This window comes from Blastococcus sp. SYSU DS0973 (assembly GCF_054051055.1).
Genome location: NZ_JBJHAN010000001.1, coordinates 512,180 through 566,425 on the forward strand (window position 1 = coordinate 512,180; position 54,246 = coordinate 566,425).

Here is a 54,246-nt window from a genome sequence, read left to right on the forward strand (position 1 = left end):
GCGGTCCGCACGGCGGCCGCGTCGTGACCCAGCGCCGCCGACCCTGGCGTGGGCCCTCGCAGCCCCAGCGCCCGGGCGGCGGCCGCGGCCGGACCGGCGAAGCCGTCGACGGCGCTGGTGACCGCCGCGACCTCTCCGCCCAGGGACCGCACCGCCGCCGCCATCGCCGCGGGGTCCGCCGTCTCGCAGTGCACCCACCGGTCCACCGGCCAGTCCGTGCCGTCTGCGGCCCGGCGCCGGTCACGCGTCAGCACCGCCGTCCGCATCCCGCGCCGGCCGGCGCGGTCCAGCAGCGCCACCCCGGGGTCGTCCAGCCGTTCCCCGGCTCCGAACTCCGGCCGGGCCGCTCCCCGGGGCTCGTCGAGCTCGACCGCCACGAACCACGGCACAGCCGGTCGGGAGAGTTGCCCGGCTGTCCCCTGGGAGCTGGGCTTCGGCATGGTGCGCTGTCCCCCGTCGTCGGCACGTGACGTGCACCATACCGGCCGGTCGGTATAGGGCCCGGAACGGGCGGGAAGCCCGTGCGCGGGTGGGGAGTTGGTGCGCGTGTGACCGGCACACCAGCTCCCCGCGACGTCGACGTGGTCGTGGTGGGCGCAGGCCAGGCCGGGCTGTCGACGGCCTGGGCGCTCGCCCGGCAGGGGTTCGAGCCGGGCAACGGCTTCGTCGTCCTCGACGGGGAGCCCGCTCCCGGCGGGGCGTGGCGGCACCGCTGGCCCTCGCTGACCCTGGGCACCGCCCACCGGGTGCACGACCTGCCCGGCCTGCCGTTCGCCCGCTCCGACGACTCGGCGCCGGCCGTCGAGACGGTCCCGGCCTACTTCGCCGAGTACGAGCGCCGGTTCGAGCTGCCCGTCGCCCGTCCGGTGCGGGTCACCGCTGTGCGGCGCACCGCCGACGGACGTTTCTCGGTCGACACCGACCACGGGTCCTGGACCGCCCGCGCGGTCGTCAACGCCACCGGCACCTGGACGCGCCCCTTCGTTCCGCGCTATCCGGGCCAGGAGCTGTTCCGGGGCCGGCAGCTGCACACCGTCGACTACCGGTCCGCCGAGGAGTTCCGCGCCCAGCACGTCGTCGTCGTGGGCGGCGGCGCCTCCGCCACCCAGCTGCTCGCCGAGATCTCCCGCGTCACCTCCACGACGTGGGTCACCCGCCGCCCGCCGGTCTGGCGCGACGGGCCGTTCGACGCCGACGCCGGCCGCCGCGCGGTCGCGATGGTGGAGGAGGCGGTGCGCGAGGGACGACGCCCCGGCAGCGTCGTCGGTGTGACCGGCCTGCTCGTGACCACGCCCTACGTGCGCGACGGGCTGGAGCGCGGCGTGCTGGAGCGGCTGCCGGTGTTCGACCGGATCACCGCCGACGGCGTGGTGTGGGACGCCACTGTCGGGGACGCAAGCCGGTTCATCGCGGCCGACGTGATCCTGTGGGCCACCGGGTTCCGCGCGGCGGTCGGCCACCTCGCCCCGCTGCGGCTGCGCCGACCCGGCGGGGGCTTCCGCATGGAGGGGACACAGGTCGCGGGCGAGCCCCGGCTGCACCTGGTGGGCTACGGCCCCTCGGCCAGCACGATCGGTGCGAACCGGGCGGGCCAGGCCGCCGCCCGGGCGCTACGCCGCGAGCTGCGGCCGGGGTCTCCCCTGCCCCGCAGCGCCTGACGCCCTCGGGGCGGTCCAGGGTCGGGTCAGGGCGCTCCCCGCCGTTGCCGGGACCCATGGCGCCGACAGCCTCGCCGCATGATCCTCCGACGGCTCCCGGGAGCCACCGGCTTCCTCGGCCCCACCGGCGCGGGCAGGTCGACGACGATGCGCACGCGCTCGGGCCTGGACCGGCCGCGGGCAGCGTCACCGTCGACGGCCGCCGCGCTCGCCGCCGGGTACCTGGTGCTGCAGCGCCGGACGCCCGAGCCGCCCCGCTGTGCCCCGGCCGACCCGGGCGGGCACAGTAGTGGGGTGACCACGCCCGACCCGGCCGCCGAGGGCCGCCGCCGCGCCGAGGAACTGCTCACCGCGCTGACCGCGTCCGACGACGCCGCCGCGGACCGGCTGCTCGGCGAGCTGTCGGAGATCCGCGACCTCGTCTTCGTGGGCGCAGGGCTGACCGCCATCGCCCGGGCCGAGGGGCGCGCCCTGCCCGCCGCTCAGCGGGCGCAGGCCAGCACCCGGCAGCTGAAGCTCGGCCAGCTCCGCGATGCGAACCGGGACGACCCGGAGGGGTTGCGCACCTGGCTGCGACGGTCGGGCGAGGAGGTCCTCTTCATCCGGTCGCTGCACGCCGCCCGCCTCCGCTGATCCCGGGCGACCGACTCAGGCCCGGACCGCCGCCGGGCGGGATGCGACCAGGGCGAGGGGCATCGCGGCGCTCAGTACGACGGCCGACAGCACCAGCGTCCACGGCAGGCCGACGGCGCCGAACGCGAACCCGAGCAGCAGCGCCCCGGCCGCCGTGCCGCCGTCGAACGAGGCGTTCCACAGGGCGCTGGCCGTCGTCGTCCCCCGGTCGCCGGCGCGGGCGAAGGCCCGCAGCAGCGTGAGGTTCTGCACCGCGCCGAACGCCGCACCGAACAGCGCCGCGCCCAGCAGCACCCAGGCCGGGCCCCACCACAGCCCGGCCCCCGCGAGCGCCAGACCCGCCGCGCCGGTCAGCAGGGACAGGGGCAGCAGCAGGCCGGAACCCACGCGGTCGGCCAGCAGACCCGCGCGCCAGCGCCCCAGCGCACCGGCCAGCCCCCACAGCAGGAGGGCGGCCGTGGCCAGCCGGCCGTCGGGCCGCTCGATCGGCAGGAACGTCACGAAGCCGCCGCCCGTCGTCGTCACGACCAGGAGCACCACCGACGGCGCCAGGGCGGCGCGCAACGCCGCGCGCGCGTCGCCTGCCGGACCGCGCTCCTCGGAGGTCTGCACGGAGCGCAGCAGCAGCGGGAGGGCCAGCAGGCCGAGCACCGGCGCCGCCGACAGCCACCCCAGCCAGCCGATCTGCCCGCCGAGCACCAGCGCCACGCCGGCGGGGATCGCGACCATGTTGGGCAGCGCGATGGCCAGGCCGTAGAGGCCGATCGACTCCCCGCGTCGCTCCGGCGGCGCGACCCGCGCCGCGAGGGTGGCGCCCAGCACGGTGATCACCGCGAACCCCGCGCCGCGCACGGCGGACAGCGCCGAGATCCAGACCAGGCCGTCGTCGAGCACGTAGAACGGCGAGGGGAGCCCGAGAGCCAGCAGACCCGCCGCGAACACCGGGCCGGTGCCGAACCGCGCGGCCAGCGCCGGCACGACCGACTGCACGGCGATCGTCACGACGAGGAAGACGGCGGTCACCACCCCGGCGGAGCTCTGCGAGGCGCCGCCGGCCACCGCGTACGTGGGCAGCGAGGCCAGCGTGAGGTAGAAGCCGACGAACCCGAGCGCCGTGACGCCGACCAGCGCCTGCACCCCGCGCGACCGCCACAAGGGTGCCCGCACCTCCACCGTTCCCCCGCTCACGCCGCTCCTCCGTCGTCCGTCGTGCCCGTCGAGCATGCCGGGCGGGGCATGGCCCGCAGCGCCCGGGTAGGGAGGAGGACGTGCCGCTGCTGACCGTGGGCCACGGGCCCGAGGACCGCACCGCGCTGGGCGCCCGCCTGGCCGGGGCCGGCGTGGAGGTGGTCGTCGACGTGCGCCGCTTCCCCGGCAGCCGGACCAACCCCGACGTGCGGCGGGAGGCGCTCGAGCAGTGGCTCCCCGCCGCGGGCGTCGGCTACCGGTGGGAGGAACGGCTGGGCGGTCGCCGGCGGCTGCCGTCCGGCGCGCCGGTGCCGGACGACTGGTGGACGGTCGCCCAGTTCGCCGCCTACGCCGCCCACACGCGCACGCCCGGCTTCGCCGCCGCGCTGGACGAGGTCCTCACCGAGGCGGCCGGTGCGACGGTGGCGGTGATGTGCAGCGAGAGCGTGTGGTGGCGGTGCCACCGGCGGCTGGTCGCCGACGTCGCCGTCCTGGCCCGGGCAACCCCCGTGCTGCACCTGATGCCCGACGGCCGGCTCACCCCGCACCGCACGTCTGACGGGGCGGTGCTCGGCGACGACGGCCTCCTCTACTGGCCCGCCCACCCCCGGGATCAGCCCATGTGCGGGTAGCGGTGGTCGGTCGCGGGCGCGAACGTCTCCTTGATCGACCGGCTGCTGGTCCACCGCATGAGGTTCTGCGCGGCGCCGGCCTTGTCGTTGGTGCCCGAGGCCCGCCCGCCGCCGAAGGGTTGCTGGCCGACGACGGCGCCGGTCGGCTTGTCGTTGACGTAGAAGTTGCCCGCCGCGTGCCGGAGGAACTCCTGCGCGTGCGCGATCGCCACGCGGTCCTGCGCGATGACGGCGCCGGTGAGCGCGTAGGGCGCCGCGGACTCCAGCTGCGTGAGCACCGTGTCGTAGTCCGCGTCGTCGTAGACGTGCACCGCCAGCACCGGCCCGAAGTACTCGGTGGTGAAGACCTCGTGGCCCGGGTCGGTGCCCTCGATGATCGTCGGACGGACGAAGAAGCCCTCGCTGTCGTCGGCGGTGCCGCCGGCGACGATCGACAGGACAGGGTCGTCGTCCACCCGGTCGAGGACGCCGGCCAGCTTGGAGAAGGACCTCCGGTCGATGACCGCGCCCATGAAGTTCGAGAAGTCGGTGACGTCGCCCATCTCCAGCGACTCGGTGGTGGCGACGAGGTCGTCCCGGAGCCGCGACCACACGCTGCGCGGGACGTAGGCCCGGGAGGCCGCCGAGCACTTCTGGCCCTGGTACTCGAAGGCGCCGCGGACCAGCGCCGTGCGCAGCACGTCGACGTCGGCCGAGGGGTGGGCGACGACGAAGTCCTTGCCGCCGGTCTCGCCCACGATCCGCGGGTAGCCGCGGTAGGAGGAGATGTTGTCGCCCACGGTGCGCCACAGGTGCTGGAACACCGGGGTCGAGCCGGTGAAGTGGATGCCCGCGAGGTCCCGGTCGGCCAGCGCGACCTCGGAGACGGCGATCCCGTCGCCGGTGACCATGTTGATGACGCCCGGCGGGAGGCCGGCCTCCTCCAGCAGCCGCATGAGGAAGTGCGCGGCGAACTGCTGGGTGGGGGCCGGCTTCCAGACGACGGTGTTGCCCATCAGCGCCGGCGCGGTGGGCAGGTTGCCGGCGATCGCGGTGAAGTTGAACGGCGTGATCGCGTAGACGAAGCCCTCGAGCGGCCGGTGGTCGGTGCGGTTCCAGACACCGGGCGAGGACTCGGGCTGCTCGGCGAGGATCTGCCGCGCGAAGTGCACGTTGAACCGCCAGAAGTCGGCCAGCTCGCAGGCGCTGTCGATCTCCGCCTGCTGCGCGGTCTTGCTCTGGCCGAGCATGGTGGCCGCGTTGAGGATCTGCCGCCAGGGCCCGGCGAGCAGGTCGGCCGCGCGCAGGAACACCGCGGCGCGGTCGTCGGAGGAGAGGTCCTGCCACGCCGGCGCCGCCTCCTTGGCGCACCGGACGGCGTCCTGGGCGTCGCCGTGCGTGGCGTGCGCCGCGGTGCCGAGGACGGCGGCATGCCGGTGCGGCTGGACGACGTCGAACCGGTCGCCGCCGGCCATGCGCTGCCGGCCGCCGATCGTGCTGGTCAGCTCCAGCTGGGTGGCGGCGAGCTCGCCCAGCCGGGCGTGGAGCTCGGCGCGCTCCGGCGTGCCGGGGGCGTAGGTGAGCACCGGCTCGTTGCGCGGTGCCGGGACACGGGTGACGGCGTCCATGGGGTACCTCGTTCTCAGGATCGGGTGAGCAGCGAGCGGAGGAAGAAGGCGACGTTGGCCGGGCGCTCGGCCAGGCGGCGCACGAAGTAGCCGTACCAGTCGGCGCCGTAGGGCACGTAGGCCCGGACACGGGTTCCTGCGGCGGCGAGTCGGCGCTGCTCGTCGGGGCGGATGCCGTAGAGCATCTGCACCTCCCAGCTGTCCGCGGCGCGCGAGTGCTGCGCCGCGAGCTCGTGCGCCCGATGCACCATCGCCGGGTCGTGCGAGCCGACCATGGGGTACCCGGGCCCGCTCATGAGGATCTCCAGGCACCGGGCGTAGGCCGCGTCGACGTCCTTGCGGCTCCGGTGGGCGACGGTCCCGGGCTCGTCGTAGGCGCCCTTCACCAGCCGCACCCGGGAGCCGCTCACCGCGAGGGCCTTGGCGTCGTCCTCGGTGCGGAAGAGCATCGACTGGAGGACCGCGCCGGTTCCCGGATGCTCCTTCCGCAGCTCGGCGACCGTGGCCAGGGTGGAGTCGACGGTCCGGGACTCCTCCATGTCGACGGTGACCGTCGTGCCGCCGGCCGAAGCCGCTTCGACCACCGGGCGGACCAGCTCGAGGGCGAGGTCGTGCCCGTCGGGCAGCGCCTGGCCGAACGCCGACAGCTTCACCGAGACGTCGGCGGCCGGTCCCAGCCCGAGCGGGGCCAGCGCCTCGAGCGCGGCGAGGTAGGCGTCGCGGGTCCGCCGCGCCTGGGCGCGGTCGGTGACGTCCTCGCCGAGGTGGTCGAGGGTCACCGCGATCCCGTCGGGCGTCAGCGAGCGGACGGCGACCAGCGCGTCGTCCAGCGTCTCCCCGGCGACGAACCGGTCGACCACCTCTCGGGTGGCCGGCGTGCTGGTGACCGCCCGCCGCAGGACCGGCCGGCGGGAGGCGGCGAGCAGGGCCTTGGAGAGCAGCACGGGACCTCCCGGGTGCGGACGACGCCGACACCGCAGAACGCTAGGCACGTCCACCTGTCCGGGCCAGGGCCAGATGTACGGCATTCCGGACGGCGCTGCGCATCCACCGCCGGACGCTGCACTACCGGCTGGTTCGCGTCACCGCGCCGACCGGCCGGGACCGCGCCGACGGCGACGCCCGCCTGCTCCTGCACGCCGGTCCCCGCGCGGCACGGCCTCGGGCGCACCGCCCCTGGTCCTCACCGGTCACCTACGCTCCTCGGGATGGCTGCGGGAGAGACGGGTGCGCACCAGGAGGACCACCGCAGCGGCGCCGACGACGTGCTGCGCCGGCTGCGCACCGGCACGGCGGAGGAGCACCAGACCCTCGAGGACACCCTGGACCTGCTCGATCCGGAGCTCGACCGCGACCGGCTGGCCCAGGTGCTCGGGCTGATGCACGGCTTCTGGGCCGCGGCCGAGGCGGGGCTGGACGGGTGGGCCGCCCGTCGCCCCGCCGACGCCGGGACCGTCGACTGGACCCGCCGGCGCCGGGCCGGGCTGTTCGCCGCGGACCTCGCCGCCCTCGGCGCCCCCGTTCCGGCTGCCGCGCCCGCGCTGCCCCCGCTGGCCGGCACCGACGAGGCGCTGGGCCGGCTCTACGTGCTGGAGGGCTCGACGCTCGGTGGGACGTTCATCGACCGGCACCTGGCCGGCCTGCCCCGCTTGTCCGGCGTACGCATCCGCGCCTTCTCGCCCTACGGACCCGAGACGGGCGCCATGTGGGCGGCCTACCGCCGGGCCACCCGCGAGCACGTGGCGGCCGGCGGCGACGTCGAGCGCATCGTCTCCGCCGCCCGGGAGACCTTCGGGGCGCTCGCCGCGTGGTGCCGCCCCGCTGCACGCGCCCAGGTGGCTCCTGCGTGACCGCCGTCGACTTCCTGCCCCCCGAACTGCTGCTCGGCGTGGACCCCGCGCGGCAGCGGGGCCGGTCAGCACGATGAGCGACCGGCTGATCGACCGGCTGCTGCCCGAGGGCACGGAGGACGACGTCGCGCTCGTCGCCGTCTGCCTGCGCCCCCGGGCGAGCTGACCCGGCTGCGCGCTCAGTCAGGCTCGGGCGCGACGAACCGGGGCGTCAGACCGTCGTCGGGGGCACCGCCCTCGGCCGGCAGGGGCGCCTCGTCCTCGGCCGCCCGCACGACCGGCACGGTCTCCTCCGGGGAACCCGGACCCGCCGCCCGGCCGTCGCGCTCCAGCGCGGCGAGCAGCCGCTCCTCGTCGGGCGCGAGGTCACCTGGGCCGAGGTGACCGCCGGGCCGGCCGGCGTCGGTCCCGGAGGCCATCGCGGTGTCCGGGGTGGGGTCGTCCGGGGCGTTCACGCGGCTGTTCCTCACGATCGGTCAGCGGGGGAAGTTGGGCTCGAGCCGGGGCACGATCTGCATCTCGGGGATGAAGGCCGCCGGGTGCAGCAGCAGCAGCGTGCGGATGGCCTCGGCGACCGCCGACGGCGGCATCATCAGGTGCCCGGGGATGCCCCACTGCTCCATCATGGGCGTGTCCATCGCCGCGGGGATGACGCTCTGCACGCGGCAGGGGAACGGCCGCTCGCTGCCGTCCTCCTGGCGGACCGCCTTCTCGCGCAGCTCCCGCTGGATGCATCTGGTGGCGTTGAGGAAGCCCGCCTTGGAGCCGTTGTAGGCGATCGCCCCGCTGCCGGAGGTGATGGCCGACAGCGAGACGACGTGCACCACGTCGGCGGTGCGCCCCTCGGGCAGGTGCTGCACCCGCTTCATGAACTCGCTGGTGAGGAAGATCGGGCCCTCGCAGTTGACCGCCTGCACCCGCTGGTAGTCGGCGAGGTCGATGTCGGTGATGTAGCCCGGGCGGTCGATGCCGGCGACGTTGACCAGCACGTCGAACGCCTCACCGTGCCGGTCGAACAGGTCGGCGACGACGGCGCGCCGGCTCTCGTCCCGGGTGACGTCCAGGCCGAGCACCTCCCCCGAGCCACCGGCGGCGCTCACCCGGAACAGGGTCTCTTCGCTGCCGTCGGCGTCGATGTCGGCGATCACCACGTGCGCACCTGCCTCTGCCAGCACCAGCGCGGTCGCCCGCCCCAGGCCGCTCGCCGCACCGGTCACCAGTGCGACCCGACCCTTCAGCGACGTCTCCATACAGCCCTCCGCCGTCCGCGCGTGCCCGTCGCCGACAGCCTCTCCGAAGATCGTCGGGGCCGCAGGTCGGACGGACCGACCGCGAGGGGCCATCGGGGACGGATCAGACCCGGTGCAGCCCGGCCTCCTCGATCAGCCGGGCCTGCTCCCGGCACCACGGCGACCAGGCGTCCCCCTCGGTCTCCTGGCGGCGGCGGAACGCGGCCCAGTCGAGCAGCTCCCACTCCCCCACCTCGCTCGGCTCCGGGGCCGGCTCCCCGGCGAAGCGACCGACGTACACCGGGCAGACCTCGTTCTCCACGACGCCGCGGAACTCCGCCCGGTACCGGTAGCCGGGCAGCGCCGGGCGCACGTCGGCCACCTGCAGGCCCAGCTCGAAATCGGCCCGCCGCGCGATGGCCGCGCCGTCGTCCTCACCCGGGCCCGGATGCCCGCACACGGTGTTGGTCCACATGCCCGGGAAGGTCGCCTTGTCCGCGGCCCGGCGGGTGACCAGCAACCGGCCCCCGTCGTCGAACAGGTAGGCGGAGAACGCCCGGTGCAGCGGCGTCTCACCGTGGTGCACCTGCGGCTTGGGCAGCGTGCCGATCTCCCGCCCGTCGTCGTCGACCAGCACGATCAGCTCGACAGGGGGCGCGGTCACCGGCCCATGGTCCCCGATCGGCGCGAGCGCTGCCTCCCCGTGTGCGCGGGAACCGGGTGGGGCACAGACGTCGGGTGGACAGCTTCCGCCGCGACGGCCTGACCTTCGACGTCCGGGACGCCGGACCGACCGACGGCGAGCCGGTCGTCCTCCTGCACGGCTTCCCCCAGGACTCGACCGCCTGGGACCGGGTCACGCCCGCGCTCCACCAGCACGGCCTGCGCACCCTCGCGCCCGACCAGCGCGGCTACTCCCCCATGGCCCGGCCGCGCGGGCGGTCGCACTACCGGCTCCGCGAGACGGCGGACGACGTCCTCGCCCTGCTCGACGCCGCCGGCCTGGAGTCCGCGCACGTCGTGGGGCACGACTGGGGTGGCATCGTCGGCTGGGCGCTGGGCGCCTGGCACCCCGACCGGGTGCGCACGCTGACCGCGCTCTCGGTGCCGCACCCCGGCGCCATGGCCCGCGCCATGGTCACCAGCGACCAGGCGCTGCGCTCGTACTACATGGGGTTGTTCCAGCTGCCCGTCCTGCCCGAGCAGCTCCTGCTCGCCGGCAACGGCGCGGCGCTGCGCCGGATGCTCTCCCACGGCGGCCTCCCCGACGACGCCGTCGACCGCTACGTGCGGCGGATGCGCGAGCCGGGTGCCCTGACCGCGGCCATCAACTGGTACCGCGCCCTGCCGTGGAGCGGGCGGGAACCGGTCGGGAAGGTCCGGGTGCCCACGCTCCACGTGTGGAGCACCCGTGACGCCTTCCTCGGCCGCGCGGCCACGGAGGACACCGGGCGCTTCGTCGACGCCGCGTACCGGCTGGAGGTCCTCGACGACATGACCCACTGGATCCCCGAGCTCGCCGCCGAGCGCACCGCCGAGCTGGTCACCGCCCACGTCCGCGGCTGATCCCGGGCGATTGCGAGACTGCACGGCATGACCGAGCCGACGTCCCCGCTGACCCGCGCCCAGCGCCTCGACCGGCTGCCCTTCACCAACGAGCACGGTCGGCTGGTCGTCGGCTCCGGGATGGGCTGGGCTCTCGACGCGATGGACGTCGGCCTGATCTCGTTCGTGATGACGGCGCTGATCGCGCAGTGGGGTCTCTCCGCCACCGAGGTCTCCTGGATCGGCTCCATCGGCTTCGTCGGCATGGCGATCGGCGCCACCCTGGGCGGTCTGCTGGCCGACCGGCTCGGCCGGCGGCAGGTGTTCGCCCTGACGCTGCTGGTCTTCGGGGTCGCCACGGGGGCGGCGGCGCTGTCCTGGTCGGTCGGGGCGCTGCTGGTGTTCCGGTTCCTCATCGGCCTGGGGCTCGGCGCGGAGCTCCCGGTCGCCTCCACCCTGGTCAGCGAGTTCGCTCCCGCGCGGGTCCGCGGCCGGGTGGTCGTGCTGCTCGAGGCGTTCTGGGCGGTGGGCTGGACGCTGGCCGCCCTCATCGGCTACTTCGTCGTTCCCAGCGGCGACGACGGCTGGCGGTGGGCGCTGGCCATCGGCGCCGTGCCCGCGCTGTACGCGGTCGTGGTCCGGCGGGGGCTGCCCGAGTCGGTGCGCTTCCTGGAGCTGCGCGGCCGCACCGAGGAGGCCGAGGCGGCGGTGCGCCGCTTCGAGCGGGCCGCCGGCGTCGAGCCGGTCGCCTCCCCGGTACCCGAGCCGCCGAGCGCGCCGCCGGGACCCGGTGCCCTGTGGTCCGCCGCGACGCGGCTGCGCACCGCCGCCCTGTGGGTGGTCTGGTTCAGCATCAACTTCTCGTACTACGGCGCCTTCATCTGGCTGCCGACCCTGCTGTTCAACGACGGCTTCTCGCTGGTGAAGTCGTTCCAGTACACGCTGATCATCACGCTGGCCCAGCTCCCCGGGTACGCCGTGGCGGCCTTCCTCATCGAGAAGTGGGGCCGGCGGCCGACGCTGGCCACCTTCCTCGTCGGCTCGGCCGTCGGGGCCGGGTTGTTCGCCACGGCCGACGGCGACACCGCGGTGCTGGTCACCGGCATGGTGCTGTCGTTCTTCAACCTCGGCGCGTGGGGTGCCCTCTACGCGATCACGCCGGAGATCTACCCCACCGCCCTCCGGGCGACCGGCGCCGGGGCCGCCGCCGGGTTCGGCCGGCTGGCCTCGATCGCGGCGCCGCTCAGCGTCCCGCCGCTGATCGCCGCCGGAGGCACCGGCCTGGTCTTCGGTACCTTCGCCGCCTTCTTCCTGCTGGCGGCCCTCGCCACCTGGGGGCTGCCCGAGCTCCGCGGCCGGTCGCTCGAGGCGGCGCCGGAAGCGGCGACGGTGGCGCGGCGCCGGTAGGACGCCCGGCCTGGACCGGCGGGTTGGCGGCAGGCCGGCCGGGTAGCGGCAGGGCATGGCGAACCTCTCCCCCGGTCATCTCGCCGGTCGCACGGTGGCCGTCACCGGTGCCAGCGGAAACGTCGGCACCGCCCTGCTGCGCCGGCTGACGAACCCCAAGGCCGGGCTGGCGGAGGTGCGCGGGCTGGCCCGGCGGCGGCCGCCGGCGAGCGCCCCCTACGACGGCGTGCGCTGGCACCTCGCCGACCTCGGCGAGGCGGCTTCCGAGGCCGAGCTCGCCGAGTTCCTCGACGACGTCGACGCCGTCGTCCACCTCGCCTGGGCGCTGCAGCCGGGGCGGCAGCCCGACCGGCTGCGCCAGGTGAACGTCGACGGCACCCGGCGGGTGGCCCGTGCGGCCGCCGCGGCCGGCGTCGACCAGTTCGTGCACATGAGCTCGATCGGCGCCTACGCCGGCGGGGCTCGAGGGCAGCGGGTCACCGAGGACTGGCCGACCACGGGCATCCCGAGCGCGCAGTACAGCCGGGACAAGTCCGACGCCGAGCGGGTGGTCCGCGAGGTGTTCGGCCGGCACCGGGACATCACGCTGACCGTCGTCCGCCCCACGCTGGTGCTGCAACCGGAGGCGAGCAGCGAGATCGGCCGCTACTTCCTCGGGCCGCTGCTGTTCGGCGCCGCGCGCATGCTGCCCGGCGCGCTCGCGCGATTGCTGCCGCTCCCCCTGCCCGCGCTGGCGGTCGCGTTCGTCCACGCCGACGACGTCGCCGATGCGATCGAGCGGATGCTCGACCGGCGCGCGCCCGGCCCGTTCAACATCGCCGCCGAACCGCTGATGGACGCCGACGCGCTGGCCCGCGCGCTGGGGACTGTGCGGGTGCCCACCCCGGCCTTTGCCCTGCGCGCCGCGCTGCACGCCGCCTTCACCGCCCACGTGGTGCCCACCGAACCGGGCTGGCTGGACATCGGCACGCAGGCACCGGCGCTGGACACCGGGCGGGCGCGCAAGCTGCTGGACTGGGGCCCGTTCCACACCGGCGACGACGTGCTACGCCAGTTCGTCGCCGCCCTCGGGAGCGGGACGGGGGCACCCGGCGCGCTGCTCCGCCCGGACGGCGGGGCCTCGCTCGACCCGGGCGGCGACCCGGCCAACGCGCCGGGCCCGCGGGCCAACTGACCCAGCCGTCGAACGAGGCCCGGGTGCGCCGTACGTGACCTCCCGGGAACGGCGGAGGTCGCACGCCAGCGGCGCACCGGCAGGCCCGGACCGGTGTCAGCTGCGGCTGGTCCAGGCCTCCACGTCGCGCCCGGTGGGCGCGAAGACGTCGGCGGCCCGCTCCGGCCGCAGCGCGACGAACAGCCCCTCGGCCTCGGCCAGCGTCGTCGCCGGGTCGTCGGCGGCGACCAGGCGCGCGGTGGCGGTGGTCCGCCGGCCCTCGGTGGTCGCCAGCTCCGCCGTCGCCACCAGCGACACGCCCAGTTGCACCGGACGCCGGTAGGTGACCGTCAGCGTGGCCGTGAGCCCGCCGCGCCCGGCCGCCCGCACGGCGCGGGCGAGGACGTGGTCGAGCATCGTCGCCACCACTCCGCCGTGCACGAGCCCGGGCGGCCCCTCGTGCGGCTTGCCGAGGGTCGTCCGGCCGGTCGCCCGGCCGTCCGGGGTGCTCGACGCCTCCATCGGCGGGGCCACCGGGTTGCCCGGCCCGTAGACCGGGCTGTACCAGCGCTCCCCGGTGGCCGGGTCGTCGACCGAGGCGATGTCGTGCAGCCCCCGGCCGTCGGCGCGCAGCCGCCCGGCGAGCTGCCGCACGGCGCCCGCCACGTCCGCGAGCTCCGCCACCGGCACCTCGGTGAGCACCGCGGCGTCGACCAGCTCGCGCAGCGCGGAGCCCAGGTCCCCGACGGCGCCCCGCCGGACGTCGCGCTCCGCGGTGGAGAGCTCCGGCCGCTCAGCCACGCGCCATGCCGGCCTCGCGCAGCAGCGCGCCGCCGACGATGACCCGCTGCACCTCGCTGGTGCCCTCGTAGAGGCGGAAGAGGCGGGCGTCGCGGTAGAAGCGCTCCACCGGCGTCGTGCGCAGGTAGCCCATGCCGCCGTGCACCTGCACCGCCTTGTCGACGGCGCGGCCGACCATCTCGGTGCAGAAGAGCTTGGCCGACGACGGGCCGACGGAGGTGTCCTCGCCGGAGTCGTAGCGGGCGGCGACGTCGCGCACCATGCTGCGGCCGGCGAGCAGCTCGGCGTGCATGTCGGCGAGCTTCGCCTGCACCAGCTGGAAGCGGCCGATCGGCGCGCCACCCTGCTTGGCGGTGGCCGCGTAGGCGACCGACTCGTCGAGCACCCGCTGGGCCATGCCGACGCAGAGCGCGGCGATGTGCAGCCGGCCGCGGGAGAGCACGGTGAGGGCCTTGGCGTACCCCCGGCCCTCCTCCCCCACCAGCGCATCGGCGGGCACCCGCACGTCGTCGAAGAACACCTCGCTGGTCCAGGCGCCGGCCTGGCCCATCTTCTTGTCCTTGGGGCCCACGGTGACGCCGGGCGTGGCGGTCTCGACGACGAAGCTGGAGATGCCGCGGCCGCCCCTCTCCGCCGGGTCGGTGCGGGCGAAGACGACGAACAGGTCGGCGATCGGCGCGTTGGTGATGTAGCGCTTGCTGCCGTTGATGACCCAGCCGTCGCCCTCGCGGCGGGCGGACGTCCGCAGCGCGGAGGGGTCGGAGCCGGCCTCGGCCTCGGTGAGGGCGAAGGACCCGATCAGCTCACCGGCGGAGAGCCCCGGCAGGTACTTCCGCTTCTGCTCGTCGCTGCCGAACCGGGCGATCACCTGACCGGAGATGCCGTTGTTCGTGCCGAACAGGGAGCGGAACGCCGGCGTCGTGTAGCCGAACTCCATGGCGAGCTCGACGTCCTCGCTCATGGTGACGCCGAGGCCACCGTGCTCCTCGGGCAGCGCGTAGCCGAACAGGCCCATCTCCGCGGCCTGCGCGCGCAGGTCGTCGGGGATGCGGTCCTCGTCCTCGATCTGCTCCTCGCGGGGCACGACCGATTCGCGGATCAGCTGGCGAACGGCGTCCTTGACCTGACGGAAGTCCTCGGCATCCACGACGACATGGTGAACCCCCGGTCGCAGCGGTCGCGACCGGGGGTTCGGCAGGCTGCAGCGCGGGCCCGGAGGATCCCCGCTGCCGCTCGCGCAACGGCTCGTCGCCCGTCGGGACGGCACCTGGCGGCGGTGTCGTCCGGCGGACGACTATGCGATCGCGTCGAGGCGGGTCATGTCCTCGTCGGAGAGCGTCAGCCGCGCGGCGCCGAGGTTCTCGGTGAGGTGGTCGACCGACTTGGTGCCCGGGATCGGGAGGATGACCGGCGACTTCCGCAGCAGCCAGGCCAGCGCCACCTGCGACGGCGTGGCATCCAGCTCGCGGGCGATGTCGGCGACCGGGCTGTCCGGCGCGGCGAGGTCCCCGGTGGCGATCGGGAACCACGGGATGAAGGCGATGCCCTCGCCGGTGGCGTAGTCCAGGACGTCCTGGCTCTGCCGGTTGGTGAGGTTGTAGAGGTTCTGCACGCTGACGATCTCGGTGATGCCGCGGGCTGCCTCCAGCTCCTCGACCGACACCTCGGAGACGCCGATGTGCCGGACCTTGCCCTGCTCCTTGAGCTCGGCGAAGGCGCCGAGCTGGTCGGCCAGCGGAACCTCGGCGTCGATGCGGTGCAGCTGGATCAGGTCGATGCGGTCGACCTTCAGGTGCCGCAGCGAGAGCTCGACCTGCTGCTTGAGGTAGGCCGGGCGGCCGACCGGCGTCCAGATGCCGGGGCCCTGGCGGGTCAGCCCGGCCTTGGTCGCGATGACGAGGTGCTCCGGATAGGGATGCAGCGCCTCGGCGATGATCTGCTCGCTGACCTCGGGGCCGTAGGAGTCGGCGGTGTCGATGAAGTCGACGCCCTGCTCGACGGCGGCCTGCACCACGCGGACCGCGGCGGCGCGGTCGGCCGGCTCGCCCCAGACGCCCGGGCCGGGCAGCTGCATGGCTCCGTAGCCGAGCCGGTGGACGGGGAGGTCGCCGCCGATGCTGAACGTGTCGCTGAGCTGTGCAGTGGTCATGCCGGTGGCCAGCGCGGCCACCCCCGCGCGTGTTCCCGGGCAGGCGTGTTCGATGGACCGGTGGGCGAGATCGTGGTGCTGCGGCACGGGCAGACGGAGTGGAGCCGGACCGGCCAGCACACCGGGACCACCGACCTCCCGCTGCTGCCCGAGGGTGAGGAGCAGGCCCGCGGGCTGCGCGCGGTCCTCGCCGGTCGAGAGTTCGTCGAGGTCCGGGTCAGCCCGCTGGGGCGGGCGCGGCGCACGGCCGAACTGGCCGGGCTCCCGGCCACCGACGTCGACCCCGACCTGGTGGAGATCGACTACGGCGACTACGAAGGGCGCACCACCGCCGAGATCAGCGAGGAGCTGGGCCGCGAGTGGTCGATCTGGCGGGACGGCACCGCCACCGCGGCGATGCCCGGCGAGGCGCTGGACGACGTCGGCCGGCGGGTCGACCGGGTCCTCGACCGCGCCCGCGCACGGCTCGGCGAGGGCGACGTCGCCCTGGTCGCGCACGGGCACGTGCTGCGCGTGCTCACGGCCCGGTGGCTAAGGCTCGCCCCCCAAGCCGGTGCGCTGTTCGCCCTCCCCGCCGGGCGCTACGGCGTCCTCGGCCACGAGCACGGACGCCCGGTGCTCACCGGCTGGGCACTGGGCTGACCGCAGCGGCTCAGCGGACGCGTTCCACCGGCTGCCAGCGGCCCCCGGGCTCCTCCGCCGGCAGCTCGGGCCGGACCGGCCGGCCGAACAGCCAGCCCTGCCCCAGATCGGCGCCGAGCGCGGTGACCTCCTCGGCCAGCTGCTCGGTCTCGACACCCTCGGCGACGACCACCGCGCCGAGCTGGTGGGCCAGGTCGGTGACCGCCTTCAGCACGGTGCGGGCGCCGTCGTCGGGCAGCTCCTGCACCAGTCCCTTGCCCAGCTTCACCACCTCCGGCCGCACGGCGGCCAGCAGCGACAGGCTCGACCAGCCGGCGCCGACGTCGTCCAGCGCCACCCGCCACCCCAGCGAGCGGTAGTGCTCCAGCACCGACACCAGGTGCCCGCGGTCGGCGATGGCGTGCGACTCCACCACCTCGAACACCAGCTGGTGCGGCTCGACCCCCGTCTCGTGGGCGACCTGCTCGGTGCCGGCCAGGCACACCTGGGGGCGGTAGATCGAGGCCGGGTCGGAGTTGATGAACAGGTCGTGGTCGCCCAGCCACGGCACCGCACCGGTGATGGCCGACTCGCGGCCGATGCGGTCCAGCCGGTCCAGCCACCCCGCGGACTCGGCCACGAAGAACAGGTCGCCGCCGCCCACCTCGCGGCCGTCGACCAGGCCGCGCAGCAGCGCCTCGTGGGCGACGACCGAGCGGTCGGCCAGCGACACGATCGGCTGGTAGACCGACCAGAACTCGGCCTCGGCCAGGACGCCGACCTCGACGGTGACCCCGCGCCGGGCCAGCTCGACCGCGAGGGTGGGCGCGGTGAGCAGGCGGGCGGTGCGCGTGGCCCCGTCGACCGGCGGGTCGGTGGCCACCCGGACCGCCTCGGTCTCGGCCGCGGTCAGCTCGCGGGCCAGCCGCTGGAACAGCCGCTCGAGCCCCCGGCCGCCGCGCTCGTCGACGACGTCGACCAGCTGAGGCGCGGAGTGGACGGTGAGACCGAGGGCCTTGGCCGTCCGGGCGACGTGCGGGAGGACATGCCCGATCGAGGTGGCCAGCAGGGCGCGGCTCGCCCGGCCGGGCACGTCCCAGTTCCGGCGGCACCCGCAGACGCCGCCGCAGATGGTTCCCACGGAACGAGGGTGACCTACCGGCACGGAGGCGCGGGACAGGCGCGCGGCGGTATCGCAACCCACTTCCGGGGGTAGTGCCAGGAGGCCTCCAGCCGGTTCACAACTTGAGTGTCTAAGGTTTGCCCATGGCCGCTCTCCCCACCGCTGACGTCGACCGCCCCAGCCGCGGCGGCCGGCCCCGCGACCCGAGCCGGGACGGCGTGATCCGCGCCGCGATCCTCCGGTTGCTGGCCGACGTGGGCTACGGCGCGCTGACCATGGACGCGGTCGCGGCGGAAGCCGGGGTCGGCAAGGCGACGATCTACCGGCGCTGGCGCACCAAGCAGGACCTGGTCGTCGACACGATCTCCGACCTGAACCGCGACGTGGCGACCAGCCCCGACACCGGTTCCCTCGAGCGTGACCTGCGGGAAATCATGCACACCCTGGTGGGTGTCGTGAACGGCCCGACGGGCGCGGCGACCCTCTCCCTGCTGTCCACCGTGCCGCGCCACCCGGCGCTGGCGGACGCGTTCGAGAACGGGCCGCTCGCCGTCTGGCGGGAGTCCTTCGACCAGGTCTGGCAGAACGCCGAGGCCCGCGGGGAGATCACCCCGTCCTTCCGTACCTCGGTGGCCGCCGAGGCGATCAGCGCCCTGCTGGTGCAGCGCTGGCTGCTGACGCACCGCCCCGTCGACGAAGCCTTCGCCGACGAGGTGCTGGACACCGTCGTGCTGCCGCTGGTGCGCGCCGAGGCCTGAGCCTCGCTCACCAGCCGAGGGTGCGGGCCCGCCCTCACGGGGCCGGTCCACCTCGGCTGGGTGGAACGCGAGGGCCGAGCGCAGGTGCTCGTGGCCGGCGCCGGGTCCCCGTAGGACCAGGCCACCCCGGATACCGCCGGCCCGGTCGCGGCGCTCCGCGTCAGTCCTTGCGGTGCCGGACCTTCTGGACCAGGACGAGCGTGACCAGCAGCCCGACGGCGCCGATCGTGGCCTTGCCCGCCGGGGTCTGCAGGAACCGCTGCACGGCATCCCTGCCCTGCGCCTTCAGGCGGGTCGGGCTGCTCCGGTAGGCGATCTGGTCCAGGGTGGCGGCCAGCGACTCGCGGGCCGCATCGATCTCGAGCTGGATCTGTCGTGGGTCGCGGGGCACGGCGACAGCCTGCCAGACGCGACGCAGGTCAGCTCAGTGACGGTCCTCCCGGGCACCCGACCGGGGTGCTCCTAGACTCCGGAGCCACGCGGGAGTGGTGTAACGGCAGCCACGCCAGACTTAGGATCTGGTGCCTTCGGGCGTGGGGGTTCGACTCCCCCCTCCCGCACGATCCGGCGCGGACGTCAGAACGCGCTGAGGAGCAAGCCGAGACCCAGCCCGGCCATGACGACGGCGATGGCGGCGTCGAGGACCCGCCAGGCCGCCGGGCGGGCGAACAGCGGCCGGAGCAGGCGCGCGCCGTAGCCGAGCCCGCTGAACCACAGCAGGCTGCCGACGACGGCGCCCGTGGCGAACCACCACCGGCCGCCACCGTGGCTGTCGGCCACCGAGCCCAGCAGGAGCACGGTGTCCAGGTACACGTGCGGGTTGAGCCAGGTCAGGGCCACGCACGTCAGCACGGTGGCCAGCAGCCCGTTGCGGGTGCCGCCGGCGTCGACGGCGAGCGAGGACGGGCGCAACGCCCGGCGGGCCGCCAGCGCGGCGTAGCCGAGCAGGAAGGCGGCGCCGCCCAGGCGGATGGCGGTGATGGCGTCGGGCAGGCGGGCGCTGAGCCAGGAGTTGCCGGCCACCCCGAGGAGGATGAGGACCGCGTCGGAGACCGCGCACACCGCCACGACCACGGTCACGTGCTCCATGCGCAGGCCCTGCCGGAGCACGAAGGCGTTCTGCGCCCCGATGGCCACGATCAGCGAGAGGCCCATTCCGAGCCCGGTCACTGCGGCCAGCAGTCCTGTCGTCACGGAACCCACGCTAGAAGCGGGCCCCAGGACAGTCCAACTCGTGTTTCTCATCCTGCATTAGCGTTGCTTCATGGACGTCGACCTGGGGCAGCTCCGGACACTGGTCGCCGTGATCGACGAGGGTTCCCTCGAGGCGGCCGCACGACGGCTGCACGTCACCCCGTCCGCGGTCTCCCAGCGCCTGCGCGCCCTGGAGGTGGCTGCCGGTCGGGTCCTGGTGCAGCGCGGACGGCCGGCCACCGTCACCGCCGCCGGCGAGCCGGTGCTGCGACTGGCCCGCCAGGTGGGGCTGCTCGTCGACGACACCAGCCGGCAGCTGGACCCGGCCTCCCCCGGCCGCACACCGGTGGTGCCGATCGCGGTCAACGCCGACTCGCTGGCCACCTGGGTCTTGCCGGCGCTGGCGCCGCTGGCCGGCGAGCTCCGCTTCGACCTGCACAGCTCCGACCAGACGCACACCAGCGCGCTGCTGCGGGCGGGCACGGTGATGGGGGCGGTCACCTCCGACGCGGAGCCGGTGGCCGGCTGCCGGGTGACGCCGCTCGGCCGGATGAGCTACCTGCCCTGCGCCGCGCCCGTCTTCGTCGACCGCTGGTTCCCGGACGGCCCCGACGCCGCCGCCCTGCAGCGGGCGCCCGTGGTCGTGTTCGACCGCCGCGACGACCTCCAGCACGCCTACCTGCGCCGGCACCTCCCGGCGGCGGACCCGCCGATCCACTACGTCCCCTCCTCGGCGGACTTCGTCACCGCCGTCGCGCTCGGCTTCGGCTGGGGCATGCTGCCGGAGCTCCAGTGCGCCGACGACCGCTCCGCACCGTCCACTGGGGACGGTCCCGGGGTTCCGTCGTTCGACCCGGCCGGTGCCGTCGACGTCGACCTCTACTGGCAGCAGTGGCGGCTGGAGGCCGGCCCGCTCGACCGGGTCGCCCGCGCGCTGGTCGACGCCGCGCGCACCCGGCTCCACCGGTCGCCGTAGGAGCCCCCGGCCCGGCGGCTTACCCCGGCGATCCCTGCCCCGGGCGTGCGGAGCCGGGTCCTCGCCGGTGGCTGCGGGGATCAGTCGAGCTCGACCCGCAGGTCCAGCACGGCCGACGGCGCGGCCGGGTCGTCGTCGTCCACCACGGCGAGCAGCAGGACGACGCCGTCGCCGACGTCCTGCAGGGCGAGGCCCTCGACCTTGTGCACGTGCCCGCCGATCTCCGGGATCGGCGCCACCGCCCGCACGGTGTCCCCCTCGACCAGGGCCAGCGCCGTGGCCACGACCGGCCCGTCGTCCACGGCGTTCGGGGTGTCCTCGGCAGCGGCGCTGAGCAGCACCCGCCCGTCGGGCAGCGCGACCGCGTCGGTGACCGCCAGGCCCACGCCCTCGACCTGACCGAGGTCGTACTCCTGCGGCCCGTCCACCGGCACCGCGGACGGCTCTCCCCGGCCGAGGACCGCGGCGACCAGGGCGTCCAGCGGCACGTCCACGCTGGCCGACCGGATGCCGGCCTGCAGGTTGCCGCGGTTGAACCACCGCACCACGCCTTCCGAGAGGCTCCCGCCCTCGAGGTTGACGGCGTCCATCGGCAGGCCCAGCCGCTCGGCCACCCGCGCGTAGAGCGCGGTCAGCTCGGCGGACCGGACCACCGGTTCGCCCTCCTCCAGCCGCACGACGACCCCGCGCATGCGGCGCGGGGAGGAACCCGAGCCGAGCAGCAGCGCGGCAGCTTCGCCGTTCACCTCGGCGGGGCAGGCGACCTCCAGATCCGGCTTGAGGTGCTTGGTGCCCTCCGATTGCCGGAACACGTCCAGGCCGTCCACCGGCGGCAGCACTCGCAGCCGGTGGACAGTGTCCGGACGGCACCAGGCGGCGAACGTGCCGTCGTCCTGCACCACCAGCCAGCCGTCGCCGAGCGGCCCCACCCCGGATGCGGCGGTCACCGGCGTCCCGTCGTCGAACCGCAGCGCCCTGGTGCCGTCCACGAAGACCCGCATCCCTGCGGTGTGCCCGCGACGACCGCGGCTCACGCTTCCGGCGTCAGTAGTAGCCGGTCCGCCCAGCGCAGGTGGGAGACCGGTGTGGAAGAACGGCAGCGGCGACTTCGGGGCGGCCCGGCCGGCGTCGGCGGCCTTCTGCTTCCGCGCGGCCGGGAGCACCGTGACGGCCAGCTTGACGCCGATCTTCACGTGGTCGACCGCGAGGTCGCCGGCTTCCCGCACGCCCACCAGCGCCAGGCCGGTGACCAGCTGGGTGAGCGCTCCGACCTGCATGAGCGTCGTGTCGACATGCGCCTTCCGGGCCACCTGGAACAGGAGCGGGCCGATGATCAGGGACAGGCCGATGATGTGGGCGACGACGAGGAGAAGGCGCACGAACTCCATGGCCGGCAGGCTGACGAGCAGCCGGCCGACGAGGAGCAGCTGCACCGGCGCGGCCGGCACCGCCAGCCCGAGGAGGAGGACTCGCTCGACTGGCTGGCCTTCAGCCTGCGGCGCGGCTGAGCGGCCCGCCTCAGCGGCCCCCCAGCACCTCCGCGAGGACGGGCACGAGCGCGGCGAACGCCTGTCCCCGGTGGCTGCGGGCGTCCTTCTCCGCCGGCGTGAGCTCGGCGGAGGTCTGCGCCAGGCCGGCCGGCACGAAGACGGGGTCGTACCCGAAGCCGTTGCTCCCCCGCTTCTCCCGGACGACCGTGCCGCGCCACTCCCGCTGGAGCACGTGCTCCGTGCCGTCCGGGGTGACCAGCGCCGCCGCGCACACGAACGCCGCCCCCCGCCGCTCGTCCGGGACGTCGGCCAGCTGCCCCAGCAGGAGAGCGGTGTTGGCGTCGTCGTCCCCGTGCCGGCCGGCCCAGCGCGCCGAGAGCACCCCTGGCATCCCGTTGAGCGCGTCGACGGCGAGCCCCGAGTCGTCGGCCACCGCGGGCAGGCCCGTGTACCGCACCGCCTCGCGCGCCTTCAGCAGCGCGTTGTCGGCGAACGTCGCACCGGTCTCCGGCGCTTCGGGGTACTCCTCGACGTCGCGCAGACCCACGACCTCCACCCCCGGCACCGCGCTCTCCAGCAGCCGTTGCAGCTCGGCGAGCTTGCCGGCGTTGCGGGTGGCCAGCAGCAGCCGGGTGCTCACCGGGCCAGCGCCTCGGTCTGGATGCGGGTGAGCTCGGCGCAGCCGGCCACCGCGAGGTCCAGCAGCGCGTCGAGGCTCGGCCGGTCGAACACCGCGCCCTCGGCCGTGCCCTGCACCTCGACGAAGCCGCCGTCGCCGGTGCACACCACGTTCATGTCGGTGCCGGCGCGCACGTCCTCCTCGTAGGGCAGGTCCAGCCGCGGCTCGCCGTCGATCATGCCCACGCTCACCGCGGCGACCGACTGCACGATGGCCTTCGGGCGGGCCAGCTTCTTGCGCTCGCCCAGCCACGAGACGGCGTCGGCCAGCGCCACGTAGGCCCCGGTGATGGCCGCCGTCCGCGTGCCTCCGTCGGCCTGCAGGACGTCGCAGTCGATGGCGATGCTGTTCTCCCCCAGCGCGCCGAGGTCGACGGCGGCGCGCAGCGAGCGGCCGATCAGCCGGCTTATCTCGTGCGTGCGGCCACCGATCTTGCCGCGCACCGACTCGCGGTCGCTGCGGGTGTGGGTGGCGCGCGGCAGCATCGAGTACTCGGCGGTCACCCACCCCAGACCCGAGCCCTTGCGCCAGCGCGGCACGCCCTCGGTGACGCTGGCGGCGCACAGCACCCGGGTGCGGCCGAACTCCACGAGCACCGAGCCCTCGGCGTGGTCGAGCCAGTTGCGGGTGATGGTCACCGGACGGAGCTGGTCGGCCGCACGGCCGTCGGGGCGGGTCACGGACACCGAGGGTAGTGCTCGCGCGCCGTCACCCCGCCGCGGCGTCCGTCGTCGGGCGACGGCCCCGCGCCGACGACGGCCGGCGCCGGTCCACCGCACGCCGAACCGGTCCACGGGGCAGGATCGCCCTCATGAGATCGGAGCTGCGCGCCGTCCGGACCGGGGGCGTCCCCGTCGTCGTCGACCTGACCGACGACTGCGCCGAGTTCGTGCAGTCGGAGGGCGACGGCCTGCTGCACGTGTTCGTGCCGCACGCCACCGCCGGGCTGGCGATCCTGGAGACCGGCTCGGGCAGCGACGACGACCTGCTGGCCCAACTGGACGAGCTGCTGCCCCGGGATGACCGCTGGCGACACCGGCACGGCAGCCCCGGGCACGGCCGCGACCACGTGCTCCCCGCCTTCGTGCCGCCGCACGCCAGCGTGCCCGTGCTCGAGGGGCGGCTGATGCTCGGCACCTGGCAGCGGATCTGCCTGGTGGACACCAACACCGACAACCACCAACGGCAGGTGCGCTTCTCGTTCGTGGCCGGGTAAGGCCCCCGCCCCCTTGCGAGGGCGGCGCCGGGACACGGCAGGATGCGCGGCATGACCGAGACCGACGCCGCCCCCGTCCGCCTGACCGTCGGCGACCCGGCGCCGGAGTTCACGCTGCCCGATGCCGACGGCAATCCCGTGTCGCTGGCCTCCTACCGCGGCCGGCGCGTGATCGTCTACTGCTACCCGGCCGCGCTGACGCCCGGCTGCACCACCCAGGCGGTCGACTTCACCGCCGCCGCCGGCGACCTCGCCGAGGCGGGGCTGGACATCATCGGCATCTCGCCCGACCCGGTGGAGAAGCTGGCCCGGTTCCGGGAGAAGGAGGGCCTGCGGATCACGCTGGTCTCCGACCCCGACAAGCAGGTCATGCAGGCCTACGGCGCCTACGGGACCAAGAAGCTCTACGGCAAGGAGGTCGTCGGGGTCATCCGGTCGACCTTCGTGATCGACGCCGAGGGCCGTGTCGAGCGCGCCTCCTACAACGTCAAGGCGACCGGGCACGTCGCCAAGCTGCGCCGGGATCTCGGCCTGGACTGAGCAGCCTCACGCACGCCAGCTGCCCGGCCGCGGCTGGCACTCCGGCGGGCAGGGCCAGCCCGGCTCCCACGGGAAGCTGCCACCCGGGTGCGCCCAGGTGAGCTGGTAGGCGGGCACCGAGTACTCGTCGGGGCGCTGGTAGAAGCGGTTGGCGCTGACAGCACCTCTCCGGGTTTGGGCAGCTCCTCCACCGTGAGCAGCCCCGCCCCGCCGTCGGTTATCACCTCGCCGGGCACCAGGTTCCGGCCCCCGAGGACCAGACCGGCCACGTCGTCCAGGACGGCGCAGGCGGTCCCGTGGCCGACTCCCACCACGACGAGCTCGGGGTGGCCGACCCCGAAGAGGCCGACGGTGTAGCCGAACGGGGGCTCGTCGGACTCCTCGCCGCGCATCACGTACTGCACGGCGACCCGGTGGGCGCGGACCGTCTGCGCCAGCCGGCTGTCCTCCTGGTCCAGCCACGCGAGGGTCTGCGGATCGATCGTCATGCCGCACAGCGTGCGGCCGGGTACCGACAGCCGGCCCCGCAGTCGGGCCACCAGTGGACGACGCCTCCGGCTGGGGACGAGGACCGTCAGGCCGTCTCGAGGCCGAAGACGCTGAGCACCAGCGCGTCGAGGACCGTGGTGGCGGCCTCGAGGTCGGGCGCCCGTACGGCCGCCGCCGCGCCTCCCAGAACCCGGTTCCTCGGCCCGTCAGCCACTCCCGGCGGCCCGGCGGGCACGTGCTCGCCGTCGGCCCTCGTGCATGGCCTGCACTCGCGCGACCGGGATCGAACGGCCCTCGGCGACCAGGTCGGCCGGCAGCTCCTGGGGTGCGGGCAGCAGCGCCGACCAGTCCTCCAGCCGCTCCGCTCCCGTCGTCACGGTGACGTCGCCCGGACGCACCGCGTCCAGGTCGGTCCAGTCGACCGGCGCGGACACGGGCAGCCCGGGCCGCACGCGCGGGCTGTAGGCAGCGACGACCGTGCCCGTCCCGGACCGGGTGGAGTCGACGAAGACCCGACCTCCGCGCTCCTCCTTGAGGAAGGCCGTCGTCGCGATGTCGACATCCAGCTGCGCCGCCCGCTGGGCCAGCGCCCGCGTGGCCGCGGCGACGTCGTCCACCGGCGAGCCGTGCACCGGCACGACGACGTGCAGCCCCGAGGATCCACTGGTCTTCACCGCGCCGGCCAGGCCGACCTCCTCGAGCGCCTGCCGCGCCAGCCGGGCGACCGCCACGACGGCGGAAAAGTCGGCGCCGTCGGGCGGGTCGAGGTCGAGCACGAGGCCGGTGGGCTCGTGCGAGCCGACCGGGAGGAAGGGTACGTGGAACTCGACCGCGCGCTGGTTGGCCAGCCAGAGCAGGGTGCGGCGGTCGTCGCAGAGCACCTGGTGCACCTCCCGGTGCGCCGACTCCGCCCACACCGTCACGGTCCGCACCCAATCGGGGGCCCTGGCCACGTTGCGCTGCATGAACGGCACCTGGCCCGGGCGGACGCGCATCACCGACAGCGGCCGGCCCGCGAGCAGTGGGACCAGCCGGTCGGCCACCGCGTCCAGGTGGTCCACCAGCGCCCGTTTGGTCACCCCCAGCCCGTCCCCGAGGGGAGAGTCCAGGCTGCTCAGCGGCACACCGTCGCGTTCCTCGTCAGCCACGCCGCTCACGCTGCCCGGCCGCCCACGTCACGGCAACCGTTCGTCGCCCGGCCGGGCGGCGCGAAGCCGTGGACGGCCGGACGGCCGCTCGTGCGAGGACCGGTCGCCGGGCGCCGGTCAGCTACAGCTCGTAGACCGCTCCCGGACGCACCAGCTCGGTCTCGGGGAAGACCGAGCTGGCCGCCAACAGCTGCCCGATGTGGTCGACCCAGGCGGGGATGTGCGTGAGCAGCAGCCGCCCGACCTCCGCATCGGCGGCGTGCTGCGCGGCCTGCCGACCGGTGAGGTGCAGGCCCGGCGGCTGCTCCGGGAGGTCGTCGGGGTGGGCCGCCTCGGCGAGCAGCACGTCGGCCCCTCGCGCCAGCCCGACCACCCGGTCGCACGGGCCGGTGTCGCCGGTGTAGACCAGCGAGCGACCGCCGGCGGTGAGCCGGATGGCGTAGGTCTCGATGGGATGGGCCGTGCGGGCCAGCGCCACCTCGAACGGGCCGATGGTGAGCGCCCCGGGGCCGACCGGGACGAAGTCGAAGACGTCGGTGAGCCCGTCGCCGTCGAAGTCGTAGGCGAGGGCCAGTCGGCGTTCGGCGCCCACCGGTGCGTACAGCGGCACCAGCGAGCCGGGCGAGCGGCCCGAGTAGCGGTGCCACACCACGAACGGGGCGACGTCGAGGCAGTGGTCGGCGTGCAGGTGCGAGAGGAAGACCGCGTCGACGCTGCCCGGGTCGATCAGCCCCTGCAGGGCGCCGAAGGAGCCGTTGCCGAGGTCGACCACCAACCGGAAGCCGTCGTGCTCGACCAGGTAGCAGGAGGCGGGCGAGTCGGGCCCGGGGCCGCTCCCGCAGCAGCCCACGACGGTGAGCCTCACGCGGCCCCCACCCGTCCGGCACCGAGGACCGCGCCGACCTCGGGGCCGAGGAACCGGCGCCCCAGCCGGGCGAAGGGCTCGGGGTCGCCGGTGGCGAGGAAGACGTGCTGCGGCGGCGCGGCGCCGGGGTCGCGGAGCAGATCGGCGCGGGTGAGCACCCGGTAGACGTCCTTGGCGGTCTCCTCGGCGCTGGAGACCAGGGTCACGCCGTCGCCCAGGACGACCGACAGCACGCCGGTGAGCAGCGGGTAGTGGGTACAGCCCAGGACGACGGTGTCCACGCCGGCTGCCAGCAGCGGGTCGAGGTAGGACTGCGCCAGTCCCAGGAGCTGCCGGCCGCTGGTGACCCCCCGCTCGACGAAGTCGACGAAGCTCGGGCACGCCGCCGAGGTGACCGACACGTGCGGCGCGGCGGCGAACGCGTCGTCGTAGGCGCCGCTGGTGACGGTCGCCTGGGTGCCGATGACGCCGATCCGGCCGTTGCGGGTGGCGGCGATGGCCCGGCGCGCGGCAGGGAGGACCACCTCCACGACCGGGACGTCGTAGCGCTCCCGGGCGTCACGCAGCGAGGCGGCGCTGGCCGAGTTGCAGGCGACGACGAGCATCTTGACCCCGCTCTCGACGAGCTCGTCCATCACCGCGAGGGAGTGCCGGCGCACCTCGGCGATGGGCAGCGGCCCGTACGGGCCGTTCGCGGTGTCCCCGATGTAACGGACCGCCTCGCCGGGCAACTGGTCGAGCACCGCACGGGCGACGGTGAGCCCGCCGACCCCTGAGTCGAAGATGCCGATCGGTGCGTCGGCTCCGGGCTGGGTCACCATGACGCCGGTCAGGCTAGCCCGCGACTCCGACAGCCGCGGCCGGCCCCGTCCCGAGGCTCGCCGGGAGCGTGCGGGCGGTGAGGAGACGGGTCCCTCCTGCTAGGCCCAGAGCTGACCCTCGAGCGCCGAGGTGGCCTCCTCGAGCGTGCCCGCGTAGGCGCCGGTGGAGAGGTACTTCCAGCCGCCGTCGCACACGATGAAGACGATGTCGGCCGACCGCCCCGCCGCGACCTCCTTGTCGGCGATGCCGAGGGCCGCGTGCAGGATCGCGCCGGTGGAGATGCCCGCGAAGACGCCCTCGCGCTCCACCAGCTGGCGGGTGCGGTGGATCGCGTCCTCCGGGCCCACGGAGAACCGCGAGTCCAGCAGCGAGGCGTCGTAGAGCTCGGGGATGAAGCCCTCGTCGATGTTGCGCAGCCCGTAGACCAGCTCCCCGTAGCGCGGCTCCGCGGCGATCACCTGCACACCGGGCTTGTGCTCGCGCAGGTACCGGGAGACGCCCATCAGCGTGCCGGTGGTGCCCAGGCCCGCGACGAAGTGGGTGATCGACGGCAGATCGGCGAGGATCTCCGGGCCGGTGCCCTCGTAGTGCGCGAGCGCGTTCGCCGGGTTGCCGTACTGGTAGAGCATCACCCAGTCGTCGTGCTCGGCCGCGAGCTCCTTGGCGACGGCGACGGCCTGGTTGGAGCCGCCGGCGGCCGGCGAGGAGATGATCCGGGCGCCGTACATCTCGAGCAGCTGGCGGCGCTCCACCGAGGTGTTCTCCGGCATCACGCAGATGAGCTCGTAGCCGCGCTGGCGGGCCACCATGGCCAGCGAGATGCCGGTGTTGCCGCTGGTCGGCTCCAGGATCGTCGAGCCGGGCCGCAGCAGCCCCTCCTTCTCGGCGGCCTCGATCATCCTGATCGCGGCGCGGTCCTTGATGGAGCCGGTGGGGTTGTGGTCCTCGAGCTTGGCCCACAGGCGCACGTCCGAGGTCGGCGAGAGGTTCGGCAGCCCCACCAGCGGGGTGCCGCCGAGCGAGTCGACGAGGGAGGCGAAGCGGGCCATGGCAACTCTTCCGGGATGCGGGGCGGGCGAACGGGGAGCGCAGCAGCCGCTCAGCAGCCGCCCGCGACCGCCGGGAGGATCGTCACCGAGTCGCCGTCCTTGACCTGGGTGTCCAGGGCGCCGGTGAAGCGCACGTCCTCGTCGTTGACGTAGACGTTGACGAAGCGGTGCAGCTTGCCCTCCTCGGTGACGAGGCGGTTCTTCAGACCCGAGTGCTTGCTGTCGAGGTCGTCGATGAGTGCGGCCAGGGTGTCCCCGCTGCCCTCGACGGTCTTGTCGCCGCCGGTGTGGGTGCGCAGGATGGTCGGGATCCGGACCTCGATGGCCATGGCGTGATTCTCCTCGGGACGTGGATGTGGGGGCGCTGCGCGAGGCAGCAGTGGTGCGTCTGGTCCGGGCAACGCCCGACGGACGCGCGGGATTCCGCCCCCGTTCAGGGACCCGCGCCGAGCCTGCGAGGCGTGGGGGGAACGGGGTGTTTCTTCAGTCGTAGACGACCGTCGTCGGCGAGTGCCCGAAGAGGTAGGACTCGACGATCTCGACCTCCTCCTCCGACACCTCCCCGTCGACGATGCGGTAGCTGCGGAACTCCACCTCGTCACCGGCCAGGCCGGTCTCGGGGCCGTGGTGGCGGGTGGACACCAGCACGTAGTGCGTGCGGGGGTCGGCAGCGGGGCCCGACGCGTACCCGATGTCGGTGCGCGACGGGTAGGCCTCGGTGGCGGTGTGCGAGTGGTAGACGACGACGGGCCACTCGTCCCGGTCGTCCATGTCCCGGTACAGGGCCAGCAGGTCGGCGCTGTCGAACTCGTAGAACGTCGGCGACCGCGCCGCGTTGAGCATCGGGACGAAGCGCTCGGGACGCTCGGTCCCCTCGGGCCCGGCGACGACGCCGCATGCCTCGTCCGGATGGTCCTTCCGGGCGTGGGCCACGATGGCGTCGTAGGTCGCGCGGTCGATGCGCAGCACGCGGCCAGTCTAGGCCTGCCCGCCCCGCCGTCTCCGCGTCACCCCCGTGCATCTCCGGCCGGGCGTGCGCCGGGAGACCGGCGGGGCCGGATACGGTCGCTGGCGTGTGGCTCCCGTCGCTCCTCATCACCGGCGTGGTGCTGGTGGCCCTGCCGGCGCTGGTCCTGGGTGTCCGGGGGCTGTTCCGGCACCGCGGCTACAGCGCGGCCCAGCCCGGCGACCGCGCTCCCGTCGTCGTCCTCGTGGTGCTGCGCGCGCTGCTCCTGCTCCTGCTGTCCACCGTCTCGGCGGTGGTGCTGGTCGCCACGATCGGCGCGATGGTCGTCGACGTCGAGCTGCACGGCATGGTCCGCGTGCTCTTCATCCTGGACCTGCTCGTGGCGGCGCTGGTGCTGCTCACCTTCGGCCGGCGCGAGCGGCGACCAGCGCGTCGACGAGCGACCCCTGCAGCGCGGTGAGCCAGTAGTAGACCGCCAGCTGGTGGTCGCCCTCGTCGACGATCTCCTCCGGCGGCTCGGACTCCTCGCTGATGTCCAGCCGCGTGCCCAGGGCCAGCCGCAGGTCGTTGCTGGTGCGCAGCCAGGCGCCGGCCTGGTCGGTGTCCAGCCGGACCTCTCCTCCGCCGTCGGGCAGCGTGGCGCGCACGGTGGCGAGGTCGTCGGACTTGCCACCGCGAAGCGACTGCTCGGTCAGGCCGCGGTAGTCCTCGGCCAGCGCGGCGTCCGAGCGGTGCCCCGCCGGGAACAGCCGGGCGATCACCGGGTCGCCGGTGCTGTCGGCCGGGTCGGCGTCGAGCAGCTGCTCCAGCTGGTCGAGCAGCAGCCCGACGATGCCGGCCTCCGCCGGGTCCAGGCGGGCGACCAGCCGGCCCCCACGGGAACGGAACGGCTTCACGCGACCTCCTCGGCGCTCGTCACGCGCCCGCTCACGAGTCGCGCTGGTAGCTGGCCCACAGCCCGTAGGCGTGCAGCCGGCTGGTGTCGTGCTCCATCCGCTCCCGGGGGCCCGAGCTGACGATCGCCCGGCCGTCGTGGTGCACCTGCAGCATGAGCGCGGTCGCCGTCGGCTCGTCGTAGCCGAACAGCTCCTGCAGCACGAACGTCACGTACGTCATGAGGTTGACCGGGTCGTTCCAGACGATGGTCACCCACGGCCGGTCCAGGTCACCGAGTTCTTCCTCGGTCGTCTCGGGGGCCCGAGTCGGGGCGAGCGGTCCGGCCACGGGTCCACCTTAGGACGTGATTCGGCCCCGTGAGCCGGCTCCACCTACGCTCCGGAGCCATGCCGACGGCTACCGCGCTGCTCACCGACCGCTACGAGCTGACGATGCTGGCCGCGGCGCTGGCCGACGGCACGGCCGACCGGGACTGCGTGTTCGAGGTGTTCGCCCGCCGGCTCCCCCACGGCCGCCGGTACGGGGTGGTCGCCGGCACCGGGCGGCTGCTCGAGGCCCTGCCGGGGTTCCGCTTCGGCGACGAGGAGCTGGCGACGCTCCGGGCCCAGGGGCTGACCGACAGCCGGCTGCTGGACTGGCTGGCCGGCTTCCGCTTCAGCGGGGACGTCGACGGATACGCCGAGGGAGAGCTGTTCTTCCCCGGCTCCCCCGTGCTCACCGTCCGTGCGTCGTTCGGCGAGGGCGTCCTGCTGGAGACCCTGGCCCTGTCGATCCTCAACCACGACTCCGCCATCGCCTCGGCCGCCGCCCGCATGGTGGCCGCCGCCTGCGAGCGGCCGTGCATCGAGATGGGCTCGCGGCGCACCCACGAGGAGGCCGCGGTCGCCGCCGCCCGCGCCGCCCACCTGGTCGGCTTCGGGGCCAGCTCGAACCTGGAGGCCGGCCGGCGTTACGGCGTTCCCACGACCGGCACGAGCGCGCACGCCTTCACGCTGCTGCACGACGACGAGCGCGCGGCCTTCCGCGCCCAGGTGGACACCCTCGGGGTGGGCACCACGCTGCTGGTGGACACCTACGACGTCGAGCAGGGCATCCGGACGGCGATCGAGGTGGCCGGCCCGGAGCTCGGCGCGATCCGGCTGGACTCCGGCGACCTGCCGACGCTCGCGACCCGCGCCCGCCAGCTGCTCGACGAGCTCGGCGCCACCGGCACCCGGGTGATCGTCACCAGCGACCTCGACGAGTACGCCATCGCCGGCCTCATGGCCGCACCCGTGGACGGTTACGGCGTGGGGACGTCGCTGGTCACCGGCTCGGGTGCGCCCACGGCCGGCATGGTCTACAAGCTGGTGGCGCGGGACGGCGTCCCGGTCGCGAAGCGGTCCGAGGGCAAGAACTCCGTGGGCGGCCGCAAGTCCGCGGTCCGCCGGCACGCGTCCGACGGCACGGCCACCGCCGAGGTGGTGAGCAGCGGGCGGATCGAACCGCAGGAGGGTGACCGCGACCTGCTGCTGCCCCTCGTCCGGGACGGGGAGCTGTGCGACCCCGCCTCCCCCGGCCAGATGCTGCAGCGGGCCCGGCAGCACCACGCGCGGGTGCGGGAGGCCCTGCCCGCCGAGGCCTGGGCGCTGTCCCGTGGCGAGCCCGCCTTGGAGACGCTGACCGCCTGAACCGGCATGATCGGCCCATGACCCGCGCACTGATCGTCGTCGACGTGCAGAACGACTTCTGCGAGGGCGGCAGCCTGGCCGTGGCCGGCGGCGCCGCGGTCGCGGCCGCGATCACCGACCACGTCCGCTCGGCGGGCTACGACCACGTCGTGGCGACGCGCGACCACCACATCGATCCCGGGCACCACTTCGCCGCGGCGCCGGACTTCGTGGAGACCTGGCCGGAGCACTGCGTCGTGGGCACCGGCGGCGTGGAGCTGCACCCCGCACTGGATCGCAGCCCGATCGAGGCGGTGTTCGACAAGGGCGAGTACGCCGCCGCCTACTCGGGCTTCGAGGGGTCGGCGGACGGGGTGGGGCTGGTCGACTGGCTGCGCGGCCGGGGCGTCGGGTCGGTCGACGTCGTCGGCATCGCCACCGACCACTGCGTCCGCGCCACCGCGCTGGACGCCGTCGCCGCCGGGTTCACCACCCGCGTGCTGCTCCCGCTCACCGCCGGGGTCTCGCCGGCGACCACCGAGGCGGCCTTGGACCAGCTCCGCACCGCCGGCGTGGAGCTGGCAGGAGCAGTCCACGGTTCGTGAGGCCCGGGGTCGCGCCGGACGACGTCCTGGCTCACCACCCGTGGTCCTGGCGCACGACCGGTGCTGGCCAGGACCCTTGTCGATCAGGCCGGGGCACTGATCGACATCACACCGCGTCCAGGACCTCGTCGCGGGTGAACCCGAGCACCTGCAGGACGGCGTCCAGGTAGGGCTGGTTCAGCGCGGTGTGGGCCTGCTCGCGCACGAAAGGCTTGGCGTTGAAGGCGATGCCCAGGCCGGCGGTGTTCAGCATGTCGAGGTCGTTCGCGCCGTCGCCGACGGCCACCGTCTGGTCCAGCGGGATGCCGTACTGCGCGGCGAACCGGGTGAGCGCCCGGGCCTTGCCCGGCCGGTCGACGATCTCCCCGACCAGCCCGCCGGTCAACCGGCCGTCGACGACCTCCAGCGTGTTGGCCGCGGCGAAGTCCAGCCCGAGGCTCTCGGCCAGCGGATCGGTGATCTGCGTGAACCCGCCGCTGACGATCCCGCAGCGGAAGCCGAGGCGCTGCAGCGTCCGGATGAGCGTCCGCGCGCCCGGCGTGAGCACGAGGTGCTGACGCACCTCGTCGAGGACCTCCTCGGGCAGCCCGGCCAGCACGGCGACGCGGGCGCGCAGCGACTCGGCGAAGTCGAGCTCGCCGTTCATCGCCGCCGCCGTGATGCGGGCGACCTCCGCGGCCCGTCCGGCGCGGGCGGCGAGCTCGTCGATCACCTCGCCCCGGACCAGGGTGGAGTCGACGTCGAGCACGATCAGCCGCTTGCTGCGCCGCGCGAGCCCCACCTGCTCGACGGCGATGTCCGCTCCGGTGGAGGCCGCCACCGAGGCGAGCGCGGTGCGCAGCGCCGTGGCCTCGGCCCCCGAGACGGTGAGCTCGAAGCTGGTGACCGGGTAGTCCGACAGCCGCCGGATGGCGTCGATGTTGCCGCCGATGCCCGCCACGGCCTGCGCGGCGCCGGCCACCGCCTGGGGCGGCACCGGGCGACCCAGCACGATCACGTGGTGCGGCCGGCCGGCGTCCGGGCCGACCGCGGCCGGCCCGGATGCCGGCTCCACGGTGACGTCCACCCCGACCGCTGCGGCGACGACGTCGGCGGTGCGGCGCAGGGAGGCCAGGAACTCCGCCTGGTCGACGACGGGCGCGCCGTCGCCCGGCAGGGCCCCGACGACGACGCCGAGCACCAGGTGCCCGTGCACCACGACCTGCTCCACGTCGAGGACCTCCACCGCCGGCACGTCCCCGCCCGTGCCGGCCAGGGCGGAGAACAGCCGGGCGGTGACGCCGGGCCGGTCGGCGCCCGTGACGGTGAGCACCGCCTGCGGTGCAGGGGTGTCCGGGAGCTGGCGCAGCGGGGCATCGAGCGGCACTCCGTCATCGTGCCGCACCCGCTCCGCCGCCCGGCCGCTCCCCCCGGTGACCGCATGGGCGACGCCCGGAACGGCCGAACGCCCCGCAGGCAGGGCCTGCGGGGCGTTCGAGGTCGCTCGCCCCCGGGGGAGGGCGTTCGTCAGGTCGGGTCGGGGTCGTTCTCGCCCTGACGCCGGCCGGTGTCGCCGACCAGCTCGCTGACACCGCCGTACGGCTCGTGCCGCTTACCGGCGTGCGCCTCGGCGTGCAGCCGCTCGACCAGGTGCGGGTAGTGCGCCTCGAACGCCGGGCGCTCCGAGCGGATCCGCGGGATCTCCACGAAGTTGTGCCGGGGCGGCGGGGAGGAGGTGGCCCACTCGAGGCTGTTGCCGTGGCCCCACGGGTCGTCGCGCAGGGCGAGCTCACCGTACTTCCAGGACTTCACCACGTTGTAGACGAACGGGATCGTGGCGGCGCCCAGGATGAACGATCCGATCGTCGACACGGTGTGCAGCAGCGTGAAGGCGTCGGTGGGCAGGTAGTCGACGTACCGGCGGGGCATGCCCTCGTTGCCGAGCCAGTGCTGGACGAGGAACGTCGCGTGGAAGCCGATGAAGGTCAGCCAGAACTGCAGCTTGCCCAGCCGCTCGTCCATCATCCGGCCGCACATCTTGGGGAACCAGAAGTAGATGCCGGCGTAGGCGGCGAACACCACGGTGCCGAAGACGACGTAGTGGAAGTGGGCGACGACGAAGTAACTGTCGTTGACGTGCCAGTCCAGCGGCGGGCTGGCCAGGAGCACACCGGTCAGGCCACCGAGGAGGAAGGTGATCATGAAGCCGATGGAGAACAGCATCGGCGTCTCGAACGTCATCTGACCGCGCCACATGGTGCCGATCCAGTTGAAGAACTTGATCCCGGTGGGCACGGCGATCAGGTACGTCAGGAAGGCGAAGAACGGCAGCAGCACCGCGCCGGTGGCATACATGTGGTGCGCCCACACCGCCAGCGAGAGGGCGCCGATCGCCATCGTCGCGAACACCATGCCCTTGTAGCCGAACAGTGGCTTGCGGGCGAAGACCGGGATGATCTCGGTGACGATGCCGAAGAACGGCAGGGCGATGATGTAGACCTCGGGGTGCCCGAAGAACCAGAACAGGTGCTGCCACAGCATGGGCCCACCGTTCTCGTCCGAGTAGATGAGGGCGCCGAGGTTGCGGTCAGCCAGCATGCCCATGATCGCCGCGGTGAGGATCGGGAACGCGAACAGGACGAGGATGCTGGTCACCAGCGTGTTCCAGGTGAAGATCGGCATCCGGAACAGCGTCATCCCCGGCGCCCGCAGGCAGACGATCGTGGTGATGAAGTTGACGGCACCGAGGATCGTGCCCAGACCGCTGACCGCCAGGCCGGCGAACCACATGTTCGCTCCCGGGCCCGGGGAGTGCACCACCCCCGACAACGGGGTGTAGGCGTACCAGCCGAAGTCGGCGGCGCCGCCCGGGGTCAGGAAGCCCGAGACCGCGATCAGGCTGCCGAAGAGGAACAGCCAGTAGGAGAAGGCGTTCAGCCGCGGGAAGGCGACGTCGGGAGCACCGATCTGCAGCGGCATGATCAGGTTCGAGAACGCGAAGAACAGCGGCGTCGCGAACATCAGCAGCATGACCGTGCCGTGCATCGTGACGAGCTGGTTGTACTGCTCCGGCGACAGGAACTGCAGACCCGGCCGCGCCAGCTCACCGCGCATCAGCAAGGCCATCAGGCCGCCACCGATGAAGAAGGCGAACGAGGTGGCCAGGTACATGAGGCCGATGGTCTTGTGGTCGGTGGTCCGCAGCAGGTTCGAGAGCCGCGAGCCCTTGTCGACCACGTGAGCCGGGCTGGGCCGGCTCACGATGGGCGCCGGTGCAATCGTCACGGCTCGCAGCTTAGACCGTGCCGCGCGGCACCTCAGATCGGGCGGGCCGGGCGCGCCGGAGCGGTCACGGCACCCGCCGGTAGGTGGCCACGTCGACGGAGATCGTGACCTGCACGTCGGCCGGCAACCGCGCCAGCGACGCCGCCAGCCCGGCGGCCGTGAGGTGCCGCGCATGGGGGCCCATCCCCACCAGCGTCGCCACCGCAGCGTGGTCCAGCCGCAGCGTGCGGCGGTGGCGCTCGGCGCCCTCGCGCACCAGGTGGGGTTCCAGGGTTGCGGCCAGCCGTCCGGCCTTTCCGGGATCCACCCGCAGCAGCCCGAGCGGCGCGATGATCTCACCGAGGTGGTCCGGCGCCGGGGTCACGACGACCAGCCGGCCCTCCGGACGGAGGACCCGGGCGATCTCGGGGCCGTTTCGCGGGGCGAAGACGACCAGCGCCCGGTCGACGACGCCGTCGCGCACCGGCAGCCGAGCCCAGGTGTCGGCGACCACCGCGATGGCCCGGGGGTGCGCCCGCGCCGCCCGGCGGGCCGCGTAGCGGCTGGCGTCGAGGACCACGCCGACCGCCCCGGGGAGCCCGTCGAGCAGCCGGGCCAGGTGGTGGCCGGTGCCGCCACCGAGGTCGAGCAGGGTCGCCGGCGCCCCCGGCGCTGTCACCGCGTCGGCGAGCGCGGCCGTGACGGCGTCGTAGTGGCCGGCCGCGAGGAACGCCACCCGGTCGGCGACCATCTCGGCCGAGTCACCGGTCGCCGGGCGTCGCCCGGGCGGCAGCAGCGTGAGGTGGCCCTGCCGGGCACGGTCGACGGAGTGCCCCTCGGCGCAGCACAGCCCCGTGTCCCCCGGCCCGGCCGCGAACGGGGCGGCGCAGACCGGGCAGGCGAGCAGCGCGACCGCGCGGGGATCCAGCGGCGGGGCGCTCACCGGCGCGGCGGCACCGGGTGGAAGGTCACGTCGCGCAGCCGGCCGGCGTCCGCGACGGCGGTGGCGTACGTGCCGTGGGGCTGTCTGCGCCGGTCCGTGGGCGAACCGGGGTTGAGCAGGCGCAGGCCGGACGGCGCGGTCGTGTCCCACGGGATGTGGCTGTGCCCGTAGACGAGCACGTCGACATCGGGGAACCGTGCGTCGCACCGCACCTCACGACCCTTCGCGTCCCCGGTCTCGTGCACGACGGCGAAGCGGATGCCCTCGATCTCCGTGCGAGCGACCTCGGGCAGCCGCTCCCGCAGCGGTCCGTGGTCGTTGTTGCCGTACACCGCGACCAGCCGCCGGGACCGCTCCTCGAACCGGTCGAGCAGTGGCACGTCGACCCAGTCGCCGGCGTGCACCACGACATCGGCCGCGTCGATGGCCGACCACAGCGGATGAGGTAGGTCACGCGCCCGCGTGGGGACGTGGGTGTCCGCGGTGAACACCAGAGAGACCGGCACGGCACCATCGTCCCAGGCGGCCCACCGTCCTGCCGCGGCCGATCCAGCGACCGCGCCCCGCAGCGAGCCGGCGAGGAGTGCGAGGCAGCGGGGGTCCTTCCCTCAGCCCTGCCGGTCGGCGAGCGCGCGCAGCCGCGCGTTGTAGGCGGCCCGCTCGGCGTCGCCGGTGCGGTCGGCGGTGCGATCGATCGTGCGGGCCTGCCGGTCGTCCGACCGCGCCCAGGAGAAGAAGACGACGGCGAGGACGAGCACCGTGGGCAGCTCGCCGAAGGCCCAGACGATGCCGCCGGCCGCGCCCTGGTCCGACAGCGGGTCGATGCCCCACCCGACCGGCGGCACGGCGAAGGTGTCCACCACCAGCGACCCGGCCAACATGATCGCCACGCCGAAGAAGGCGTGGAAGGGCACCGGCAGGAACAGCTCCAGCATCCGGCCGGGGTGGCTCAGCGTCCGCGGCCACGGGTCCTGGGCCACGATCGGGCCGAAGAACAGCAGGCCGGTGACGACGAAGTGGGCGAGCATGAACTGGTGCCCGGCCGGGCCGGACATCAGCGCGTCGAACAGGGGCGTGAAGTAGACGCCGTAGAGGCTGGCGATGAACAGCGGCACGGTGAACAGCGGGTGCGCCACGAAGTGCGCGAACCGGCTGTGCAGCGCGTCGAGCAGCAGCGCCCGGGGCGCACCGGCCGCACCGCGTCCGCGCGGCAGCGTGCGCAACGCCAGGGTCACCGGAGCGGCCAGCAGCAGCAGCAGTGGCGTGATCAGCGACAGCACCATGTGCTGCGCCATGTGGACGCTGAAGATCACCATGCTGTAGCCGTTGAGCCAGGTGCCGGTGACCGCGAACAGGGACGCGACCCCGCCGGTCCAGGCGACGGTGCGCCACCACGGCCAGCTCACCCCGGAGCGGCGCAGCCGCACGACCGCGGCGAGGTAGACGACCAGGCCCACGACGCTGAGCACCGCGAGGACCGACCAGCCCTCCAGGTGCGGCAGGAACATCCGCCCCCACGTCGGCGGGTCCTCGGGGACCCACATGCCCGAGTGGTGCCCGTGCTCCACCGCGATCTCCTCCAGCCGGCCGGTCGTGCGGCCCCACTGTCCCACCGGCGGCGGGTCGGCCGCCCCCTTCCTTCCCCGCGGGTGCACCGGCTCACGATGATCCGGTCACCGGATCGACATCGGCGTCAGTCGTGGACGGGCGCCTCGTGGCCGGCGTGGGTCTCGGCCTCGAGCTGGAACGTGCAGTGCTCCATGTCGAAGTGGCTTCCGAGGCAGGCGCAGAGTGCGTCGAGCACCCGGCCGCCGTGGCCGACTGCCAGCGCCTCGTCGGAGACGACGACGTGCGCGGACAGCACGGGCAGCCCGGAGGTGATCGTCCAGGCGTGCAGGTCGTGCACACCGAGGACCCCGTCGACGGCGACGATGTGCGCGCGGACCTGGTCCAGGTCCACCCCGCGGGGCGCGGCCTCCAGCAGCACGTCGAGGGCGTCGCGGAGCAGGTGCCACGCCCGGGGCAGGACGAGGCAGCCGATGACCAGGGAGGCGACGGTGTCAGCAGGGGTCCAGCCGGTGGTGGCGATGACCACGGCGGCGACGATGACGGCGACCGATCCTAGGGCATCGGCGAGGACCTCCAGGTAGGCCCCCCGCACGTTCAGGGACTCACCGCGGCCGCGGTGCAGCACCGCCAGGCCGATCAGGTTCACCACCAGCCCGACGACGGCGATGGCGAGCATCAGGGCCGACCCCACCTCGGGCGGGTTCCCGATCCGCCGCACCGCCTCGACGAGCACGTAGCCCGCCACACCGAGCAGCAGGACGCCGTTGGCGACGGCCGCGAGGATCTCCGCGCGCTGCCAGCCGAAGGTCCGCCGTCCCCGGGCCGGCCGCTGCGCCAGCGTCACCGCACCCAGGGCGAGCGCGATCCCGGCGGCGTCGGTGGCCATGTGCCCGGCGTCGGCCAGCAGGGCGAGCGACCCGGAGAGCACCGCGCCGACGACCTCGGCGCCGAGCACCGCCACCGTGAGCGCGAGGACGACGGCGAGCCGGCGGCGTTGCGGCCCCGCGGCCGTTTCCGCTCCGTGCGCGTGGCCGTGCCCCATGGACGTGCTCTCCCCTACCACTCTCCGGACGGACACCGGAAGTCTCCACCACACCCGACGCCCCCCGCCGGAACGGTCCGGCGGGGGGCGTCGTCGTGGTGGTGCCGGCGATCAGATCGCGACGCCGCGCTCCCGCAGCCACGGGAGCGGGTCGATCCGCTGCCCGTCGATCCCGCCGACGTGCACCTCGAAGTGCAGGTGCGGGCCGGTCGACTGACCACGGTTGCCGAGCAGCGCGATCGTGTCGCCGGTGCGGACGATCTGACCCGGCTCGACCAGGATCTCGTCCATGTGCCCGTAGACGGTGACGTCGCCGTTGCCGTGCTGGATGTACACGGCCAGCCCGTATCCGCTGGCCGCGCCCGCCTCGAGGACGACGCCGTCCATCGCCGCGTACTCCGGGGTGCGCATGGGGGCGGCGAGGTCGATGCCGGCGTGCAGCGTTCCCCACCGCGGACCGAAGCCGCTGGTGAGCCGGCCCCCGGGAACGGGCAGGACGGCCTTCGGGCGGGCCGCCTCGGCGGCGGCGCGCGCGGCCTCCTCGGTGGCGAGCCGGTCGGCCTCCGCCTGTGCGTTCGCGGCAGCGGCCCGCTCGGCGTCGCGCGCGTTGCGGCTGACCACCATCTCGCGGAGCAGCGAGGTGTCCTCGGCGTCGACGACCTCGGCCGAGGCGGACCCCTCGATGCCCAGCTGCTCGGCCACGCTGACCGAGTGGCTGACCGTGTGGGTCTCCACGGCGGCCGGCTCGCCGACCGAGGCGCCGCTCACGCCGAGCGCCCCGACCAGAACGGCGGCGAGGTAGAGCGCGGAACGCCGACGCCCCGACGGCGGGCGTCGGGCCAGGAGCCCGCGGCGCCCGCCGGCCCCGGCAGCGGCCAGGGCGGCCGGGGCGTCCTTCACCACGACGACGGCGGCAGGTGCGGCGAGGGGCGCGTCGACCAGCGCGGCGATGTCGGTGACCGGAGCCAGGGCGGTGAGATCGACCGCGGACCGCTTGTACGGGGTGGGCCGGCGCCGCACCGGGGCCGCATCCGCCGCCACCTCGGTGGCGGCCTCCCGGGCGATGGTGGCCCGACGGACCTCGGATGCCTGCGCCTTCCCCTCGCGCTGCGGCGGAACCGTGGACGGGGCCTTCTCCTCGACGTCCCCGCTGGTGGAGCGGACCGGGGCGAGCGACGGGGTGGCCGTCTCGGCCGGCGCCGCATCCTCCTGGGGGAGGCGGTCGTGGTGGAGCGAGCTCATGCACCTGACTTCCGTCGGCGGACATTGCACTGCGACTCCCGGGGAGAGGAGCGGGGCCCATGTAAACACGCCGTGATGGGTTCGTGATCTGAGGATGGGGGTAATGACCTGCAGTTCTGTGAACCGGGTCACCGAGCTTCAGCGATGTCATTCGCCTCCGGGTAAGCGCGGATGGACAGAAAGTGATTAACACGCCGTAGATGGTTGAGAGCGGCGCGATCCGGCTCACGAAGGGGAAAACCACCTGCCCACCGGCCCGATCGAGGGAGTTCCCGCATGCGCGCAGTGACCTGGCACGGACGAGGAGACGTCCGGGTGGACACCGTTCCCGACCCGACCATCCAGGATCAGACGGACGTCATCGTCGAGATCACCTCGAGCGGCATCTGCGGCTCCGACCTCCACCTCATCGAGGTGCTGGCGCCCTTCATGACCGTCGGCGACGTCATGGGTCACGAGCCGATGGGCATCGTGCGCGAGGTCGGCCGTGACGTCACCGCCGTCAAGCCCGGCGACCGGGTCGTCGTTCCGTTCAACGTCTCCTGCAACACCTGCTGGACGTGCTCGCAGGGTCTGCAGTCCCAGTGCGAGACGACGCAGAACCGCGAGCAGGGCATGGGTGCCTCGCTGTTCGGCTACACCAAGCTCTACGGCCAGGTGCCCGGCGGCCAGGCCGAGTACCTGCGGGTGCCGTTCGGCAACACGCTGCCGATCAAGGTGCCCGACGCCCCCCTCGACGACCGATTCGTCTACCTCTCCGACGTGCTGCCCACCGCCTGGCAGGCGGTGCAGTACGCCGGCGTCCCGGAGGGCGGCAGTGTCCTGGTCCTGGGCCTCGGCCCGATCGGTGACATGGCCACGCGCGTCGCCAAGCACCTCGGCGCCGGGCAGGTCATCGCCTCCGACGTCGTACCCGAGCGGCTCGCCCGGGCCCGGCGCAACGGCATCACCGTCATCGACTCGACCGACCAGGCCGAGGTCGTGGCGCGGGTGCGCGACCTCACCGACGGCCGGGGCCCCGACGCGGTGATCGACGCCGTCGGCATGGAGGCGCACGGCTCCCCCTTGGCCACCATCGCCCAGAAGGCCACCGCCGTGGTGCCCGACGCCATCATGGAGCGGGTCATGACCGTGGTCGGCATCGACCGGCTGGCCGCGCTGAACACCGCCATCGAGGCCGTCCGCCGCGGCGGCACGATCTCGCTGTCCGGTGTCTACGGCGGGGCCACCGACCCGCTGCCGCTGATGCGGATGTTCGACAAGCAGATCCAGCTGCGCATGGGCCAGGCCAACGTGTGGCGCTGGGTGCCCGACATCCTGCCGCTGCTGCTCGACGGCGACCCGCTCGGCGTCGACGAGTTCGCCACCCACCGCCTGCCGCTGGAGCAGGCGCCGGAGGCCTACGCGAACTTCCGCCAGAAGAAGGACGGCGCGGTCAAGGTGCTGCTCCAGCCGTGACGCCGGGGCGGGCCGGCAGGACGACCGCGTCTCCGGCCCGCCCGCGCATGCCCGTCCGTCAGCGGGTAGGGCAGTGCCCATGACGATCCCCACTGCCGAGAACTCCGGCACCTTCCGCCTCGGTGACCGCGAGGTCCACCGCCTGGGGTACGGCGCCATGCAACTGGCCGGCCCGCACGTCATGGGGCCGCCGGCCGACCGGGACGCCGCCGTCGCCGTGCTCCGCCGCGCCGTCGAGCTCGGCGTCGACCACGTCGACACCAGCGACTACTACGGGCCGACCGTCGTCAACGAGCTGATCCGCGAGGCGCTGCACCCCTACCCCGAGGACCTGGTCATCGTGACCAAGGTGGGCGCCCGGCGGGACGCCGACGGCGGCTGGCCCGAGGCGCTGGACGCCGACGACCTGCGGCGCGCCGTCCAGGAGAACATCGACCACCTGGGCGTCGAGGCGCTCGACGTCGTCAACCTGCGCATGCCCGGCTTCGCCGAACCGGTGCAGCGCTCGCTCGCCGAGCCGTTCGAGGCGCTGGCCGCGATGCAGCAGGAGGGGCTCGTCCGCCACCTCGGGGTCAGCAACGTGACGCCGCAGATGTTCGCCGAGGCCCGGGCCATCGCGCCCGTCGTGTGCGTGCAGAACCACTACAACCTCGTGCACCGCGCGGACGACCCGCTCATCGACGCCCTGGCCCGCGAGGGCGTCGCCTACACGCCGTTCTTCCCGCTGGGCGGGTTCACCCCGCTCCAGTCGGCCGCGCTGGAGACCGTCGCCCGCCGCCTCGAGACGACGCCGATGCAGGTCGCGCTGGCCTGGCTGCTCGCCCGCTCCCCCAACCTGCTGCTCATCCCGGGCACCTCCTCGGTGGTCCACCTGGAGGAGAACCTGCAGGCCGGCGCCCGCGTGCTGGGGCCGGCCGAGCTCGAGGAGCTGGACCGCATCGGTGGCACCGGCGAGCCCCCCGTCGACCTCTGAGCAGAGGCCCCTGTGCCGTGCCCGCTCACCTGCCAGGGCGAGGGCCGCGCCTTCGGGTGAGCCCACCCGGCGGGCGACCGGGCCGGCCGCCGCCACCGTGTCACGATGGGCCCCGTGACCCGCCCCACCCCCCAGCGCGATGCTGTCCGGACGCTGTTCACCGACCTGGAGGGTTTTCACAGCGCCCAGGACGTGCACGCCCGCCTCCGCGCGGCCGGCGACAAGGTGGGTCTGTCGACGGTGTACCGGGCGGTGCAGTCACTGGCCGACGACGGCGAGCTCGACTCGATCCGCACCGACTCCGGTGAGGCGCTGTACCGCCGCTGCAGCCCGCAGCACCACCACCATCTCGTCTGCCGCACCTGCGGGCGGACCGTCGAGGTGGCCGGCCCGACGGTCGAACGCTGGGCCGAGGGAGTGGCCGGCGAGCACGGTTTCGCCGACGTCAGCCACACGCTGGAGATCTTCGGCACCTGCGGCGACTGCCGCGTCTCCGGCTGACCTCCGGGGCTGCCCCGCCGGACGCCGGCCACGGTCCTCCGGCGGGCGGTCGTCGCCGGTCCGCCGTCGCGCGCGTCCGGTGTCGCGGTCAGCCCTGCAGCGCGGCCGAGAGCGTGCGCAGCTGGGCGACCTGCCAGTCGATGAACGAGCCGGCGTCGTCGGGCGCGGACTCGGCGACCTCGACGACGGGCACGCCGGCGGACTCGGCTGCCGCCCGGAGCTGCTCGGGCACCCCACCCTCGGTCTGGGTGTTGTAGACCAGCACGTCCGCCTCTCCGGCCGCGAGCGCGGCCTGGAAGGCGGCGAGATCGCCCGGCGCCGGCTCGGCCTCGTTGCTGGCGGACTCCCGGTAGCCCTCCGGGGTCACGTCGGTCAGCCCGATCGCCTCGGCCATGTACTCGAACACCGACTCGGTCGCGGCGAACGTGCGCCCGTCGGCGGCGGCCCGAAGCGACTCGACCTCGGTCAGATAGGGCGCCAGCTCCTCCTCCCAGGCGGCGGCGCGCTCGGCGAAGTGGTCCGCGGCGTCCGGTGAGAGCTCGCTCAGCTCGGCGGTGAGCGCCTCGGCGGCCTGCTGCACGTACTCCGGGGAGTACCAGATGTGCGGGTTGACCCCGCCGTGCCCGTGCTCCTCGTCGGCGTGCTCGCCCGTCTCCACACCCACGACGTCGGCCAGGTCGAGCACGGCGGGCGCGGGGTCGACGCCGGTCGCGGCATCCTCCGCCCAGTGGTCGTAGCCGGCGCCGTTGAGGACGACCAGCTCGGCCTCCTGGAAGGCGGCGATGTCGCCGGTGGTGGGCTCGAAATCGTGGGGGTCGACGGCGGTCGAGCTGATGACGGTGGTCACGGACGCGCAGTCACCACCCAGGGCCTCGACCACGTCGCCCCACTGCCCGACCGAGACGACGACGTCGACGACCTCACCCGGGCAGGCGTCGGTGTCGCCGGCGCTGGTGCTCGGCCCACCCGCGTCGGCGTTCCCGCAGGCGGCGAGGGCGAGGATGGCGGCCCCGGCCAGGGCCAGGGCAGCGGGGCGGGGGCGGCGGCGCATCATGATCTCCATGTGGGAGCGGTAATGATTCTCACTACCATCATGCACGACCGGTCCTCCCCGTCCGCACGCGCCCTCCGCCCGTGCGGACGCCCGAGGTGTCAGCGGGCGCGGACGACCCGGGTCTCGTCGAACACCGGCTCGGCGGACTCGTACACCCGGCCGTCGGCACCGAAGACGAGGAACCGGTCGAAAGAGCGCGCGAACCAGCGGTCGTGGGTGACGGCGACAACCGTTCCGTCGAAGGCCGCCAGCGCCTCCTCCAGCGCTTCCGCCGACAGCACGTCCAAGTTGTCGGTCGGCTCGTCGAGCAACAGGAGCGTGGCACCGGACAGCTCCAGCAGCAGGATCTGGAACCGCGCCTGCTGCCCACCCGACAGCGTGCGGAAGGGCTGGTCGGCGGAGTCGGTGAGCCCGTACCGGCGCAGCGTGGCCATCGCCCGCCCGCGGTCCACCCCGGGACGGCCGGGCTCCCCGTGCCACAGCAGGTCGACCGGCGTCCGGTCCTGCCACTCGGGATGGGCGTGCGTCTGCGCGAAGAACCCGGGGACGACCCGGGCGCCCAGCCGCCACCCACCGGTGTGCGCCACCGCCTGACCGGCCAGCAGCCGCAGGAAGTGCGACTTCCCCGCGCCGTTGGCCCCGAGGACGCCCACCCGGTCGCCGTACCAGACCTCCAGGTCGAACGACTTCATCAGGCCGGTGAGCTCCAGCTGCTCGGCCATGACCGCGCGCACCCCGGTCCGGCCCCCGCGCAGCCGCATCGCGACCTTCTGCTCCGGCGGGCGCTCCGGTGGCGGGCCCGCGGCCTCGAACTTGGCCAGCCGGGTCTGCATGGCGTGGTAGCGGTTGGCCATGTCCGGCGAGTTGGCGGCCTGCTGCTGAAGCGTGCGCACGAGGTCGACCAGCCGCTGGTGCTCCTCGTCCCAGCGCCGGCGCAGCTCGGCCAGCCGCTCGTGCCGCGCCGTCCGGGCCTCGTGGTAGCTGGCGAATCCCCCGCCGTGCACCCATGCCGTCCCGCCCTCGACGGTCACCACCCGGTCGGCGACGCGGGCCAGGAGCTCCCGGTCGTGGCTGACGAACAGCACGGTCTTGCGGGTCTCGAGCAGCCGCTGCTCCAGCCAGCGCTTGCCGGGGACGTCGAGGTAGTTGTCCGGCTCGTCGAGGAGCAGCACCTCGTCCGGGCCCCGCAGCAGCGCCTCCAGAGCCAGCCGCTTCTGCTCACCGCCGGACAGCGTGGACAGCTCCCGGTACTTGCACCGCTCGTACGGAACACCCAGCGCCGCCACCGTCACCGTGTCCCAGGTGACCTCCGCCTCGTAGCCACCGGCATCCCCCCACTGCGCCAGCGCGTCGGCGTAGGCCATCTGCGAGCGCTCGTCGTCGGTCTCCATGAGCGCGACCTCCGTGGCGTCGACGGCGTCCCAGGCGGCGCGGACGGCGGCGGGCGAGAGGTCGACCAGCATCCGCTGGACCGTGGTGTCGTCCCGGACCGATCCGATGAACTGCCGCATCACGCCCAGCCCGCCGGTGCGGGCGATCGAGCCCGCCTCGGGCGAGAGGTCGCCGGAGATGATCCGCAGCAGCGTCGTCTTGCCGGCGCCGTTCTCGCCCACCAGGGCGGCCCGGGCACCTTCGCCGACGCGGAAGGCGACGTCGTCCAGGAGTACCCGCCCGTCCGAGAGCGTGTACCGGACCCCGGTCACGTCGACGTATCCCACGCCGTCATCCTGCCCGGCCGGGCAACCCGGTTTCCGGGCGCTCAGCCGATGCGCTGGTCCAGCCGGTAGCGCGCCAGCCGCTCGACCAGCTCCGGCAGGGCACCGACCGGGGAGCCCCCGAGCTCCCGCCGGCAGTCCCGCACGACCCGGACGAGCAGCCGTGGGTCCACCCGGCCGGAGAACTCGCCGCTGAGCCGGCCGATCGCTGCCCTCACCGCGTCGTCAGCGGGTACGCGCTGCGACGGCCCGGGGAGGTGCTGGGAAGGGCGGATCCCGCGGGCCGGCCCGGTCGGCTCGTCGGCGGCGGATCCGGAGGGGCTCGGCGGGACGACCAGGGTCATCGGCGGTCCTTCGTTCCGGAATCGGGGCCCGACCGGGAACGGCCGCGGCGTCTCCACACGGTGTCGTTCCGGCTACCGCCGCGCCAGGGCCCAAAGGCCCACCGGGTCAGCCGAAGGCGATCGAGAGCACCGTCGCGCCGGCCGCGAGCACCATCGCGAGGACGACGAGCGCCGCCACCAGCCTCCGGCGCCGCTCCGCGTCCCGGCCGCCGGCCCCACCCATCCCCATCACCCTCCCGACGCTACCGGCGCCGGCCCGGGCACGGCGCCGAGGGCGCCGGACCGTTGGACCGTCGGACCCGTCTGCCACGGTGGCCGCCGTGACGACGCTGCACGACGTGGCCCTGATGCGCCTGGTCGCCCAGCGGCTCGCGGGGCCGCCGGCACCCGACGCCGCGGCGGCCGTCTCCCGGCTGACCGCCCTGCAGGGCCAGGACCTCCCGGGCGCGATCGCCGCGGTGGCCCTGCGCACCGCGGCGCGGGACCGGGCTGCGGTGCTCCGCGCGCTGGACGAGGGAACGATCGTCCGCTCCTGGCCGATGCGCGGCACGCTGCACCTGCTCCCGGCCGAGGACCTGCCCTGGATGCTCGGCCTGCTGAGCCCCCGGGCCCTCGCCGGGCTGGCCGGACGGCGCGCCGCCCTGGGGCTCACCGGAGCCGACGCCGAGCGCGCACGCGAAGTGACCGCCGCCGCGCTGTCCGGGGGCGGGCGGCTCTCCCGCGGTGCGCTGCTGGCGGCCATCGAGGCGGGCGGTGTCGCGACGACGGGGCAGCGGGGCTACCACCTGCTGTGGTTCCTGGCGCAGACCGGCACCCTGTGCCTCGGCCCCACGCAGGACGGCGAGCAGTTGTTCGTGCTCCTCGACGAGTGGGTGCGCCGGCCCCGCCGGCTGGCGCGGGACGAGGCACTGGCCGAGCTGGCGCTGCGGTACTTCTCCGGGCACGGCCCGGCCACCGTCCACGACCTGGTCCGCTGGGCCGGGACCACGGTGCGCGACGTCCGCACCGGCCTGGCCGCGGTCCGGGACCGGCTGGACCGCGTCGAGGTGGACGGCGAGGAATACCTCCTCGACCCCGCCACCCCCGACCGGTACGCCGCGCACCGCGACCAGGCCCGGGAACCGCTGCTGCTCCCCGGCTTCGACGAGTACGTGCTCGGCTACGCCGACCGCGACGCGATCCTCGACCCGGCCTTCGCCGAGCGCATCGCGCCCGGTCGCAACGGCGTCTTCCGGCCCACCGTGGTCGTCGACGGCCGCATCGCCGGCACGTGGCGCCCCTCCCGGCGGGGCAGTGCACGCGCGCCGGAGGCCGAGCCGTTCACCACCTGGGACGCGGACGTGCAGGCCGCCGTCCCCCGGCTCGCCGCCGCCTGGCCCTGACCGCCGCCGGCCGGGCGCGGCTCAGCGGCGCTCGACGAGGAAGACCGGGATCTGCCGGTCGGTCTTCTGCTGGTACTCCGCGTAGGCGGGGTAGGCGGCCACGGCCCGTTCCCACCACTCGTCCCGCTCCGCGCCGGAGATCTCCCGCGCCACGCCGTCCCACGGTTCAGGGCCGTCCTGCACGGTCACCTGGTCGGGGTGTGCCCGGAGGTTGGCGACCCACGCGGGGTCGGTGGGCGCCCCGCCCTGCGAGCCCACCATCGCGTAGACGCCGTCGTGCTCGACCCGCATCAGCGGCTGCTTGCGAACCTTGCCGCTGCGCGCACCGCGAGTGCTGAAGATGACCACCGGCAACCCGGTGTCCCGCAGCGTGCTCGCCTCGCGGCCGCCGGTCGCCTCGTAGCGCTCGACCTGGTCGCGGACCCACTGCTGCGGACTCGGTTCGTACTCACCCTCCAACGGCATGCACCCGAATCTAGGGCCGGCACGGCCGCTGTGCCCGGCGACCCGAGTCGCGGGCACGCGGAAGCCGGTGGCACCGTTCGGACGGCCGGTCAGCGGGAGGAGCAGCACGGGATGCGGTACAGCGAAGCTGCCGACCTCGACACGTCGAGCGTCCGGGACGTCCGCGGTGGCGGCGGGCTCCGTGGTGCCCGCGGCGTCGCCGTGGGCGGCGGTGGGCTCGGCCTGATCGGCCTCCTGGTCGTGGTGCTGCTCCAGGTCCTCGGGGGTGGGGCCGGGGCCGGGGCCGGCGGGCTCTCCGTGCTCGGCCAGGGGCAGACGACCGACATCGGCCGGCTCGAGGAGAACTGCCGCACCCGCGCCGACGCGAAGGGCGGATTGTTCGTCGACGCCTACGTCGTCGCCCACGAGTACGCCCACCGCGTGCAGAACCTGCTGGGCATCAACCAGCAGGTCACCGCCGGTGAGACGGTTCCCGACGAGTCCGGCCAGCCGCTGATCGCCGAGATCACCGACGACGACATCGCCCGTGCTCTGGACGCCGCCGCCCGCATCGGCGACGACTTCATCCAGGAGGACCTGGGCAGCGGCACGGTCGACCAGGACGCGTTCACCCACGGCTCTTCCGAACAGCGGCAGCGCTGGTTCCGTACCGGGTACGAGACCGGTGACCCCAGCCGCTGCGACACCTTCGCCACCGACGACCTGGGCTGATGGAAGGACCCCCATGCCCCCCACCACTCGCACGCTCGCGCCGGGACCCTGCATGGGGGCCACCAACCTCCGCGTGACGCGGGACGGCTCCGTCGCCGTCCTCACCATCGACCGGCCCGAGAAGCGCAACGCCATGACGGTCGGCATGTGGGCGGCGCTGCCCGCCGTGCTGGCTCCGCTCGCCGAGGACCCCGGAGTCCGGGTGCTGCTGGTGACCGGCGCCGGCCCGAGCTTCTGCGCGGGCGCCGACATCTCCGACCTGCTCGGCGGCGACGACCCCCGAGACCCGATGGCCGAGGTCCGGCGGCACAACCTGGCCGCCCAGGCGGCGCTGCGCACCTTCCCCAAGCCGACGGTGGCGGTCGTCCGCGGCCACTGCATCGGGGGCGGGGTCGAGCTGGCCACCTGCTGCGACCTGCGCTTCGCCGACCACTCCGCGGTCTTCGGGGTGACCCCGGCCAAGGTCGGCATCGTCTACACCCCGTCGTCGACCAAGGCGCTGGTCGACCTCGTCGGCCCCGCGACGACGAAGTACCTGCTCTACAGCGGCGAGCTCATCGACGCGCCCACCGCGCTGCGCACCGGTCTGGTCGACCGGCTGGTCGAGGCCGACGACCTGGAGGCCGAGGTGCACCGGTTCGCCGCCGTGCTCGCCTCCCGCTCGGCACTGACCCAGCGCGCCACCAAGGAGGTCGTCGCCGACCTGGGCGGCGGCGGGGACGGCGAGACGCGGGCCGCGACGCGGTACCTCGAGACCATCGCCGCCGGCGAGCTGGCCGAGGGCGTGGCGGCCTTCGCCGAGCGGCGGCCGCCGCGGTTCCGCTGGTCGGGCTGATCCCCGGAGTTTGATCAGCCCCCGGCGGCGGGTACCCCACCCGCTGCGCGGAACGGTGCTCTCACGAGCGGCGCGGGGGACGGCGCAGCGCCGGCGCTGCTTTTCCTCGCCTCCCCGGTCCCGCCCCGTGACGCATGGACGCGCCGGGTCGACTTCGGTCAGCTCTCCCGCCCGACACCAGCGGCGCTGACCCGTCGTCGTGACGGCCACCCGGCCCGGTCAACGACCGAGCCGGATGTGTGCCGCAACGGCGGCGGGGTAGCGCCACCACCGACCACGCAGTTTGCCGAGGAGGACCGATGACTCACTCCATCGATGCCCCGTTCCCGCCACCGGTTCCGGCCACGACGGGCGCCAGCACCACCACGACCGAAAGCTCGTCGACCAAGGACGTCGCCAAGGACGAGGCCAAGCACACCACGGACGTCGCCAAGAACGAGGCCCGCAACGTCGGGCAGACCGCCGCGCAGGCCGGTAGCGAGGTGGCGTCGACCGCCGCCGACCAGGCCAAGCACGTGGCGCACGAGACCCAGCGCCAGGCGAAGGACCTCGTCGAGCAGGGCCGGGCGCAGCTCAAGGAGCAGACGGTCTCGCAGCAGCAGAAGGCGGCCGAGGGCCTCAACGCCATCGCCCAGCAGATGCGCGGCCTCGCCGACGGCAGCAGCGAGGGCGCCCCCGGGCCGGTGCGCGACCTGCTCCAGCAGGCGTCGGGCACGGTGGAGGACTTCGCCTCCATGCTGCAGAACCGTGAGCCGGCCGAGCTGCTCGACGAGGTGCGCAGCTTCGCGCGTCGCAAGCCGGGCCTCTTCCTGCTCGGCGCCGCGGCCGCCGGTGTCCTCGCGGGCCGGCTGACCAGTGGCACGAAGGCCGCGCACTCCAGCTCCGGTTCGGGGTCCGGTGACGGCAACGGCTACCGCAGCACGCCGACGAACTACGTCGACCCCGCGCCGACGTACTCGGGCTACTCGACCGCCACCACCGGCACGGGCGTCGGCACCGGCACGGGCGCCACCCCCGGCACGGGCACGGGGGCGCCGCTGCCCCCGCCGCCGTACGGCACGGTGCCGCCCGCCGGGGGCACGGTGCCCCCGACCACGCCCGCAGGCTGGGACGACCCGGCTCGCCGGCCCGGTGAGGTGGGCTGACATGACCTCCCCCTACTCCGGGGCCACCCCTGCCGGGGCCACCCCCGCCGGCGCCACCCCCCACGGCTACGCGGACCCGACGCCGCAGAACTACGCGGCTGACTACCCCGAGGGTCAGAACTACAGCGGCGGCATGGGCACCCCGACGACCGACGCCGGAAACCCCGATGTCGAGGGCGTCTCCGTCGGTGCCCTGATCGGCGAGGTCGCCAAGGACATGTCCACCCTGATGCGGCAGGAGCTCGAGCTCGCCAAGTTGGAGCTCAAGGTCGAGGCGAAGAAGGCGGGGACGGGTGCCGGACTCTTCGGCGCCGCCGGTTTCGCCGCCTACATGACGATCCTTTTTCTGTCCATCGCACTGTGGTGGGCGCTGTCCCACCTGGTGGGCCACAGCTGGTCCGCGCTGATCGTCGCGGTCCTCTGGGGCATCGTCGCTGCGGTGGCGGGTCTGATGGGCAAGAAGAAGTTCGACCAGGTAAATCCGAAGCCCGAGCGCACCGTCGAGACCCTGTCGCAGGTTCCCGGCGCCATGAAGCCCAACTGACCACCCGACCGCGAGGAGTCGCAACAATGACCAGCAGTGACCCGGACGTCATCCGGCGGCAGATCGAGGACACCCGGCGCGAGCTCAGCTACGACGTCGATGCCCTCAACGAGAAGGTCAACCCGTCCCGCGTCATGGACCGTCGGGTGACCGCGGCCAAGGGCCGCGTGAGCAGCCTCCGGGACAAGGTGATGGGTACCGCCCACGAGACCACCTCGGCGGCGCACGGCAAGGCGTCCAACGCCGCCGGCTCCGTGCACGACACGGCCTCGAACGCGGCCGGAACCGTGCAGGACGCGGCCTCGAACGCGGCAGGCAGCGTGCAGCACGCCACCTCCTCCGCGGTCGGTGCAGTGCAGCAGGCGCCGGAGACGATCACCCGCCAGGCCCAGGGCAACCCCTTGGCCGCCGGCCTGATCGCCTTCGGTGCGGGGTGGCTGGTGTCCAGCCTGCTGCCCGCCTCGCAGAAGGAGCAGCAGCTGGCCCAGCAGGCCGAGACCGCGCTGCGCGAGAACAAGGACGCGCTGCTCCAGCCGGCCAAGGAAGCCGCGCAGGAAATGGGCGAGCAGCTCAAGCCGGCGGCGCAGCACGCGATGGAGGAGGTCAAGTCCACCGCTCAGGACGCGACCGAGACCGTCAAGCAGGAGGGCCAGTCCGCGGCTCAGGACGTGCAGGGTCAGGCCCAGCAGTCCAAGGACTCGGTCCAGGGCCAGGCCCAGCAGTCCAAGCAGTCGGTGCAGAGCCAGTCCGGCTCCTGACACCTGCGGGTCCGCCGACCCGCACCGTCCGCACTGCGCCCCGCCGGGTCCACCCGGCGGGGCGCAGTGCTGTCCGGGGTGCCCACCCGATCGGGTGAGCCACCCTGGTCCGCGCTGCAGGCCCCCCGTCGGGGCGCCGTTCCTCCCCTGGACGACGCCACCGGTCCCACCACTCCGCGGTGCGGGACCTCGACCGACGGGAGCATCCGTGGACCCGGCCCAGCACCACCTCCCTGGCGGCCTCCCCGCCCGGCCCGGCCCGACCGGGACCGTCCGGGTGGTCGTGGCCGACGACGAGGACGACATCCGCGACCTCGTGACCCTCGCCGTGCGCAAGGCCGGCTGCCAGGTCGTCACGTCGGCGCCCGACGGGACCGCGGCTCTCGCCGCGGCCCGGGCGCAGCTGCCCGACCTGGCGGTCCTGGACGTCTCGATGCCCGGCATGACGGGGCTGGAGATCTGCGCCGCCCTGCGCGCCGACCCGGCCACCGCCGCCATCCGGATCCTGCTGCTGTCGGCGGGCGCCTCCCCCGACGAGGTCGCCCGCGGCCTCTCCGCGGGAGCCGACGCCTACCTGGCCAAGCCCTTCACCGTCGCCGGCCTGGTGCACCGGGTCCGGGAGCTGACCGTCGGGGAGCCGGTGGCATGACCGTCGCCGTCCTCGACCGGACGCGCTCCACCATGGCCCGCCACCGCCTGCTCGACGTCGACGCGTGGCAGGCCGGCGCCAGCGGGCCGGTGCGGTGCGCCCTCCTGTTCACCGCGGCGGCCGTGCCGCTGGCCGGCTCCGTGCCGGTCGCCGAGCGCGGTGCCGTGCACGCCGGCCTGGCCGTCGCGCTCGCCGCCACGGCGGGCGCCTGGTCCCTCCGTCGCTCGCCCGCCGGCCTCGGCTCCCTGGCCGTGCCGGTCGCGCACCTCACCGCCGTGGGCCTGCTGTACGCCGGCACCGCGTCACCGACGGTGCTGCTGCTCCTCCTCGGCCCGCTCTGGGTGCTCTCCACCCGTCCCACCCGCCGGGGCGTCCCGGTCGCCGTGGCGGGGGCCACCGCCGTGCTGGCGGTCCCCCACCTCGTGGGCGCCGTCCCCGCGGCCGACGACCTGCCCGGGGCCCTGCTGCTCGGGCCGGTGGTGGTCGCCGTCGGCAGCCTCGCGGTGAACGGGAACACCCGCCGTCTGGCGGAGCAGGCGCGCCGCATCGTGCAGCTCCAGCGGGAGCAGGCCGCACTGCTCGAGCAGGTGCAGAGCCGCGCCGACGAGCTGGACACCGCGTCGCGCATCCTCGCCGCCCGCGCCCAGACCATGACCAGCGTCATCGACGCCGTCACCGAGCAGTCCATCATCGGGACCGACCGCGACGGCACCATCCGGGTCTGGAACCCCGG

General features: G+C 74.4%; 63 protein-coding genes, 1 tRNA gene and 1 pseudogene (2 of these 65 only partly in view). 29 read left to right on the forward strand and 36 right to left on the reverse strand.

Annotation, left to right across the window (positions count from 1 at the left end; translation table 11 throughout):
* Nucleotides 1-389: the 5' end (the start) of an ATP-grasp domain-containing protein gene (locus tag ACI791_RS02530; protein ID WP_456584587.1), read on the reverse strand. The gene continues 874 nt to the left of window position 1, outside the view; 389 of the gene's 1,263 nt are visible here — the first part of the coding sequence; the start codon lies at nt 387-389; its stop codon lies off the left edge, out of view.
* Between the two features lie 159 nt (nt 390-548).
* On the opposite strand from ACI791_RS02530, the gene ACI791_RS02535 reads away from it, so the two are divergent.
* Both ACI791_RS02535 and ACI791_RS02540 read left to right on the forward strand, forming a co-directional pair.
* Complete coding sequence (locus ACI791_RS02535; protein ID WP_456584588.1) at nt 549-1,658, forward strand: NAD(P)-binding domain-containing protein; 1,110 nt, start codon at nt 549-551, stop codon at nt 1,656-1,658.
* A 78-nt stretch (nt 1,659-1,736) separates the two neighbouring features.
* A complete protein-coding gene (locus tag ACI791_RS02540) occupies nt 1,737-2,291 on the forward strand; it encodes a hypothetical protein (RefSeq protein WP_456584589.1) in 555 nt (184 codons plus the stop codon).
* A 15-nt stretch (nt 2,292-2,306) separates the two neighbouring features.
* Here ACI791_RS02540 and ACI791_RS02545 read toward each other — a convergent pair whose 3' ends face one another.
* Nucleotides 2,307-3,479, reverse strand: coding sequence for an MFS transporter (locus ACI791_RS02545; protein WP_456584590.1), 1,173 nt, complete (start codon nt 3,477-3,479; stop codon nt 2,307-2,309).
* Between the two features lie 80 nt (nt 3,480-3,559).
* On the opposite strand from ACI791_RS02545, the gene ACI791_RS02550 reads away from it, so the two are divergent.
* The gene (locus ACI791_RS02550; protein ID WP_347059820.1) at nt 3,560-4,111 is read left to right on the forward strand and encodes a DUF488 domain-containing protein; all 552 of its coding nucleotides are present in this window, start codon (nt 3,560-3,562) and stop codon (nt 4,109-4,111) included.
* On the opposite strand, the gene pruA is transcribed toward ACI791_RS02550, so the two are convergent.
* A complete protein-coding gene (pruA, locus tag ACI791_RS02555; protein ID WP_456584591.1) occupies nt 4,093-5,718 on the reverse strand; it encodes an L-glutamate gamma-semialdehyde dehydrogenase in 1,626 nt (541 codons plus the stop codon). The genes ACI791_RS02550 and pruA overlap by 19 nt on opposite strands.
* A 14-nt stretch (nt 5,719-5,732) precedes the next feature.
* On the reverse strand, nt 5,733-6,662 hold the full coding sequence (locus ACI791_RS02560) for a proline dehydrogenase family protein (protein WP_456584592.1): 930 nt from the start codon (nt 6,660-6,662) through the stop codon (nt 5,733-5,735).
* Between the two features lie 101 nt (nt 6,663-6,763).
* On the opposite strand from ACI791_RS02560, the pseudogene ACI791_RS02565 reads away from it, so the two are divergent.
* Together ACI791_RS02565 and ACI791_RS02570 are read left to right on the forward strand one after the other, a co-directional pair.
* Nucleotides 6,764-6,847: pseudogene (locus tag ACI791_RS02565) on the forward strand (hypothetical protein); the annotation flags it as partial.
* Nucleotides 6,848-6,926: 79 nt separating this feature from the next.
* Nucleotides 6,927-7,568, forward strand: coding sequence for a biliverdin-producing heme oxygenase (locus ACI791_RS02570; RefSeq protein ID WP_456584593.1), 642 nt, complete (start codon nt 6,927-6,929; stop codon nt 7,566-7,568).
* 179 nt (nt 7,569-7,747) lie between these two features.
* On the opposite strand, the gene ACI791_RS02575 is transcribed toward ACI791_RS02570, so the two are convergent.
* From ACI791_RS02575 to idi, 3 genes are all read right to left on the reverse strand, one after another.
* Complete coding sequence (locus ACI791_RS02575) at nt 7,748-8,023, reverse strand: hypothetical protein (RefSeq protein WP_456584594.1); 276 nt, start codon at nt 8,021-8,023, stop codon at nt 7,748-7,750.
* Between the two features lie 21 nt (nt 8,024-8,044).
* On the reverse strand, nt 8,045-8,818 hold the full coding sequence (locus ACI791_RS02580) for an SDR family NAD(P)-dependent oxidoreductase (protein WP_456584595.1): 774 nt from the start codon (nt 8,816-8,818) through the stop codon (nt 8,045-8,047).
* A gap of 103 nt (nt 8,819-8,921) precedes the next feature.
* Nucleotides 8,922-9,461 (reverse strand): isopentenyl-diphosphate Delta-isomerase, encoded by a 540-nt coding sequence (gene idi / locus ACI791_RS02585; RefSeq protein WP_456584596.1) that lies wholly within the window; start codon nt 9,459-9,461, stop codon nt 8,922-8,924.
* Between the two features lie 74 nt (nt 9,462-9,535).
* Between idi and ACI791_RS02590 the strand changes: the two genes are divergently transcribed.
* Genes ACI791_RS02590 through ACI791_RS02600 form a run of 3 tightly spaced genes read left to right on the forward strand, consistent with a single transcriptional unit; the run spans nt 9,536 to nt 12,923 of the window.
* Nucleotides 9,536-10,363 carry an alpha/beta fold hydrolase gene (locus tag ACI791_RS02590; protein ID WP_456584597.1) on the forward strand — a complete coding sequence of 276 codons (828 nt, stop codon included), beginning with the start codon at nt 9,536-9,538 and terminating at the stop codon, nt 10,361-10,363.
* A 27-nt stretch (nt 10,364-10,390) separates the two neighbouring features.
* Nucleotides 10,391-11,749 carry an MFS transporter gene (locus ACI791_RS02595; protein WP_456584598.1) on the forward strand — a complete coding sequence of 453 codons (1,359 nt, stop codon included), beginning with the start codon at nt 10,391-10,393 and terminating at the stop codon, nt 11,747-11,749.
* A 55-nt stretch (nt 11,750-11,804) separates the two neighbouring features.
* The gene (locus ACI791_RS02600) at nt 11,805-12,923 is read left to right on the forward strand and encodes an NAD-dependent epimerase/dehydratase family protein (RefSeq protein ID WP_456584599.1); all 1,119 of its coding nucleotides are present in this window, start codon (nt 11,805-11,807) and stop codon (nt 12,921-12,923) included.
* Nucleotides 12,924-13,019: 96 nt separating this feature from the next.
* On the opposite strand, the gene ACI791_RS02605 is transcribed toward ACI791_RS02600, so the two are convergent.
* The 3 genes from ACI791_RS02605 to ACI791_RS02615 all read right to left on the reverse strand — a co-directional run bounded on the left by ACI791_RS02605 (nt 13,020) and on the right by ACI791_RS02615 (nt 15,852).
* Nucleotides 13,020-13,703: a PaaI family thioesterase gene (locus ACI791_RS02605; RefSeq protein WP_456584600.1), complete on the reverse strand. Its 684-nt coding sequence runs from the start codon at nt 13,701-13,703 to the stop codon at nt 13,020-13,022.
* Complete coding sequence (locus ACI791_RS02610; RefSeq protein ID WP_456584601.1) at nt 13,696-14,850, reverse strand: acyl-CoA dehydrogenase family protein; 1,155 nt, start codon at nt 14,848-14,850, stop codon at nt 13,696-13,698. The genes ACI791_RS02605 and ACI791_RS02610 overlap by 8 nt, the downstream gene beginning before the upstream one ends.
* 147 nt (nt 14,851-14,997) lie before the next feature.
* Nucleotides 14,998-15,852, reverse strand: coding sequence for an aldo/keto reductase (locus ACI791_RS02615; protein ID WP_456584602.1), 855 nt, complete (start codon nt 15,850-15,852; stop codon nt 14,998-15,000).
* Nucleotides 15,853-15,912: 60 nt separating this feature from the next.
* Between ACI791_RS02615 and ACI791_RS02620 the strand changes: the two genes are divergently transcribed.
* The gene (locus ACI791_RS02620) at nt 15,913-16,494 is read left to right on the forward strand and encodes a histidine phosphatase family protein (RefSeq protein ID WP_456584603.1); all 582 of its coding nucleotides are present in this window, start codon (nt 15,913-15,915) and stop codon (nt 16,492-16,494) included.
* A 10-nt stretch (nt 16,495-16,504) separates the two neighbouring features.
* Here the strand turns inward: ACI791_RS02620 and ACI791_RS02625 are convergent, their stop codons facing one another.
* The gene (locus ACI791_RS02625) at nt 16,505-17,614 is read right to left on the reverse strand and encodes an EAL domain-containing protein (RefSeq protein WP_456584604.1); all 1,110 of its coding nucleotides are present in this window, start codon (nt 17,612-17,614) and stop codon (nt 16,505-16,507) included.
* Nucleotides 17,615-17,739: 125 nt separating this feature from the next.
* Here ACI791_RS02625 and ACI791_RS02630 point away from each other — a divergent pair, with 125 nt between their 5' ends.
* Nucleotides 17,740-18,354 carry a TetR/AcrR family transcriptional regulator gene (locus ACI791_RS02630; RefSeq protein WP_456584605.1) on the forward strand — a complete coding sequence of 205 codons (615 nt, stop codon included), beginning with the start codon at nt 17,740-17,742 and terminating at the stop codon, nt 18,352-18,354.
* 160 nt (nt 18,355-18,514) lie between these two features.
* On the opposite strand, the gene ACI791_RS02635 is transcribed toward ACI791_RS02630, so the two are convergent.
* Nucleotides 18,515-18,745 carry a DUF3618 domain-containing protein gene (locus tag ACI791_RS02635; protein WP_347059802.1) on the reverse strand — a complete coding sequence of 77 codons (231 nt, stop codon included), beginning with the start codon at nt 18,743-18,745 and terminating at the stop codon, nt 18,515-18,517.
* Nucleotides 18,746-18,833: 88 nt separating this feature from the next.
* On the opposite strand from ACI791_RS02635, the gene ACI791_RS02640 reads away from it, so the two are divergent.
* Nucleotides 18,834-18,914 (forward strand) — tRNA-Leu (locus tag ACI791_RS02640).
* Between the two features lie 16 nt (nt 18,915-18,930).
* Here ACI791_RS02640 and ACI791_RS02645 read toward each other — a convergent pair.
* On the reverse strand, nt 18,931-19,548 hold the full coding sequence (locus ACI791_RS02645) for a LysE/ArgO family amino acid transporter (RefSeq protein ID WP_456584606.1): 618 nt from the start codon (nt 19,546-19,548) through the stop codon (nt 18,931-18,933).
* 70 nt (nt 19,549-19,618) lie between these two features.
* Between ACI791_RS02645 and ACI791_RS02650 the strand changes: the two genes are divergently transcribed.
* On the forward strand, nt 19,619-20,524 hold the full coding sequence (locus ACI791_RS02650) for a LysR family transcriptional regulator ArgP (protein ID WP_456584607.1): 906 nt from the start codon (nt 19,619-19,621) through the stop codon (nt 20,522-20,524).
* 80 nt (nt 20,525-20,604) lie between these two features.
* On the opposite strand, the gene ACI791_RS02655 is transcribed toward ACI791_RS02650, so the two are convergent.
* Nucleotides 20,605-21,912, reverse strand: a complete 1,308-nt coding sequence (locus ACI791_RS02655; protein ID WP_456584608.1) for a DUF6910 family protein — start codon at nt 21,910-21,912, stop codon at nt 20,605-20,607.
* Between ACI791_RS02655 and ACI791_RS02660 the strand changes: the two genes are divergently transcribed.
* On the forward strand, nt 21,877-22,032 hold the full coding sequence (locus ACI791_RS02660) for a hypothetical protein (RefSeq protein WP_456584609.1): 156 nt from the start codon (nt 21,877-21,879) through the stop codon (nt 22,030-22,032). The two genes, ACI791_RS02655 and ACI791_RS02660, sit on opposite strands and share 36 nt — an antisense overlap.
* Before the next feature lie 10 nt (nt 22,033-22,042).
* On the opposite strand, the gene rdgB is transcribed toward ACI791_RS02660, so the two are convergent.
* Entirely contained in the window at nt 22,043-22,654 is a 612-nt protein-coding gene (gene rdgB / locus ACI791_RS02665; RefSeq protein WP_456584610.1) for an RdgB/HAM1 family non-canonical purine NTP pyrophosphatase, read from the reverse strand.
* Nucleotides 22,651-23,373, reverse strand: a complete 723-nt coding sequence (gene rph / locus ACI791_RS02670; RefSeq protein ID WP_456584611.1) for a ribonuclease PH — start codon at nt 23,371-23,373, stop codon at nt 22,651-22,653. Before rph ends, rdgB begins: the two co-directional genes overlap by 4 nt.
* A 131-nt stretch (nt 23,374-23,504) precedes the next feature.
* On the opposite strand from rph, the gene ACI791_RS02675 reads away from it, so the two are divergent.
* Together ACI791_RS02675 and bcp are read left to right on the forward strand one after the other, a co-directional pair.
* Nucleotides 23,505-23,909 (forward strand): YjbQ family protein, encoded by a 405-nt coding sequence (locus tag ACI791_RS02675; RefSeq protein ID WP_347059794.1) that lies wholly within the window; start codon nt 23,505-23,507, stop codon nt 23,907-23,909.
* Nucleotides 23,910-23,960: 51 nt separating this feature from the next.
* Nucleotides 23,961-24,449, forward strand: coding sequence for a thioredoxin-dependent thiol peroxidase (gene bcp / locus ACI791_RS02680; protein ID WP_347059793.1), 489 nt, complete (start codon nt 23,961-23,963; stop codon nt 24,447-24,449).
* Here the strand turns inward: bcp and ACI791_RS02685 are convergent.
* The 7 genes from ACI791_RS02685 to ACI791_RS02715 form a co-directional block, all read right to left on the reverse strand.
* Complete coding sequence (locus ACI791_RS02685) at nt 24,389-24,937, reverse strand: DUF4262 domain-containing protein (RefSeq protein ID WP_456584612.1); 549 nt, start codon at nt 24,935-24,937, stop codon at nt 24,389-24,391. The two genes, bcp and ACI791_RS02685, sit on opposite strands and share 61 nt — an antisense overlap.
* A gap of 207 nt (nt 24,938-25,144) precedes the next feature.
* Nucleotides 25,145-26,086, reverse strand: coding sequence for a DNA polymerase domain-containing protein (locus tag ACI791_RS02690; protein WP_456584613.1), 942 nt, complete (start codon nt 26,084-26,086; stop codon nt 25,145-25,147).
* Nucleotides 26,087-26,207: 121 nt separating this feature from the next.
* A complete protein-coding gene (locus tag ACI791_RS02695) occupies nt 26,208-26,951 on the reverse strand; it encodes an MBL fold metallo-hydrolase (protein WP_456584614.1) in 744 nt (247 codons plus the stop codon).
* A complete protein-coding gene (gene murI / locus ACI791_RS02700) occupies nt 26,948-27,772 on the reverse strand; it encodes a glutamate racemase (RefSeq protein WP_456584615.1) in 825 nt (274 codons plus the stop codon). The genes ACI791_RS02695 and murI overlap by 4 nt, the downstream gene beginning before the upstream one ends.
* A gap of 99 nt (nt 27,773-27,871) precedes the next feature.
* Entirely contained in the window at nt 27,872-28,822 is a 951-nt protein-coding gene (locus tag ACI791_RS02705) for a PLP-dependent cysteine synthase family protein (RefSeq protein ID WP_347059787.1), read from the reverse strand.
* A 50-nt stretch (nt 28,823-28,872) separates the two neighbouring features.
* Nucleotides 28,873-29,151, reverse strand: a complete 279-nt coding sequence (locus ACI791_RS02710; RefSeq protein WP_347059786.1) for a MoaD/ThiS family protein — start codon at nt 29,149-29,151, stop codon at nt 28,873-28,875.
* A gap of 154 nt (nt 29,152-29,305) precedes the next feature.
* Nucleotides 29,306-29,791: a M67 family metallopeptidase gene (locus ACI791_RS02715; protein ID WP_347059785.1), complete on the reverse strand. Its 486-nt coding sequence runs from the start codon at nt 29,789-29,791 to the stop codon at nt 29,306-29,308.
* A 104-nt stretch (nt 29,792-29,895) separates the two neighbouring features.
* On the opposite strand from ACI791_RS02715, the gene ACI791_RS02720 reads away from it, so the two are divergent.
* Complete coding sequence (locus tag ACI791_RS02720; RefSeq protein ID WP_456584616.1) at nt 29,896-30,249, forward strand: hypothetical protein; 354 nt, start codon at nt 29,896-29,898, stop codon at nt 30,247-30,249.
* Here ACI791_RS02720 and ACI791_RS02725 read toward each other — a convergent pair.
* Nucleotides 30,188-30,685 (reverse strand): DUF2017 family protein, encoded by a 498-nt coding sequence (locus ACI791_RS02725; protein WP_456584617.1) that lies wholly within the window; start codon nt 30,683-30,685, stop codon nt 30,188-30,190. The two genes, ACI791_RS02720 and ACI791_RS02725, sit on opposite strands and share 62 nt — an antisense overlap.
* Before the next feature lie 31 nt (nt 30,686-30,716).
* Nucleotides 30,717-31,013, reverse strand: coding sequence for an ATP-dependent Clp protease adapter ClpS (gene clpS / locus ACI791_RS02730; RefSeq protein WP_456568501.1), 297 nt, complete (start codon nt 31,011-31,013; stop codon nt 30,717-30,719).
* 59 nt (nt 31,014-31,072) lie between these two features.
* Between clpS and ACI791_RS02735 the strand changes: the two genes are divergently transcribed.
* Nucleotides 31,073-32,356, forward strand: a complete 1,284-nt coding sequence (locus ACI791_RS02735; protein WP_456584618.1) for a nicotinate phosphoribosyltransferase — start codon at nt 31,073-31,075, stop codon at nt 32,354-32,356.
* A 17-nt stretch (nt 32,357-32,373) separates the two neighbouring features.
* A complete protein-coding gene (locus ACI791_RS02740; protein ID WP_456584619.1) occupies nt 32,374-32,940 on the forward strand; it encodes an isochorismatase family protein in 567 nt (188 codons plus the stop codon).
* Between the two features lie 106 nt (nt 32,941-33,046).
* On the opposite strand, the gene serB is transcribed toward ACI791_RS02740, so the two are convergent.
* The 7 genes from serB to ACI791_RS02775 form a co-directional block, all read right to left on the reverse strand.
* Nucleotides 33,047-34,306: a phosphoserine phosphatase SerB gene (serB, locus tag ACI791_RS02745; protein WP_456584620.1), complete on the reverse strand. Its 1,260-nt coding sequence runs from the start codon at nt 34,304-34,306 to the stop codon at nt 33,047-33,049.
* Between the two features lie 140 nt (nt 34,307-34,446).
* Nucleotides 34,447-36,204 (reverse strand): aa3-type cytochrome oxidase subunit I, encoded by a 1,758-nt coding sequence (ctaD, locus tag ACI791_RS02750; RefSeq protein WP_456584621.1) that lies wholly within the window; start codon nt 36,202-36,204, stop codon nt 34,447-34,449.
* 64 nt (nt 36,205-36,268) lie between these two features.
* Nucleotides 36,269-37,111: a putative RNA methyltransferase gene (locus tag ACI791_RS02755; protein WP_456584808.1), complete on the reverse strand. Its 843-nt coding sequence runs from the start codon at nt 37,109-37,111 to the stop codon at nt 36,269-36,271.
* 11 nt (nt 37,112-37,122) lie between these two features.
* Nucleotides 37,123-37,632, reverse strand: coding sequence for a metallophosphoesterase family protein (locus ACI791_RS02760; protein WP_456584622.1), 510 nt, complete (start codon nt 37,630-37,632; stop codon nt 37,123-37,125).
* A 102-nt stretch (nt 37,633-37,734) separates the two neighbouring features.
* Complete coding sequence (locus ACI791_RS02765) at nt 37,735-38,781, reverse strand: cytochrome c oxidase assembly protein (RefSeq protein WP_456584623.1); 1,047 nt, start codon at nt 38,779-38,781, stop codon at nt 37,735-37,737.
* A 38-nt stretch (nt 38,782-38,819) separates the two neighbouring features.
* The gene (locus ACI791_RS02770) at nt 38,820-39,737 is read right to left on the reverse strand and encodes a cation diffusion facilitator family transporter (protein ID WP_456584624.1); all 918 of its coding nucleotides are present in this window, start codon (nt 39,735-39,737) and stop codon (nt 38,820-38,822) included.
* A gap of 111 nt (nt 39,738-39,848) precedes the next feature.
* Nucleotides 39,849-40,979: a M23 family metallopeptidase gene (locus tag ACI791_RS02775; protein WP_456584625.1), complete on the reverse strand. Its 1,131-nt coding sequence runs from the start codon at nt 40,977-40,979 to the stop codon at nt 39,849-39,851.
* Between the two features lie 276 nt (nt 40,980-41,255).
* On the opposite strand from ACI791_RS02775, the gene ACI791_RS02780 reads away from it, so the two are divergent.
* From ACI791_RS02780 to ACI791_RS02790, 3 genes are all read left to right on the forward strand, one after another.
* Nucleotides 41,256-42,437: an alcohol dehydrogenase catalytic domain-containing protein gene (locus ACI791_RS02780; protein WP_456584626.1), complete on the forward strand. Its 1,182-nt coding sequence runs from the start codon at nt 41,256-41,258 to the stop codon at nt 42,435-42,437.
* Between the two features lie 79 nt (nt 42,438-42,516).
* Nucleotides 42,517-43,410: an oxidoreductase gene (locus ACI791_RS02785; RefSeq protein WP_456584627.1), complete on the forward strand. Its 894-nt coding sequence runs from the start codon at nt 42,517-42,519 to the stop codon at nt 43,408-43,410.
* 105 nt (nt 43,411-43,515) lie between these two features.
* Nucleotides 43,516-43,911 (forward strand): Fur family transcriptional regulator, encoded by a 396-nt coding sequence (locus ACI791_RS02790; protein WP_456584628.1) that lies wholly within the window; start codon nt 43,516-43,518, stop codon nt 43,909-43,911.
* An 88-nt stretch (nt 43,912-43,999) separates the two neighbouring features.
* On the opposite strand, the gene ACI791_RS02795 is transcribed toward ACI791_RS02790, so the two are convergent.
* The 3 genes from ACI791_RS02795 to ACI791_RS02805 all read right to left on the reverse strand — a co-directional run bounded on the left by ACI791_RS02795 (nt 44,000) and on the right by ACI791_RS02805 (nt 47,024).
* Nucleotides 44,000-44,974 carry a metal ABC transporter solute-binding protein, Zn/Mn family gene (locus ACI791_RS02795; RefSeq protein WP_456584629.1) on the reverse strand — a complete coding sequence of 325 codons (975 nt, stop codon included), beginning with the start codon at nt 44,972-44,974 and terminating at the stop codon, nt 44,000-44,002.
* A gap of 89 nt (nt 44,975-45,063) precedes the next feature.
* Nucleotides 45,064-46,683, reverse strand: coding sequence for an ABC-F family ATP-binding cassette domain-containing protein (locus tag ACI791_RS02800; RefSeq protein ID WP_456584630.1), 1,620 nt, complete (start codon nt 46,681-46,683; stop codon nt 45,064-45,066).
* Between the two features lie 41 nt (nt 46,684-46,724).
* Nucleotides 46,725-47,024: a three-helix bundle dimerization domain-containing protein gene (locus ACI791_RS02805; protein WP_456584631.1), complete on the reverse strand. Its 300-nt coding sequence runs from the start codon at nt 47,022-47,024 to the stop codon at nt 46,725-46,727.
* A gap of 320 nt (nt 47,025-47,344) precedes the next feature.
* Between ACI791_RS02805 and ACI791_RS02810 the strand changes: the two genes are divergently transcribed.
* Nucleotides 47,345-48,406: a winged helix DNA-binding domain-containing protein gene (locus ACI791_RS02810; protein WP_456584632.1), complete on the forward strand. Its 1,062-nt coding sequence runs from the start codon at nt 47,345-47,347 to the stop codon at nt 48,404-48,406.
* A gap of 21 nt (nt 48,407-48,427) precedes the next feature.
* On the opposite strand, the gene ACI791_RS02815 is transcribed toward ACI791_RS02810, so the two are convergent.
* Nucleotides 48,428-48,871, reverse strand: coding sequence for a nitroreductase family deazaflavin-dependent oxidoreductase (locus ACI791_RS02815; protein ID WP_456584633.1), 444 nt, complete (start codon nt 48,869-48,871; stop codon nt 48,428-48,430).
* Nucleotides 48,872-48,982: 111 nt separating this feature from the next.
* On the opposite strand from ACI791_RS02815, the gene ACI791_RS02820 reads away from it, so the two are divergent.
* The 7 genes from ACI791_RS02820 to ACI791_RS02850 all read left to right on the forward strand — a co-directional run.
* Nucleotides 48,983-49,582 (forward strand): neutral zinc metallopeptidase, encoded by a 600-nt coding sequence (locus ACI791_RS02820; RefSeq protein ID WP_456584634.1) that lies wholly within the window; start codon nt 48,983-48,985, stop codon nt 49,580-49,582.
* Between the two features lie 13 nt (nt 49,583-49,595).
* Nucleotides 49,596-50,417 carry an enoyl-CoA hydratase/isomerase family protein gene (locus ACI791_RS02825; RefSeq protein ID WP_456584635.1) on the forward strand — a complete coding sequence of 274 codons (822 nt, stop codon included), beginning with the start codon at nt 49,596-49,598 and terminating at the stop codon, nt 50,415-50,417.
* A 299-nt stretch (nt 50,418-50,716) separates the two neighbouring features.
* Nucleotides 50,717-51,562 (forward strand): hypothetical protein, encoded by an 846-nt coding sequence (locus ACI791_RS02830; protein WP_456584636.1) that lies wholly within the window; start codon nt 50,717-50,719, stop codon nt 51,560-51,562.
* Nucleotide 51,563: 1 nt separating this feature from the next.
* Entirely contained in the window at nt 51,564-52,106 is a 543-nt protein-coding gene (locus ACI791_RS02835; RefSeq protein ID WP_456584637.1) for a phage holin family protein, read from the forward strand.
* Nucleotides 52,107-52,132: 26 nt separating this feature from the next.
* Entirely contained in the window at nt 52,133-52,864 is a 732-nt protein-coding gene (locus ACI791_RS02840; protein ID WP_456584638.1) for a DUF3618 domain-containing protein, read from the forward strand.
* A 208-nt stretch (nt 52,865-53,072) separates the two neighbouring features.
* A complete protein-coding gene (locus ACI791_RS02845; protein WP_456584639.1) occupies nt 53,073-53,513 on the forward strand; it encodes a response regulator transcription factor in 441 nt (146 codons plus the stop codon).
* On the forward strand, nt 53,510-54,246 hold the 5' portion of the coding sequence (locus ACI791_RS02850) for a sensor histidine kinase (RefSeq protein ID WP_456584640.1). Its footprint extends 1,042 nt past the window's final position; the window shows 737 of its 1,779 coding nt (coding positions 1-737); it begins with the start codon at nt 53,510-53,512; its stop codon lies off the right edge, out of view. Before ACI791_RS02845 ends, ACI791_RS02850 begins: the two co-directional genes overlap by 4 nt.

Bases quoted from the DNA above. Each gene is read 5' to 3' on its own strand.
- ACI791_RS02540 (WP_456584589.1), top strand. From the start codon at position 1,737: ATGATCCTCCGACGGCTCCCGGGAGCCACCGGCTTCCTCGGCCCCACC.
- ACI791_RS02775 (WP_456584625.1), bottom strand. From the start codon at position 40,979: ATGAGCTCGCTCCACCACGACCGCCTCCCCCAGGAGGATGCGGCGCCG.
- ACI791_RS02820 (WP_456584634.1), top strand. From the start codon at position 48,983: ATGCGGTACAGCGAAGCTGCCGACCTCGACACGTCGAGCGTCCGGGAC.
- ACI791_RS02835 (WP_456584637.1), top strand. From the start codon at position 51,564: ATGACCTCCCCCTACTCCGGGGCCACCCCTGCCGGGGCCACCCCCGCC.
- ACI791_RS02785 (WP_456584627.1), top strand. From the start codon at position 42,517: ATGACGATCCCCACTGCCGAGAACTCCGGCACCTTCCGCCTCGGTGAC.
- ACI791_RS02825 (WP_456584635.1), top strand. From the start codon at position 49,596: ATGCCCCCCACCACTCGCACGCTCGCGCCGGGACCCTGCATGGGGGCC.
- ACI791_RS02710 (WP_347059786.1), bottom strand. From the start codon at position 29,151: ATGGCCATCGAGGTCCGGATCCCGACCATCCTGCGCACCCACACCGGC.
- ACI791_RS02580 (WP_456584595.1), bottom strand. From the start codon at position 8,818: ATGGAGACGTCGCTGAAGGGTCGGGTCGCACTGGTGACCGGTGCGGCG.
- ACI791_RS02740 (WP_456584619.1), top strand. From the start codon at position 32,374: ATGACCCGCGCACTGATCGTCGTCGACGTGCAGAACGACTTCTGCGAG.
- ACI791_RS02675 (WP_347059794.1), top strand. From the start codon at position 23,505: ATGAGATCGGAGCTGCGCGCCGTCCGGACCGGGGGCGTCCCCGTCGTC.
- pruA (WP_456584591.1), bottom strand. From the start codon at position 5,718: ATGGACGCCGTCACCCGTGTCCCGGCACCGCGCAACGAGCCGGTGCTC.
- ACI791_RS02600 (WP_456584599.1), top strand. From the start codon at position 11,805: ATGGCGAACCTCTCCCCCGGTCATCTCGCCGGTCGCACGGTGGCCGTC.
- ACI791_RS02615 (WP_456584602.1), bottom strand. From the start codon at position 15,852: ATGACCACTGCACAGCTCAGCGACACGTTCAGCATCGGCGGCGACCTC.
- ACI791_RS02770 (WP_456584624.1), bottom strand. From the start codon at position 39,737: ATGGGGCACGGCCACGCGCACGGAGCGGAAACGGCCGCGGGGCCGCAA.
- ACI791_RS02570 (WP_456584593.1), top strand. From the start codon at position 6,927: ATGGCTGCGGGAGAGACGGGTGCGCACCAGGAGGACCACCGCAGCGGC.
- bcp (WP_347059793.1), top strand. From the start codon at position 23,961: ATGACCGAGACCGACGCCGCCCCCGTCCGCCTGACCGTCGGCGACCCG.
- ACI791_RS02815 (WP_456584633.1), bottom strand. From the start codon at position 48,871: ATGCCGTTGGAGGGTGAGTACGAACCGAGTCCGCAGCAGTGGGTCCGC.
- ACI791_RS02650 (WP_456584607.1), top strand. From the start codon at position 19,619: ATGGACGTCGACCTGGGGCAGCTCCGGACACTGGTCGCCGTGATCGAC.
- ACI791_RS02705 (WP_347059787.1), bottom strand. From the start codon at position 28,822: ATGGCCCGCTTCGCCTCCCTCGTCGACTCGCTCGGCGGCACCCCGCTG.
- ACI791_RS02780 (WP_456584626.1), top strand. From the start codon at position 41,256: ATGCGCGCAGTGACCTGGCACGGACGAGGAGACGTCCGGGTGGACACC.
- ACI791_RS02655 (WP_456584608.1), bottom strand. From the start codon at position 21,912: ATGGAGTTCGTGCGCCTTCTCCTCGTCGTCGCCCACATCATCGGCCTG.
- ACI791_RS02685 (WP_456584612.1), bottom strand. From the start codon at position 24,937: ATGACGATCGATCCGCAGACCCTCGCGTGGCTGGACCAGGAGGACAGC.
- murI (WP_456584615.1), bottom strand. From the start codon at position 27,772: ATGGTGACCCAGCCCGGAGCCGACGCACCGATCGGCATCTTCGACTCA.
- ACI791_RS02795 (WP_456584629.1), bottom strand. From the start codon at position 44,974: ATGGAGATCATGATGCGCCGCCGCCCCCGCCCCGCTGCCCTGGCCCTG.
- ACI791_RS02805 (WP_456584631.1), bottom strand. From the start codon at position 47,024: ATGACCCTGGTCGTCCCGCCGAGCCCCTCCGGATCCGCCGCCGACGAG.
- ACI791_RS02830 (WP_456584636.1), top strand. From the start codon at position 50,717: ATGACTCACTCCATCGATGCCCCGTTCCCGCCACCGGTTCCGGCCACG.
- ACI791_RS02595 (WP_456584598.1), top strand. From the start codon at position 10,391: ATGACCGAGCCGACGTCCCCGCTGACCCGCGCCCAGCGCCTCGACCGG.
- ACI791_RS02790 (WP_456584628.1), top strand. From the start codon at position 43,516: ATGGGCCCCGTGACCCGCCCCACCCCCCAGCGCGATGCTGTCCGGACG.
- ACI791_RS02630 (WP_456584605.1), top strand. From the start codon at position 17,740: ATGGCCGCTCTCCCCACCGCTGACGTCGACCGCCCCAGCCGCGGCGGC.
- ACI791_RS02840 (WP_456584638.1), top strand. From the start codon at position 52,133: ATGACCAGCAGTGACCCGGACGTCATCCGGCGGCAGATCGAGGACACC.
- ACI791_RS02735 (WP_456584618.1), top strand. From the start codon at position 31,073: ATGCCGACGGCTACCGCGCTGCTCACCGACCGCTACGAGCTGACGATG.